Origin of the sequence: Paenibacillus xylanivorans, assembly GCF_001280595.1 — a bacterium.
Lineage (GTDB): Bacteria > Bacillota > Bacilli > Paenibacillales > Paenibacillaceae > Paenibacillus > Paenibacillus xylanivorans.
This window is the reverse complement of record NZ_LITU01000050.1, coordinates 99,944-147,922: the sequence shown is the minus strand read 5'-3', so window position 1 is coordinate 147,922 and position 47,979 is coordinate 99,944. Positions and strand designations below refer to the sequence as shown.

The following is a 47,979-nucleotide window of genomic DNA, read 5'->3' as shown; positions in this document are numbered from 1 at the left end:
CCCGCCGTGACAGTACCCATCCGACAACAACCAATACCAGACCGATGACCAGGGTGTACAGCCAGGACATGGCCGAGCTTAGGCCGAAGTTCTGGGTTTTGAACGCCGTCTGGTAGATGGCCTCGGTCACCGGGCTGCCTGCGAAGGAATCAATGATGGTATAGATGACATTCGTCAGGATCAATGGACTCATCATCGGAAACGTAATTTTCCAGAATGATTCATAGGCCGTTGCGCCTTCAATTTTGGCCACTTCGTACATGGAACCTGGTACCGATTGCAGCGCAGCAAGGAATATCAGAATCTGTACGCCAGAGCTGCTGACAATATCGTAAATGCGCATAATGGCTTCCACGATATAATCCACATAAGCCATTGGCAGTCCCACATCATTCAGCATTCGCACAATTGAAATGACGTTGAACGAAGCTCCCCCTTCGGTAGACGATTCAACCGCACTGGCGTCCCCCATCAGATTGATCAACCCTGCGGACTCGGCTGCTGCCACCGCACTGGAGGCCAGTATGACCGGCAGGAAGAAGATCGCACGCGCCATCGTTCTGCCCTTGAATTTCTGGTTAAGCAGGGTCGCTGTAAACAGACTGAAGAACAGAATCATCGGCACATTCAGCAGCATCGCTCCAACCGAATCCACCAAGATCCGGTTGAATGTAGCATCGACTAGAATGGCATCCTTGAAATTTTTCAATCCGACAAAATCCAGTACATATCCTCCTGGGGCAACCGACAGATTGCTCATACTGAACCGGATCGATTGCAGCAGCGGCGTGGCGAACAGGAAGATGAAACCAATCAGCCATGGCGAAATAAATGCAAGTCCAAGCAGCGCTCTCCGGGATTTCAGCGATAAACGAAGTGTTCTCATCGGTTCACTCCTTCCGCTGCATAGTCCGCCCCACCAACGGTAATTCCATCAATCGTTACCGGATCATCCGTGTAATTGATCAAGATAGATGCACCGCCACTGTATGTGACACGCACAACGCCATTCTGAACTCGTTCATGCTCGGTTATTGGATGGTTCCGCAAATTACCTAATACCTCATTCGCTTCCTTGTATAATGCAGCCGCGTCATCTACCCAATACGCAAAGTCAGTGGCATAAGCCGAATCATAATTAGTCAGCTTCAGCTTGGACGATGGTTCATACGTCCATTGAAATTGCGGAGCGGAGCCCAACTCCAAGCTGCGGAGCAGCTGTTTGCGCATATCCTGATCTCCTGAAGTATTCATTGCGGAAGCAGCGTAGTCCATATATCCATGAATGACCATTTCATAAAAAGGAACTTCCTCATCGGTAATGTTAAACCGGCTGGAGCCTGAGGGAGCATCCACAATATGCTGCGTATATCCCCACGCATAAATCCAGACTGAATCAGAAAGGCATCAACATCCTCACCCTGACAGAACCTTCTGCGGATCAACTATTCACATTGCTGAATCCGGATGCCATTCGGGGCATTATTACGGTGGGTTCCATCTCGACACCCATTTTGCTTGAAATCAAGCGTCTGGGCATTCCCGTCGTCATGGTGGATCATCTGGACCCGGTCTTTCATAGTGACAGTATTTTCACCGACAATTTTGCATCCATGCGTGACATAATGCTCTATCTTCTGCGCAAGGGATTCAAACGGTTTCAGTTTGTTGGAAATACCAGTGATGCTCACAGCTTCTATGAACGTTGGGTGGCCTATACTTCAGTATTGATGGGACACAGCTTGAATCTGAATCAGATCCCGGAATTGAGCAGCCCGGATGTGGATGATTTCCACAAAACGTTTACTTCGGTCATAAATGAGGAGAACTTGCCTGAGGTTTTTGTCTGTGCCAATGACTTCTTCGCGCTCTACACCATTGAAGCCCTGGAGAGTATGGGCATTCGTGTGCCCGATCAGTGTGTAGTCACCGGTTTCGATAATGTGTACGACAATATACCGGTACTCGCCACGGTGAATGTAAACAAGGAGCAAGCTACTTGGTGCACGTGCAGTGGACCAGATGTTATGGCGTATTGTGAATCCAGAAAGTAACGTAGAGAAAAAGCTGATTCTCGCTGATGTTATGATTCGGGAACAGTACGGAAGACATAGCGGATAAACGGTAAGGTACCAAGAGACGCCAAAATACCCCCATAACCAGTGTTCGCCTGGCTTGGGGGTATTTGAGTTTGGATGTCATATAAAAATAGATGATTCTAAGAGTCCATTCTACGTATCTGTCCGCACTTCATCCCAGTCCTGATCCAAATAACAGATCAGCCAGTTCAGTGCCCGGTGACGCTCATAGGCAACTCCACCATTTAGACCCGCGGGAGGTGTTTGTTCCTTCACACGTCTGTCCACACACACCCAGTTATACCGGTAAATTAGGTCCGCTGCATCCAAAATCTCGTTTTTCGAACGAAACCGCGCCCCGGCTACAAAGGCCTCAACATCGTCACATTGCTGCAAATATCCTACATCCTGTCCCACGTTGCACAGATTTACCGGAGCTCCAAGCTCCTTGACGTAGCCAAGTGCCCATAACATAACATGATAAGCCTCGTATCCCCATGAAAAGGAAATAACCTCCTGATGTTCTGCACCATGTTGCTCCACAAATTTTCTTTCCACAGGTGAAAAGAATGAAGCTGCATCATACTTGTCGATCACTTCCTGGACCAGCGCTGCTGTATCTTCTGCGCTTTCACCGGCTCCAAGACATTCACCCTTGAGAGCTGCAATACAGAGGGCTACCGCACGCTCTGCCACTTCTTGAACACTACGGATCCTTGTATGCTCATCCCCCGCTCTTGCAGGCAGATGAACATTGAATGGGATTCCTTGCTCTGTTAGAAGCTGCTCGGAGCGCTCTTTGCGCAGCATTGCAGATTCCGACGGGGGTCTGACTTCGTCCAGAAAACTGGTGTGCGCTGTCACTTTGTAATCCTCTACTTCGGATTCTCCGTTGACATCCAGCAGCAGCTGACCTTGCGCATTCAGCAAGGAGCCACCTCCCCAGAAGATGACTGCATCGAGGGCATCGGCCAGAAGCAATAACTCATTGAAGAACTCCTCAGCGATATCCTCTTCCGTCTCGATACCAACAACCATGTTCAGTGTAGAGCATTTAATTAGTACCTTTTCCTGTAGCGAAGGATTCTTTCCCTCAATCTGACTCAGAAATCCCAGCATCCCCTGAATCATTGTGGTAAATTCTTTAGGGTGGGTCTGGCTGGTCATCATATTGAAGCCCTTCGTCTTCTTACCGAACAGCTTCTTGCGAGTGACTTGAATGTGGGTTTTATCTTCTTTACGCTCAATTGTATCCTGAGGGTATATGGATTGAATCATTTCAAACAACTGATCCAGATCAAACTGGGAGCTGTATATTGCACAATTTCTCATGAGGTTCACCTTCTTCTTTCAATTAGTCCTTATATGGGTCGAATTCATTGCCCCCAGCCATTGCAACACCTACGGGGCGCAGGATATGGTTGATTTTCAAGGTATGGGCATGCGCATTCAGCACGTCCTGCAGCTTCTTGTACACAAATGGACTTTCATCCGTTCCTGCACCCCTTAGCTCGACACCATAGGCACGAATCGCCGCTTGCATCTGTTCCTCGCTAATCTCGCCACCCATGCGTGTACGCAGCTTGTAATTCATTTTGCCAGCCGCCTGGGTTCGGCTCATCGTGCGCCCTGCACCATGTACGGTGCTGCGGAAAGACTCAGTATTCTCCTCGCTGTGGACTCCCTCCACGATTACCGAGATATCCCCCATGCTGCCTCCCACAAAACCAAGCTGTCCCGGTGCCAGCGGCGTTGCTCCTTTGCGGACTACCACGACTTCTTCGTCCATATGCTGTTCTTTCCAGGCAAAATTATGATGGTTATGAACCGAATACTCCGCACTCGCACCCAGAATACCAAGGACCTGTTCAATGACATAGTCACGTCCTGCATAAGCGTATCTGCCCGCTAGAGTCATTCCGTCCCAATACATATCACCCATTTCACTCTTAAGGTCAAACAATGTCGGTGGTTGATCCATCGATTCTCCCGGCGCTTTGCCACTGAACTTACGTCCGGCAGCCAAATTCAGAAAACCACTTGCAACCTTGTGACCGAAGCCGCGGCTGCCAAAGTGGTTCGCAATCCATACTTTACCCGTCGCCTCTTCCACAAAAATATCTACAAAATGATTGCCACTGCCCACCGTCCCGAGCTGGTTGCGCGCGAGTGTCTTCAACTTGTGCTGTAATCCATGCTCAATGGAATCAAACAGCTTCCAACTGGCATCATCGAACAGCTTATGCTCCACAGGATTTGGATTGTTGCGGCCTACGCCGAATGATATGGTCGAATTAATATTATCCATAATCACAGCAATCTGATCCCGGATATCCTCCCACATCAGGTTGGTGCGAACAGCCTTGTTTCCGCAGGCAATATCATATCCAACCCCTGACGGACTGACCATGTTCCGGTAGGCAACCACGCCCCCGATGGGCTGTGAGTACCCTTTGTGATGGTCTGCCATTAGAGCCACGCCCAGTACGTTACCATGCTGCGAGCAAGTCACCGCCTGACTTACCGCATTCTCCAGCGGTTCCCCCCAAACTTTAATGTTATCCACGATACGCATTATATGGTTAACCTCCCTTTGTCTTCATTAAAACTTCCAATGAAATATGTACGTTGAAATATATACGTCCCTGCCCATAACATTCTTTATTTTACCAAAGAGAGATCCTTCCCGAAACTATACATTCCTTCAGTTCAAAGTTATCAGCATAAACCAAAAAAAGAGAGCCAGGCTCTCTTTTTCATGATCAGTCCATGTTCTATTTTTTACTGATCTTAAACTTGAACTCCCACGTCGCTGTGTTACCCGAATAGCGGCCCCTGTTCTCCGTCACGACAACCGATAAGGTCTTGTTGATCGATTTGGAAATGGAGGGAACCTTAACGTTCGTGCTTTTGCTCCCCAAATCAGGAATTTTGTCCTGCTCTTCGGCATTCGCTTGTAATTTCACCGTATCCGTGGATTTCAGATTCAACGTGACCGATGAACCCTCCTCCAGGCTCTTGCCGTTCACACTTGCCCCAATGGCCCATTCATTACCAACCGAGTTGTTCTCCACCAGTTCTGCACTGACTAGCGTCACGGTCACTTTGACCGTTTTGGCGGCGGCATAGGATGTTGGGGAACATACGGCGAATACCAAACTCAGAATCATTAGGACATTAGCCCATTTTTTGAACACGAGAGTGCCTCCCTCATATCAGTTCATTTATTTCCAGACTATGCCTTATTCGTCCTGCTCCTTAAGTAGTCCTTCTACCTAATTAAAATGCTTCCGGTAACCCTGAACCTTCTCATCCTTAAAGCCCAGTTTTTCATAGAAAATATGAGCCTCTTTACGCTGATCGCCAGACACCAGAATCATGTACTCACATCCAAGATCTCTTGCAATGTTCTCAATCTGAAGCATAAGCTTCTGACCGATTCCCTGTCTGCGTACCCGATCAGATACAATCACATTCTCAACAACCATGAAGGGATTGCATTCACCTATCAGATCCATGCATTCAATGCCCATCACCGAACCGGCCAATTCCCCATTGTAAAATGCACCGAGTACATGGTAGTGTCCATTTTGCTGGATATAGTGAAACATCTTCTGCATCTGCTGTTCATTGGTCAGCGTACCCATTAACTCGTTGTATAGCTTGCTTAGCTCCGGTAAATCTTCAAGTTCAATTGCTTTAATAGTAACCATAAAAAACCCTCCTGATTTTTGTCCTATTTCACATATGCTGTCTTAAGTCAGGTCCTTCTTAAAATAATAATGACGGTGTCCGGTCGGTGCATTCTCGATCGTTGTGATCAATTGGTAGCCATGCTTCTTGTAAAATTCCGGTGCCTGATATGAGAATGTGTTCAGTTGAATGAAATCACAAGATTTCTCGCGTGCAATACGTTCCACCTCACGTAGCAATTGGGAACCATAACCTTGATGCCGCTGCTCCGCATCCACCCAAAGAATGTCGATCTCCAGCCAGTTCCAGCAAAGTGTACTAAGTACACCTGCAACAATCTCGCCGGCCTCATTTTTGATGTTGAAATTCAATTCTTCGTAACGATGCCTTAATTCCTCGCTCACATGCGCAGCATTAAATGCGATGAGTTGCTGGCGAACATATTCTGAATCCTCTAAAGTACTTGAATTGATGTTTATTTGAGACATCCTCTTCTCCCCCTTCTCGTCATTACTCCGCAATAAATATCTGAATGGGTCCGTCCCACGCTCATTCGTCTCCATCACCGCTACTTTCCATATCCCTGGAAAAAGGTTGAACACAGCAATGGCGGCTTGCGCGCCGATGCCCGAAGGTCTTTATTTCAGTAGTCTATAATTCACTAAGATATAGTTCAATCCCGATAACAGCGTAACTCCTGCCGCCAGCCACAATAAAATCATATCAACCCGCACATCAGTCAGCAAACTGAACGGAACATTATTCAATAATACAGCGAGGATGGCTGCCACCTGCAGCACCATTTTGATCTTGCCATATCGATCAGCAGCTAGAGCAATCCCCTGTTCAGTAGCAATCATACGCAGCGCTGTAATAACAATTTCACGTCCAATGATGATCACAGCAATCCATGAACCGATCAGATTCTCCTGAACCATCATAATTAGAGCAACCGAAATCAAAAGTTTATCCGCCAGTGGGTCAAGCAATTTCCCCAGATTCGTGATTTGATTATATTTTCTCGCCACATACCCATCCAGCTTATCCGTACCTGCAGCCAGTGCAAAAATAATAACTCCAATCACCAGGCCATGCTGATCCAAAAAACGAATAAACTCACTCGACTCCTGTATCCAAGACGGCAACGGGACGAAGCAAAACATAAACAAAGGAATCAATGCCATTCTCGCCAGGGTGATTTTGTTAGCCAGGTTCATGGAAAACCTCCCTCTTCTTCACTCCCTATGTTGTGATTTCTCCACCCTTGCGCCATCCTCCTTTTTTTCACAAGAAAGAAAGGACATACTGTACTTCTTTATACAGTTGCCCTTTCCTCGGAATTCTTAATGTATCACTCTACTTCTGATCTCCTGATCTACAATGATTCCTTGATTACTCGTTTGTAATACCATACAGATAATAGGCCAAATATTGAATACAACAAAGTGTAGACAATCATGACAATTACAGTAGGTGTGACCAGTTCTGTACCGAAGAAGAACCAGCCTGATTTCACGGCAAAATAACTATGACTCAAGCCCACGACAAGTGGAATGCCGAAATTAAACAACTGCTTGAACTGAATTCCGCGTAACAGATTGCCTTGCGTAAATCCGAGCTTTCGCAGAATCGTATAGTTCGCTTTCTCTTCTTCACTCTCATTCATTTGTTTGAAATAGAGGATACACCCGGACGTAATCAGGAAAGTCAGTCCTAGGAAACCAACAATGAACATGATTAGGCCCATACTGGTACGTTGATTGTTTCTGAATTCAATCTGGGAGAAGCTGGGGGCCTTCAACTGCAGATCTGCAAAAATAGCATATGCATTCTCTTCTTGCCCGGAATCTGTAATCCGCACACCGTAATAATCGGTCGGTTCCCCTGCCTGGAGTTTAGGATCAAGATCCTGCGCAAGCTCCGCATATACCGATTCATCCACAACTGTCACGGGTGTGCCCCGGGTATAGTATACAGGAAGAACTCCCTGTTTCGTGGTTCCGATAAGTTGCTGGTGAATGATTTTCTTCAATCCGTGCAGAACAATTGGACCTTTCTCCTGAATTGAAATTAACTGTTGGATCACATTTCCATACCCCATGAAAACCACTTCACCTGGTTTCAGGTCGATGTTATCGACCATGCTGTCACTTAATACACTGCTGAACAATCGATCTTCCGACAGGGAATCATTCATCACCTTGGTTGCATCAATTTCAATATATAAAGGTTGTCTGTGCTTTTCTTCATATTGAATTTGTTTGTTATCCAACTCGGCTACAAAACGATTTTTCACATTAGCCTGAGCAAATGAAAAATCCTCCGGCAAACTTTCCTTGGCTTGCGTCTCTGCCGAATAATAGGAAATGTAACTGAGCGACAACATGCCTATGGCGAGTGCCGATACGGTAGTAATAATGGTCAGCAGCAAGGCATTCGATTTCATGCGAAACATGATGGAGGATAACGACAACACCTCATTAATGGAGAGGTATCCTTTTTTACTTTTGCGAATCAAATTAAAGATAAAACTGACGGAACCTTTATAAAACAGATACGTCCCCAGAATGACAGAGAACAGAATCAAAATCATCGTATACATTAACTGCTGCATATCCAACACCTCACCACTAAACAATCGAGCGGACAGTGCGTATCCAAAACCGATCAGAGCAATACCCATGATGCCGATCAGGATCTGCCCTACAGACAACTTCTGCACTTGCTGCTCCGTTGTAGAAGACACCCGAAAGAGCGATAGGATACTTTGCGCTCGGATAAAGGTGTAATTCATGAGCATGATGAGCAAGTACATGACGACGAAAACAATCACAGTCTGCAGCAAGGCCATCGGTGAGAAGTACAGCTCTGTAATCGCATCAACGCCAATAATTTTGAACAAAATCATCAATATCAGTTTGGAACCGAGAAAACCGATCAGAACACCTACCGCCATGGAACCAAAGTAGAGAATGCAATTTTCTGCACTCAAGATGGCAAATATTCTCCCCTTCGTCAGTCCAATCAGCTGAAACAAACCGATCTCCTTACTGCGTCGTTTGATAAAAATCGTATTGGCATAGAGTAGAAAAATGCCCACAATTACAACCAATAATACGGAGGATGCGCCTATTGCAGCCGCTCCTTTTGTTGATTCAGCAACCTCATTCATGGATGGATCATACTGTAATGTCACAAATGAAAAATACAGCGCCACACTAAAAATCAGGGCGAAGACGTAAAGATAATAATTCTTCAGGTTTTTCCTCAGATTGCGAAGAATGATGTAGTTCAGGCTCATGGCTGCACACCACCCAGCACGCCCTGAGTTTTGATAATGTCATTGAAGAAGGATTGCCGGGACTCGTCTCCTTTGTTTAATTGGGTGTAGATCTGACCGTCCCGGATGAAAATCACCCTGCTGCAGTAACTTGCGGCAAATGGATCATGGGTGACCATAATAATCGTAGCCTGATGCTTAGTGTTCATATCACTCAATTTGCCAAGCAGGTCCGAAGCCGATTTGGAATCGAGTGCACCTGTCGGCTCGTCAGCAAAAATAATGCTCGGATCATGCACAAATGCACGCGCTGCCGAAGTCCGCTGCTTCTGTCCACCGGAGATTTCGGACGGATATTTGTCTTTCAGCTCGTATATGCCCAGTTCACGGGCAATTTGTTCGAACTTCAGGTGTGCCTCATGCTTCGGAATACTCGTAATTGAGAGCGGCAGCAATACATTTTCCTTCACCGTGAGGGTATCCAGCAGATTATAATCCTGAAAAATAAAGCCGAGATGATGTTTGCGGAATTCAGCAAGCTGTTTCTCCTTCATGCCGGTGAACTCCTGGCCCTCAATGTCAATCGTTCCCTGACTTACCCGGTCGATCGAAGAGAGAACATTCAGCAGCGTCGTTTTCCCCGAACCCGAGGGCCCCATAATACCGACAAATTCGCCTTTACTTACCCCGAGATCAATTCCCCTGAGGACTTCCTGTTTATTTAGTTTGTTGCCATAGACTTTATGAATTTTTTTGGCTTCCAGTATCCACATATCCCACTCACTCCTCTTTGGTATATCTCCATCATAGGCGGGATGTTGCAATTTATCGTGCGATTCACCGAACAAAACCAAAAAGCATGTGACAATGTTGTCACACGCTTGCAAGGTGGATCATGTCATTTTTTCGCGGGAAGGTTAGCTTGACGCTAGTACCCTCTCCGGGAGCAGACTGTACCTTAATGTCTATACGAAGTGCTTGTGCCACCTGTCTGGTCAAATACAAGCCCATTCCCGTTGCCGTTCCTTCCAGCCTGCCTTGAGTTGAAGTAAAGCCTTTATCAAAGATGCGCGGTAAATCATGAGCCTCGATTCCTCGTCCATAATCCTGAATGGTCAGTATGATGTGCCCATCCTGTTCCCGGCTTTCAATAACAATGTCAGAGGAATGACTGTATTTCACTGCATTGCTGAGCAGCTGCCGTATGATAAAACCTAACCATTTGCTGTCGGTCAGCACCTTTGTCACATGTAATGACACGTCGAAGCCAATTCCTTTGGATATGCACCACGATTTCAAGGCTCTAATCTCGCCATTCAAAATCGGTTCAAGCGCTGTTTCTTCCACAAACAAATCATTATGCATAAATGGAATACGTTTCTGGTGAAGCTGCTGATCGAGCAGTTGGTGAATTCGTAGCCATTCATACGTCATCTGGCCCTGTAACTTGTTATCCGGCATACGTTCAATCATCAATTGCAGCGCGGTTAGTGGCGTCTTCACCTCGTGAATCCAGGTCAACATCTCATCCTTCTCCTGCTCCAGCAAAATAAAATGAGACGAGGATTCCTTCCGATAACGTTCGGTCTGGGAAGTCATAGCATCATGCACAATCCGTTCATAAGGGCTTTCAGCGATATCCAGATCCCCCGAATCATAGGTATGATCCCAGGCAGTTAATCTTTTATAGAAACGAATCTCTCTTGGATATCTCGCCCAGATAAACACGATACATACCACTACATTCAGCACGACGATATACGCTACAGATCGGAATGGAATGGACGTGTCGATATAGGCTACAAATAAAATGATGAGCTGCATGCTTATAAGCAACAATAGCCAGCTCAGCTTTTCTCGTATGTACTTGCCAATCATGCTTCCGCCTCTTCCGTTGCCATATAGCCCTGACCAACTTTGGTTTCGATATAGCCATCCAGATCTAGCGGCTCCAGCTTTTTGCGAAGGCGATTGACGTTAACCGTCAGCGTGTTGTCACTCACAAAATGCTCATGATCCCACAAGCTGCGAATCAGATCTTCGCGGTTCACAATCTGATTTTTGTGCTCAACCAGCACTTTGAGAATGAACATTTCATTTTTGGTCAAAAGGACAGATTCATTGTCATGGGTAAGTGTATTTTTCACATATTCAATGGTAGCCCCACGCCATGTACGCAGTTCAATCCGCTCTGTATTGTAGTTATATACCCTACGCAGGGTCGCCTGGATCTTGGCAATCAGTACATCGAAATGGAAGGGCTTCTGGATAAAATCATCTGCGCCCAGGTGCATCGACATGACCATATCCGTAGGATGATCCCGTGAGGACAAAAAGATAATCGGCACATTGGAATGGGCTCGGATCATGCGACACCAATGAAATCCGTCATACTGGGGAAGCTGGATATCAATAATGACCAGCTGTGGCTGAATAGCACTGTATTCCTGCATTACTTTGCCAAAATCCTGCACGCCATACACGTCATATGACCACTGGGATAACCGTTCTTTGATTTCACTGAATAACGATTCATCGTCTTCAATGAGCATAATTTTAAACATATATCTTCACCACGTTTCTGTTCTTCTTGGGCTGACTATACAGTAAAACGTACAGCAAAATGACCGTTCCGGGTACGAATCGTTCTTCCGATCGCTGTTATCCCCAGATTTTTTTATTCCACCTTTCAAAGGTGAAAATCCGGGGATAAGCGTATGCTTCCGATGCAGCTTTCCTTAGAAAGCTTTTAGCCGACCACTCCGTTTCTTCAGAATCGATTTCGTCCCCTCCACTACTTTCGCTGCTTATTGAACAATACAAATTGTCGAGTCAAAAATAAAATAATTATTTCTCACTATATTGTCAGAGATCGAACAAGGCACATTCCCCCAGATTCATCAATAGAATTCTGGAACCATGTGGAGCAACTCGTAACGCAAATTAGTACATTTTGTTATCCCTCCATAGTATGGAGGACCTCGCTTGGATCACTGATTTCTTCCATCCGTTCGATCAATTGCTTTGCGACATCTTGTGGTGATCTTAATTGGCCTGCATTATAGACCTGACCGAATACCTCAGACAGTGCAAATTCCTCTGCACCTTTGCCTCTTGCCACAGCCTGTAGCTCAGTATCTACCATCCCTGGATCGAATGCAATCACTTCAACGGGATTTGGTTGCCCGGATTGCTCCATCGCTATACATTGGGTGAACATGTTCATCCCGGCTTTGGAGGTACAGTAAGATGCCATTGAAGGTGCCGGATAACTGCCTGACCCGGAAGACACATTAACTATTTTTCTGCGTGCGGTCAGGTGGTTGGTATGTTTTATAAAAGATGAAGTCAGAATCATGGGCGCTGCCAAACTGATGTTCAGATTAAGACTGATCTCCTCTGCACTACACCGATCTATCGGTTTCAACGGTTCCAGCATCGCTGCATTGTTTATGAGCCCAATGAATTCAGCCTCTTGCAAAGGAATCTGTTTCAATATGTGTGAGACAAGCTCATCGATACCACTGAGGTCACCAAGATCATACTGAAAATGCTTGTAGCGATCAGTCGCTTCCTTCATGTCAGCCGTTCCGCGTGCAATGCCGTAGACGTAATCCCCCTTTTTCAATAATAGCTCCGCGAGCTGTTTGCCGATTCCTTTGGATGTACCTGTAATGATAAAGTATCTGTTTCCCATATGCTTCCTGCCTTTCTCTTGCTCCGTGCAAGATTTGTTGGATAAACAATTTATGATCCCTATGAACTCAGACTACACTTAGGGTTTTCTCCACAACGTCACCCATAGGATGGGCAAGCCAAAACAATCTTCATCCTGATCCATCGCCTTCATCGGTCGCAACTCCACGCATTCAAATGGATCTTCAAGCAAATAGCGAAGCTTTTCCTCCGTAAAAGCCAGACCGCCTTTCATCGACTTCTCACGGTACACCTCCCAATCGTCCATAACGCTCTCTGGTCCACCTTGACCTCCAAATCCAGGAACAAAGCAGGTCATCCCAAAATACCCTCCTGGTTTAAGTCCGTTGTGAATCATCTGTATGTAGGGAATTCGCTGATGTGGCAGCAGATGGTGAAGACATCCCGAATCATAGACCAGATCGTACTCTTCCTGTGGCGTGAGTTCAAACACCGACTTGCATTCAAAATTCACGTCAAGCTGTTCTTCCACTGCTCTTTCCTTGGCCCAGGCAATGGCTGTCTCCGATAGATCATAAGCATCAACCTTATAACCCTGACGTGTTAGATATATTGCATTTCTTCCCGGGCCACAACCGAGCTCCAATGCTTTGCCCCTAGGTAATATCCCTGAGTTCACATGTGCTACCAGATTTTCATCCGGTTTGTTTGGAAAAAAGGGAATCGGCCGATCCCGATCCTCGTAAAAAGGTTCCCAAAATTGCTTCGCTGATCTGAATTCTGCGTCAAGCATGTCATATAGATCCTGGACATTTTTAATCGTCTTCTCCATAACCACATTCCTCCTCGAATTCATACAAAACATCCTGCACATTCCCTCTTATGTATCGATCTCTTTCCCTTTAAATCGCCCGATTCATCACGGTTTCTGCGCTGAATCAACTACCCTCTATTATAACATTTTCACCCAATCTAACTCTATTTTTCTTGTATGATTCCCAGCCGAAACAGCCTATTTACAACATGTTAAAAAACGACGTTCAGAAGAAATAAATCCTCTATCTCCCGCCGTCGTTTTAGTCATTTGTATTAAGGATTCAATCAGCTTAACTTCTTCGTTAAATACAGCACCACATCGTCATCGATAATCGTTTCATCACCCCACTTTAGATAACGATCATGCTTGTGAATGCCCTGACCATCCGGAATATATCCGCGATGGGCATACAGAATTTGAGCTTTGCCATAATCGAAAAATACCCCGACACCAATCCCGGCAGTATCAGTTCGCTCCTGAATCACTTCCTCTGCCCGGTCCATCAAACGTGATCCAATTCCCTGGCGCTGATATTTGATCAGCACATTGAAATCATTAACTTCCGGAATGCCCTGTTCCTTGAACGACGGGTAATACGAATTCCACAATACATTCACGTAACCGGCAAAAGCACCATCCAACTCCGCTACCAAAGTCACCCGTTCACCATTCTTCTGTTCTGCAAGATATTGAATGTACTGCTCTGCTGATTTCGCCCAACCCTGTCCCTGAAACGCCTGCGAAATTACAACCGGATCGTTCTCATTCAAAAGTCTGATATGTATCATCGATGTGTTCTCCTTATTAAGTTATTTATCTCACAGCTAAATTCCCAACCTGCTTCTAAGCGACGTTATATGGGCAACGTGGTGTCTGCCATGCCATGCATATACGCCCAAATTATAGTCCAGTCTGGTCGTTTCTTTAGAAGCGGGGTGATAAAAGGTTTTGGCATAGTCTGCATCCGTTAATGTGTTCAGTAGCGCTACCCAACGTCGATGCAGCGCATCCAGGATTTGCAAGGAAAACTCGACGTCCAGCTCCCGCGAATCACTCAGTTCAGCCCATCGCTCCTCGTAATATGGTCTTATCGTGGGGTTATCCTCCGTCAGTGCCAGCTTGAAACGAACCATGCTATTCATATGGCTATCTGCCATATGGTGTATGACCTGTTTGAGCATCCAGCCACCTTCCCGGTAGGGTAACCTCAATTGTTCTTCACTCAGTCCTTTGACCGCTTCGCGGGCGCGCTCCGGCAACTCGGCAATATCCTGAATCCATTGCTTCCGCTGCTCTGGTGTGACCTCGCCTGTATGTTCAAATGATCCAATCGGGTATCTCAAATCCATCGATCATTCCTCCTTGGTTAAATGGTTTAAATATACACAGTGCACTGCCTATAGAGCATACTCCATCAGCCAGCAGTCTCTCATCTGCCCTTCATGCAGCTCATGTTCTGGTAACAGTCTGACCTTCCTGAAACCACACTTCTCGTAACAGGATATGGCTCGTTCGTTCCACGATTGCGGGTCCATGACCACTTTCCGGGCTTGCTTATCGTTGACCAGATAGGCCAACATGGATTGTACTAGTTGTGTGCCAATACCGCGGTTCCAGTAACCAGCTTCTCCAATAAACTGATCTGTTCCATAGATGATTTCATCTGTGTCTCCATAACCATATTCATTTCGTTCTTCCTCCTCCAGTTCATAGAACTGGATATAGCCGATAGGTTTACCCTCGTATTCAACCATACAACGATGTGCAGCATCGTCTTGCCTATAAAAGTTTTCTCTGACCAAATTCAGATCGTGCGGCCGATCACGGCCTTCATAATATTGAAGCACGGCTGGGTCAGACAACCATTGAACAAGGTGCTGTTCATCTTTTTCATCCAGCAAACGTACGATAATCTCATTTAATTGATAGATTAGCATCACTCTGCATACTCCTTAATGATTTCCAGAGGCTCTCCTGAGACCCAGCTCAGGTCCTTGCCTAGTAATTTTTCCAGATGAACATAATAGATCATCGGTTGCCGAATCAGTTCTGCCTCCTCACCCAAAGGATGAATGGTAAAACGCATTTTGTACGTGCCCGCTGCATCAGGTATGGAGAACCCTGCAAATTCAGTAATCGCTGTTGATGACTGCCTCTGTAACGCTTGACGAAGAATCGCTTCCATTGCACCTGTGCTGCCTACAGAAGCAGGTCGAATAAATCGTTTGTCCTGTTCGTCATTAAAAGATATTGAACCCCAACCAGGTACATAAGGATATACGGTGTGCTGACCCTTATCTTTTTTTGTCCGTGTTATGGTTAATTGCACCTCGTATTCTTCCGCAGTTGTCTGCCGAATCGTGCCTTTCATGTTAACATTCTGCTCTGTAACGCTGGGAGCCAAATTATTATATACAATGAAAGCTGCTACAATAACAATTGCAATGCCAGTTAGCCAAAATATCGTACTTCTACGCATGTATTCAAGTTTTCCTTTCCTTTACGTTGGTCTTACGGCCTTCCAGTTATACTTGAGTTCCCGCACAGCAATTCTCCCATCAATCCGATTTTCCTTCAGCTTAACTTGAAGCTGTTCATGGTACTCAGGCCGTGTGTAATCCGGGTTTCCGGGAATATCGGAAAGAAAGATAGCGAATTCTTTTTCATCAGGAAAAACCATTAGGGCCTCGTTGAATTCCTCAATCTCAATGTCTTCATACTGATTTGTATGCAGCCTTTCTCGTACCTTACTTACATCGGTATGAATGCCAAAGATCACGCCACTCTTTCCCAGCAATCTCCCATGTTCAATAATGGACGTAGGTCCTCTGCGGTCATAGATCAGGTCGAACTGTTCGTCTTCGAAAGGCAAATCCGTCTTAGTTGTGGCGTAGACAAATTCAACATTTCCAACGTCACTGGCCTCAAGCCCAGCTTGGGCAATACGCAGTAGTTCCATCGAGTTGTCAAAACCCGTAATATGATCGGTATAGGCCGACATTTTTAATGTAAATTCACCATGACCACAACCTGCATCGAGCACGGATTTATGCTGAGGCAGCAACTGCATCAAGCGCGCTTCAAATATATCTTCTGCCGAATTACCCTCCCAGGTAAATACTGACCTGCCCTTGTATCCTCCGTTACGCCGTGCGATCATGTCATACCATTCCATACCCAATAGATATTCCTCCCAGAAGAAAATCCCATATTAAACAACATTCGACACTGGTAAGTCGATTTTCCTGTTCAATAAATTAACTTTTTTCTCGCAAGAAAGGTTTTATCCATTCTCATCTTGTGCTTGTTAAAATTTGAAACGCTTCTCTCGGTGGTAATCTTCCATTTGTACAGGAATTTGAATTCATGCCAACGAGCAAGTTCCGTGGTTATTTGGATGAGCTGGAAGTACTGTTCTATCCCATGGGAGATTCACTGGAACTGTTGCTTCAGATCGATTGCCGCGCACGTGGGCTCGGTGGCATTTTCTCCGAAGCGATGGGCACGGACGAGAGTTTTGTCCGTCTGCATCTCTATGAGAGAAATCTTGCACGTGGTGCACATTCGGTCGCCCAAGGACTGGAAGAAGTCATTTCCAAGCATTTATAATCTATTAAAAATAACGAAAAAACAGTTCTTCTACCAGCTACCTCTGGTATAGAACTGCTTTTTGTCTATTTTCTTCCTTATTAATAAACAGCCTACTTCAAGAACGCTGTGTCCAGCGCTGTATCCCCGAACGAAGACCATAGTATGCAGCAACAAGCAAGAGGAATCCGACAGCAGCAATCAGAATGGAAGTGGTATCCCAACGGGTAATGGAGCCAAAAGCAACCTCGGACTGCAACATGGTGACGGATGAATCGTTGTTCATTTCAGGTACATGATTAAGTGTCAATAACATTCCTTGAACGACATTCCAAGCCATAAAACCCAGTGTGAATAGCAAAGTTACCAACAGGGATTCCACACCTAATCGTTTGTTGATACTCATCATTTTACCTCCTCATTTACAGTTTGATAACACTTTGGAAATTATAAAATTCACCACATCATCTGTTGTTTGGTCGTTCGTTTGAATGTACTCTTCAAAGCGTACTCCGTGGAATGCTTCGGCACACTTAGCCGCTTGTTTAAAAGTCCAGCTCTCAGGCTTATCCCCGCGCTTCAACAATCTCTCATGTAATGTTTCCATAGATGTCATCAGTGTGAAATGAAAAAGGTCAGCATCTAACTCTTTCAGACCCCGATGGATGTAATTGAACTGCTCTGTCTTGTAGATGGTCATTGGAACAATCAGATGTTTGTTATACTTCTCCCTGATTTCACGGGCGACTTTCACGGTAAGGACTTTCCACAGCTCCATATCCTGAAAATCGTCCGTTTTCTCCTCTTCCATTTTCACGTCATCCACAATCACATTTCTTAACATGTAACCAATCTCTTCAGGATCGTAGATCATGCTGTTCGGAATTTGCGGCTGCAGCTTGGTTGCAGCAGAGGTTTTACCCGAGCCAAATGCTCCATTAATCATCACAATCATCGTAACACTCTCCTACGTGTCAGATTCAATTAGACATGAGGTGCTCCATCTCCTGTTTCAAGCGATCTTTGTTTGTATCCACATATTGATAAAGAAGTTCAAATACCTCCTCGTTATCCGATTGCATGCTTAAATGACCTGCTTCCGCCTCAACCTGCTGCAATACCTCATGGATCTGTTGACCATGCGTATTCAAGGTTGTCGTTACATCCTGTTCGGAGAGTGAATTCACATTCTCTCTTAATTGCTCAGGTGTTACACCACTTTCGGATAACATATGCTGGATGTTCTTCAAGATCCCTGCATCTGCATCATTGCCTATGCGCTGCATCGCTTCCGTCGTTTCACCCAGAAACTGCCCGCTCGCATTTTCAAGAAAACCGGTAATGCCACTCATGGACAGTTCTGTATCCAGATCTACGATCAAAATGGTATCTCGCAACACCTGCGGAAGTTCCGGTCCGCATTCCCGGATGGTCGCAAATTCAGCACGATAAAGATCCATGGCAACACTCCCCACCACTTCTTCACCCGACATGCTTTCAAGCTGATCCAAGGGTAACAATTGCTGCAATTCTTCCTGTAATTTGTTCATCTCTATCTGCCTCCTGTATCTCTCTATCTCATTTCACACTGAATCACTACTTGTTCAGACAAACCTTCAATCGCTGAACTAGTGTAACAAAACGCCTTTACATCATAGCAGAATATATTATATAAGTTTATCCGATGTAAGTTTGCACCAGATCACGCTGCTCGCACACTTTACATGAAATACAGAAAAAGTTAACCTGCACTTGACCTCTGGAAAATGATCCGCTGTTATGATCTTGTCATCAAGAGTCATGGGAGGGGTAATGATGCGCCTGGCCTTGTTCACCGATACCTATGTTCCGGATACCAATGGTGTTGCCGGCACGCTGCACCGCTTAAGTAACCAGTTAAACCGCAAAGGAATTGAGCATCTGCTACTTACGCCGCAGTCAGTTATTGAAGGCAATCACGCCGCAACGGCCCGTTCGGTTACCAACATCCCCTTTTTCCTCTATCCTGAATGTAGAATAGCCCTACCTAACCGGAGATCCATTCATCAAGAATTAAAAGCCTTTCAGCCAGATCTTCTGCATATTGCTACCCCATTCAATATGGGCCTTCTCGGTCTCAGATATGCGCTCAAGCACCAGCTTCCTCATGTCATCTCCTACCATACCCACTTCGATCGTTACCTTGAATACTACAGGTTGAACAGCATAATTCCTCTCTACTGGAAGTATATCCAATGGTTCCACCGGGCCTGTGATGCAACATTAACACCGTCTCAAGAAACCTTAAACTCATTGCAATCGAAAGGCATTCAGCGTCTGAAGTTATGGTCCCGCGGAATCGATTGCAGCCTGTATTCACCTTATAAACGAAGCTCCGATATCCGTACTCGCTACAATATAACGGCTCCTCTAATTTTACTCTACGTTGGACGAATTGCTCCTGAAAAAGATATCGCTACCCTCACCCTTGCCATGCAGCAGTTACCTGAACATATGCAATCCCGTGTGCACTGGATCATTGTAGGTGATGGCCCATTACTTCCCAAAATGCGTATGCAGTCCCCGCCCAATGTCACCTTTACAGGGTATCTGCATGGTGAGGAACTTGCTGTTATGTATGCTTCGTCAGATCTCTTTGTGTTTCCTTCCTCAACAGAAACATTTGGCAATGTGGTGCTGGAAGCGATGGCTTCAGGATTGCCGGTTCTCGCAGCGAATGGTGGCGGTGTAAAAGACTTGGTCGCACATCATCGAAGCGGTGTTCTGTTCGAGCCAGGCCAAGCGGATGCATTGATTCGGGAGATATGCCTTTGGGGTGATCATATGGAACAACTAAGAAATATGGGTATTGAAGGACGAAAGCTTGCTGAGCAGCGCTCGTGGGATCACATTTTTGACGGGTTAATCGGGGATTATGAGGAAGCCATTGAGAATCGGAGAAGACGCACGAAAAATCGAATTATTACAGCTTGAACAGCATTCACGATCAGAATTAAGGGATGTGGCCGAAAATTAAAGCGTCGTTCTGATACAGATCAATTATGTTCCATGACCCACCACATCAGCTTATGAAAGCCCATCAATTTCTCAGGGATTTGCTCCACATTATTAATCACCGGATTGAAGGTCCTGTTTCCTGCTTTCTCATAGATGTGAAATGAACCGTCCATCGGAATGTCCTGGCTAAATTTATAAAGCGCTACAACATATCGCTCATTGGAATCCCCAATAATTCTCCCACTCTGATCTTTATTGAGCCTGAGATCCTTTGTTGTGATATCTTCATAATGCCTTATGGCATGTATTCCATCTTTGATTTGAACGACAATGTGTCTATCGGATGCCTGAGGATATAGCACGATGGTAACCAGTAGGGTTAGGAGTATGATTAATACATTTCGTAATGTCCCCTTCAGCGTGTTGGATACTTTCTTTTCTGTTTTTTGTGCTGCAATGAAGATAATGCCTGCATTGATCGCCACAATCAGGGGAAACATGATTAGTCTCATTAGACTCGTATAAGGAAAAAACTGAACCAGCAAATATAGCAATACAACCGTTGGTAGTAGAAAGAGGCATCTTTTGAACCATTTGTTATATTGTAAGTTGGATCTCACTATTTTTCTCCTTCCCTTGATTACATCATTAAAAAAGAGCGGGGATGGACAATACCCTCGCTCTTATTAACAGCCGCCTACCGGTTAAACGTATGGCTTTTTTGATCCGAAATAGGTTGCGTTCCCAATCAAGACGTCTAACATTACACAACGGGTTCAAATGATATGGAGTCTTGCATAATGCTCCATTCTACTCTTGGTCTGGTCGCTGCCCTTTCTCCATTTAGGACATTCCCGATCCATATCTCGTCGGTCTCCTGATTCTGTAAAAAGTGCCGGATTGCAGCTCTAATCAGGATGGATGTATGTAAATCCAGCAGCTCATCCAAAGGTATCCAAAATATACAAACTGCTGCCGAACTTCACCGTCGCTATACTGCAACAAAACATATCGAAGCCGAAAATTCTCCACATCTTCCTGCTTAAACCCTGTTTCTTCTTCGATCTCCCGGTAGCTGGCAGTCATTGGTGAGTTAAGCTCGCCGTGCTCCAAATGCCCGCCGATACCACCCCAGAACTCAAAATCGAACAGCCTGCTGCCTGCCTTCTTCATCATCAACATGTCGTTTCCATTACTCAAAAAAGCCGTAGCCATTTGTCTGATCTCCATGCGCGCCTTCCTCGATGTTCTGTTATGTAGTGTAATTTTGAATCTAATCTGACTGTCTCCACTTAGAGCAGCCCTTTTAATTCACCAAGATGCTCAATAGTATGCAATGGTTTGGTTGTAATGCTGTCCTGCCAAGGCTGATTGACCTTCATCCAAATCGTTATCATGCCTACTTTTGCCGCTCCTTCAACATCATTTACGGGATGGTCTCCAATGTAGATACATTGCTCGGGAGAGATGCCGAAATGATCCAGTGCCAGTTTGAAAATACGAGGATCAGGCTTTTTGACCCCAGCCTCTTCCGAAACAATAATATGATCAAAATCATCCCGGATGCCGAGTTGATCGATTTTACCGTACTGAATCTCGGTTTTACCATTGGTAATCAAACCTATTTTATATTTTCCTCTTAGTTGCTGCACCACTTCTCGCGCCTGTTCCATTAGAACAGCACTTCTCACATACTCTCTGCCATAAAACTCCATAAGCTCCGCGTGAGGAGGGTTCTCAGCCCAAGGCAATTCGTGGAGCAGCTCGTTGAACAACACATCTTTGTCCTTGTAACCGTCCTTATCCAGCTCAATAATTCGTTTAAGAATATCATCAGTAGTCTCAAGATGGGCAAAATAAGTGTTGATCAAACTCTGGGTAAATCCTTCAAAGGTACTTGTTCTGTTTAGAATCGTATTGTCCAAATCAAAAATAATCGCTTTAATATGATCCATTAGGCTTCTCCTTTCTGATCTGCAAAACGTTCTTTTCTCAACAGTAACTCCAGTTTCCGATTGGTTTCGGCCTGCTCTTGAATTAACCGTTTAGTTTTACTTTCTATACTGATGAGTGTGACCGTCATAATAATTACACAAATGATCCCAATAAACCCCATAATACCTACTCACCTCAAACGTAATGTTTAGTCTATTCTGTTATCTGCAACACTACCATGAATTATAAACATGCAAACCCAACCATAGATTAGACCTGGGCTGGGTTTACCTTGTAAAACTCATTTTCATTTCTTCTTTTTGTGATAATGGTAGCCTGTACAAAGACCTTTTTGTTTGGATTTCGCGGAACAATTATGTCCACCATTTTTGTCCAATCTGCCTGGATGGGCGTAAGCAGAAGAAGATACACCAATAAGTACGACAAGAGTCAAAATTACAATAACAACCTTTTTCATACGTCACCCTTCGATCACACCCTATGCTTTAGGGCTTTAATTTATCCTCCATCATTCTACATGAAAACCCATAATTAGGATATCCTTATTACTCCAAAATTTTCTTATTCTATGATTTTAAACTTCCTCAACGCATGTGTGATGCCATCCTCACTTGCTCGCAGTGTGACATAGTCCGCACTTTGTTTGATGCGATCTCCTCCGTTTCCCATCGCAATGCCGAGCCCCACGTAATCTAGCAAATCAACATCATTTTCACCATCGCCAAAAGCCATCGCTTCATCTTTCAAGATATTCAGGTGGGCAAGCACTTTCCCTGCCGCAATCGATTTGGATACTTCGTTCTCTTCCATTACGTTAGACACATAAGGATGGAACCTCACGAATTTCAATGCAGGGAATCTGGAATGGAATTTCTCCGCTTCGGCTTGATCGGCATATAAACAAATGCAATACACTTCCTGTTCCAAAGAACTGATTTTCAAGGGGTACTCCATCAGACCAAGCGTATCTCTCAATGCATCGGTGACACGCACATCCGTTGTGCATAAACCATTCATCTCGAATGACTCTGTAAAATAAGAAATACTGCTTCCGTTCAGCTCGGCAAATTCACTGAATTCTCTAACCATTCGTGCAGAAAGCACCGATTTATGTATCACTTCATCACCACTCTTGATCAATGCGCCGTTAGCCGAAACCAGGGTATCAATCCCAAGTTTCCTGAACTCTCCGCATAAATTATAGGGTCTGCCGGTGACTAGAACGACCTGTATACCCCTACGAACCAATTTTCGAATTGATTCCTCTGTACCTGTGGAGAGACTTCGGTCCTTCTCACTAAGTAACGTACCATCCACGTCCATAAATACGATCTTAATCAATGGAACACCTCCTACTCACTGTCATTTGTTGGTGCAACATGCTTCAGATCGGATTTGATTTTGCCTCTTCTTTGCGCTTCTTCAGAGATACGATGACCAAATTGCAGGACTTCATTATGAGCAAAATAAATATATTCAACATCCGGTTCATCTTTAAATTTAACCAACGCAGAAAAAGGCGGAAGCTTAACATTCCATATTCCTTCCACGGATTCAATTTCCTCTTGGGTATATTTCTTTTCCTCGATTAAGTATTCAGTAACTCTATGGGCATAAATCAGCTTGTTTACTTGCACATATACAAATGGGGTTAGTACCAAAATAACCATTATGGTCAGCACCCACAGCAGTACGTATTTTTTCCTCTTACCCATCAAACACCTCCTAAGATAAGCAATCAAGCATCGGTCTTCAATAAAAAAGGCAAGTGCAAAGTTAACTTAGTAGTCTTCCTGCACTAGCCTTTACATTATCGAGTCTGGACGTTCTGGCTCCGATCCATATACCACAACTGAAACGATTCTACGGCCTCAAGCGAAATATCGTTTACGGTGTGATGCAGAACAGGTTTGGCACGGTTTACCGTTTGAACCGAAGCGACACCAAACCAGCGTTGAAGCAGATTCCGGGTGATGTGTACCTCAATGACTTTCTCCCGCTTGGAGATGTATAGGGTTGAGGTTAATGCACCGGTTCGCAACTGGATAAAGTTCTGATTCAGGACGTATCGTGTATGGAAAAAATCAGCAAATCTGCATATGACAACCCACAGTAACAGAATAGCGGAAATCATCCACCATGCCTGATCCCGTCCCAGAATCACCGGTTTGAAATAAAACAGTAAACCCGTTGCAATGATCCACACCCAGCTTGGTGTCAACATGCGCAGCCATAATGATTTTCGTGGAAGCTTCTGCATCTCCTGCGTAACCTGATAGGATGGCAAAATCTCCGAGATCATATCGTAAGCTTGTTTTACAGGCAGAAAAGGATAGAGCGAGTTAACCTCCTGGTCGGATTCTCCCAAACCACCTGCTGTAGTCAGTTCCACTTCTGCCAGTCCTAGCAGCCTTTTCATCGGAGACTGCGTGATTTTCACCGCCTGGACTCGTTCCTTCAGAATCGAAAAGGCGGTCTGTTCCAACATGCCCTTCGTAATATAGATACGTTTGCGATCAGAGGATATTTGGAAATCGCCATACTTCACAAAGGTTCTGACAATACCCAATATAATGGAAATAGCGATAAGTCCTGTGATGATCAATGCGGTAATCCACCAGGTATCGAGCCACGTTAATACGATGCTCTCCGTCACTTTTTCATCAGGAAAGAAATCTTTTATCGACGAATAGAGAGATCCCAGAATCGGAATAAGTACCAGAAAGCTGAGTGAGGTAAACGATGCTTTGAATATATCCTTTCGGGTGGACTGGTAATGAACATTCCGTTCAAGCTCTTCTTTTACGGTCGAGGGAATATCTTCTTCCAATGTTATGTGTTCAGGTGGTGTCACGGGTTCCCCATTTTGTTCTACAGCATCACTTGCGACATTCGCTTCCGACATATGTCCCGCTACTACCTTTTCAAGCCGATCCGATTCCGAAAGTGAAACGACTTGCAACTGAAAAGTAGCATCTTCTCCCTTGATGCCCGTCTCAAAACGAATGGATGTGACTCGGAACAAACGATGAAACAGCGACGTATGCCGGTTCACGTTCTGAATTTTGTTATAGGGTATCGTTCTTCTTGTGCGATTGAACACCCCACTGTAGATCTGAAAAGCCTTATCATCTGCGGTATAACGTAGTGTAAACCAGCTCCAAATGATGCTTATCACACTAAACGCGATAGCCACATAAAAGACGATTCTGCCATACATAATCCACGTGGACGCCGAGCCATGACGGAGAATAAATAGAAAAACGATAAATGCAAAAGAATTTTTCACCAGTTTCCATAAACTCCAGAGCATGGCTAACGGATGTTGTCTTTTCGTCTCGTTCATTCATCCACCTCGTTAATCCTCGCATAGGATGCAATCTGATTACGCAATTCAAGGGCCACTTCCTCTGGCAACGCCGGAATGTTATGAGATGACCCCATCGTCCCGACCGATACGGAATATAGGCCATATTTTCTCAAAAGGGGACCTTGGTTCGTTGTAACCGATTGTACTTTCGCCATGGGAATGATCTGATGCACCTTTTTTAGAGCCCCGTGTTTCAATTGCAAGAACTCCTCATTCGCATCGTAGTACCAATGCTTGTATAACAATGAAGGTCGGATAAAAATTTCCCACACGGCATACAGCACCGAAATGGTAGTTACTCCCCACAGTAACCAACCAATCCACGACTTCCATCCATAGATAGAATCCAGAACCAACAGTGCTGCAAGCACGATCAGACCTATTCCACTGGATATGATCGCACTGATTCTCCATATGGTTATGGCATTCGGGGATAAACGTTGCTCAGGTGTATTCCACTGTATGTACTGCATATATTCACTCCTTTTTCTTTCTGTACGAAGAATAGTCCCATATAGATGCAGAAAGATTTAATTAGTAAAAGAGATGACCCCTGTCCAGTACAGGTCGTCATCTCTGGGTCATTTTATTTTGCAGCAAAATCCTTCACTTCACATAACCACACCATATGATCCGTTCCTTCACCCCAATAGTTCTTTGCCACGGCATAGGGTTCTCCGAACTTTCGCTGCCATTTCTTCTGAGCTGTCCTGTAACCGCTATCCAGGCAAAATTGCGTAATCTCACGGCTCTGAAGTTCAGTAGCCAGGGCCTGAATAAGAGCAGAGCCAATCCCCTGACCTTGGACCTCTGGCAAAACGTAGAGGCTACCCAGTTCCCCTATTTGGTTCAGTTGGTTGTTTGTGCATTCTTGAATCTCCTCACCGCAAGGTCCATAGGAAATGGTGCCCACGACGGTGTCTTCCCTTTTGGCGAGCAGAAAGAAGACATTCGAATCCTTGTTGTTGTCAGGATGCAAAGCTGAGTGAAGCATCAGTTTTTTGTGTTCAATTTCATCGCGTATGTCTTCGTGAAGGGAACCCAGCCCCTCCTGTATAAATGCATTCGTAATGGATGTCTCGAATACCTGGCAGGCACTCTCCATATCCGATGATGTTAAAGTTTGAATGGTAATCAGGTGACTCATATGACCGTCTCTCCGTTTCGATAGCTATATAAATTAAACTAAGGGATATTTACACTTACCACTCCGATGACAGAACACTCTTCCGATCGCTGTTATCCCCAGATTTTTTTTGATTCCTATTTTCAAAGGGGAGAATCCGGGGATAAAGGCGAAGTGTATGCTTCCGATGCAGCTTTCTTTCAGAAAGCTTTTAGCTTCGCTTCTTTAGGTTTTTTCTGTCCTCTCCGTTATCGTGTAATTTTAATGTTAAACCTATATAGTAAACTGACTTACCGATGTAATCAGTAGGCTTATATGTTAGTCCGTATGACTCTGAATCAGTTTCCTCAACTGGTTTGCATCCTCAATAGATATTCTATATCCCACGTGGGTATCCTCATGGTTGACCAGAAGGGCTGACTGCTTGGGATCTTTACCTATAGAAAAATCATACATAGTAATGGAGCCATCTGCATCTGTTAAATTCATCTTGTACTCCACGCTATAATCAAGAATTCCTGATATACGCTCCGCTTTGTTTATAGCCTCGATTACGATTCCAATCTCAACCGGATCTTCGATTTCCACATCCACGCACGCTTCAATTGTGAAGTTTGGGTTGCAGGTTAATGTAACGAGCGAAGGTAGAGCTTCTTTCGGATTAGAATTAGTTCCATTTGGAGGATTGCAGGCTGCAAGGAGCACCGCGAAGAGACCTAAGAGAATCCCTGCTTTTTTCATTAGCATATATACCTCCCGGCTCAACTAAACATTTAGTACTCACTCTCTACGTAATCATCTGTATTTAGCTCTAGATGCTTATGTTCGCATGCTGCAACTTGTTGTCCCATCCTTGGAGCAGCACTTTTAAACGCTGGGCGGTATCGGCCACGAAAGCACTTATCTTTACGTCCGTAATGAATTTGGGAACTATACCCGGTTCGTTGGCGCTTTCATTAAAAAAGGAAAACGTACGCTCCCGCCAGCCCAGAATCTCCTCTGCAGTTAACAAATCAGCAACATCATAGCCAGGCGTAATCTCAAGCATCTGCCAGACTTCTTCACTCCAATTTGCCTGTTGGTAGAGGTTAAAATCAATCTGATCTGTCTCCTGGTAATATAGACGTCCAAGTTCATCCTTGGTCCGGTTCATACCCGAATTTTGATCCGTAATGGTAACCTGCTCCACAAATTGCGGATGAACACTCCGAAACCAGTAAAAGTCCGTCAGGACATGCATAAAGTAGCCCCGCACGAACCACTTCCATCCCTCATCAGCGTGTTGTTGAATATAGGTAGAATAACGTTCTTTTAGTTGCTCAACGTAATCTCCTTCATTCTTATCCTTAGGGTTGAAATGAGTGTTTTCCTTAGCCGTTCTCGTCCAACCCTCGCGCATATGAATAGAGTCAGGGGCGATATTCCCCAGATAGAACGAACCTCGTTCTACATGTGTTTGCATGGATTCGGCAAAAAGAACAGCAACATTTAAATGAACCATTGGCAGTGGCATAGAGATATTCTCCTTTTTCGCAAAATCTGCTACACATACAAAAGAAAATCAGTCTAGCCTATACTCAACCCCGCACTCGCTCTGCTTGTATCGTCTCAAATAACTGCTCCAAATCCGTATGAAGATCCGGCTGTTCACTCACGAGCAGGCTAATGTATTCCGACCCGCATTCATAGAAAACAAGACGATTAAACGGGCCTGAATCCCCAAGGTGATTGATATCCAGTCCCAATTTCACCCGAATCCGATTCTCCATATATCGCGCGTAACCTTCGTTCCACTCCAGCCAGTTGAAGTACTCCCCTTGTTCTTCACTCAAAGAGCTAAACAGGGCCACTCTCGCCTCTTTCACTTGCAAGAGATCCTTACTCTTCAAGGCTGACAGCAACGAAGTGATCCGCTCGGTAACAATCTCATTGTCATAAGGAAACTCATAATCTAGTTCCCATGTTACACGTTTGATTTGCTCCATCTTACGTTTGATCTCAAGTCGGTCGCCAATGTCGGAATACTGCTCATATACGTAACAATGGACAAACTCATGAAAGAGGTAGACTTTCTGCTCAAAATTTCGGAACGCCGCATCTGTCACCACAGCGCATATTCGTTCGCCCATGTGATGCACCGGAAATGCCGCTAGGCATTCATCGGGAATATTCAGGTCATCCGGAACGGTTTTTACCCATTCATATTGCTTCGTTTTGGACGAATAATCATAGATATATAACAAAGTTTCATATGCCACAACCACAGGATAATGCTCTCTGAATAAGGGATGTATACTGACCAAATCCTTTTGAAGCTCTTGCAACTCGTTGATTTGCTCTAAAAAAGTATCCATGTCAATTACCCTCTCTTTAGTTGAATGATGAGTTAATCATATCAATAGAGCAACAATAAAACACTGAGAGAAAAATGATAATTCTATTGTTGAGTGATATTTCTACAGGTTAGAACCGTTCTCCTCGTTTCTCATATAAATAAATGTCCAGCGCCTGAATCCCACGTTTCGCAAGTTTGATAAATAAAATAAGAGCATATACGCCCAATCCGAATAACACCAAATTAAATAAAACTGCAAATGTCGAAATGAATGAAAAACTCATCATACTTCCTCCTTTTTATCACCGTAATGAATTCAAAATTCATATGATCATCATGATTTATAAATATACCAATTTATTATTTCGCTAACCTATTTTAGCATATTTTACCTTCCTTTACTTTCTTCAATCAAATTCCTCATTCTTGATAGGCTGAATTCTAATAATTAAAAATAAAAAATCTTCCCACGGGCATCCGGCTGGAAGACTTTACTCAAGACTTATTTTATTGAATACGTTCACCGCTTACCACATGCCAGTGTTGATGCTTCGAATCCTGGTAAGTACCCAGGTTCGTTACGATTTTGGAAGAACCTGTCTGGAGAACCCTGTCCGCAGCAACCTTTTTGATAACGCGCATAATTTCCAGTAATAGTTCATCATTATTATCTTCTTCCTGTGAAATGAACGATTGGATATGGATCTTTGGAATAACAACAATATGATGTTTGTAGTATGGTCGGGTATGATGATAGGCCAGTACTTTGTCTGTTTCCATGACGATATTTACTTTGGTATTACCACTAAGCACTTCATCACAATAAAAATCCTGTGTCATCACAGTCCTCCTTTCATTCCTTAGATATCCTTATGACTTGGATTTTGTCAAAATCCCATTGTCTACGGAATCTTGGATAATTTGCTGTGCGTACGTCCACAATGTTTCGGAGCCGTTCGCAATTTCACGATTTCTGTTTAACACCTGTTCACTTGTAATATTGTATTTCTGCCACGTATCTCCCTCATTCTGATGATTGTGGATCAACGGCTGCAACCGATCCATCGACGAGGCAAATTGCGCTTCATTGGTCTCCTTTGCCTCGAACTCCAGCCACAGGTTCAACAATTCTTGGGCCTGCTCCTCAGGCAATATCCCGAACAATCGATGGGCAGCCTTGATCTCGCGGTCATATTTATCCGTATGCCCTACCGTATCGTAGGCAAATGTATCTCCGGCATCAATCTCAACGAGGTCATGAACAAGAAGCATTTTAATGACTTTGAGAAGATCCACCTCTTTGTTGGAATGACTCTGTAAAATCAAGGCCATCATCGCCAGATGCCAGGAATGCTCCGCATCATTTTCGAGTCTGTCGCCATGGATGATTCTCGTTTTCCGTTCAATCGTTTTCAGTTTATCGATTTCAATAAGAAATTGAATCTGTTCCTGCAATGAATCGTTCACAACCATTCTCCTCACAGTGTTTTTTTTCAAATCCTTCAAGAGAGATTGTACCAGTAAACTCTGTAATCAAAGTTCAGTGACATACCCACACCCTCTGCCAAACGGATTGAACCTGCATTATCTGGGGAGCAGTCCCAATACGGCTGGATACCTTTATTCCTGCATTCTTCTACAAATGCCCGCGCTACCCATTTTCCATAATTATTTTTCTTGTAGGCTTCGATAGTTTCAATATCAATTGCATGCCACTGATCTGATATAAACGCCGAAAAGCAAACACTCGCGATATCCTCGTTGTGTACTGCAATGTATCCAAAGCCATGTTCCAAGAAATCATCCATGTTATCCCAAAATCGCGAGACTTTATCCTTCAGAAAAGATAGATTGTTGAACTTTCCAACTTTCAGTAATGTCTCGTCTAATCTGAGAAGCCTGACGACCTCATTCTGAGAAGCATACCCTTCATGAATTGCTTGATGACTTCGATATTCAGTCATTCCTTCGGTTGAATCCATTGTGAATACATGCTGAATATCGCTATGGACCTCTTTATTCGCGGCCATATGATGAAGCACATCTTCCCAGCTTTTATCCACAACACCTACTTCGACTGTATGGATATTTAATCTTAATAATTCAGGTTCTATGTGTTCTTTCATGAACTCTTCCAATTCGTTCAGGAAGGGTTCACTTCGGGCGTCTCCAATCAACTGAAAACCACTTTGTCCCTTCACCCAAATTAACGCTGCTGTGATATTCGCTGCATCATCAACGTAGATTCGGCCAGGATTCACCCCAGATGCCACAGCCTTCACCTCAATATTGCTGTTAAAGTCTGTGCAGTGCATCACCTTATAGAATTCATGCTTCTTAAGTTCGCTAATCATCAGTTCATTCCCTCCCGAACGACATTCAGGAAATAATCACGATGATCCGGGTGACATGCAATCAGATATGGCTCTGAATTCATACCTTCAAAGGGAATACCTTCAAAATCCATAACAATGGCACCTGCTTCTTTCACCATTAATATGCCTGAATACAAATCGTCTCCTTCCGAATTATAGAGCACAATGCCGTCAGTATCCCCCTTAGCTAACATGCACCACTGTAAGGTTGGAGCCCATAATCGCATCATTCGTTTGAAGCAAACATCCAGATGTTGACGTAGCCGTACAGCCTTCTCCTCATTTTGCACCTGATGCCCCTGAATCCAGCCAATGGTCCCTTTATGAATCTGCTCTTTCTTTTGAACTTTCATGGGGTTCAGATTACAACTTGCCCCATTCCCACGTGATGCCACAAACAAACGATCCACCAGAGGTTCGTAAATAACCCCGAGAACAGGTTCTGAACGATACATTAATGTAATGGAAACGGAAAATATCGGTAGACCAATGGCAAAGTTGTTTGTTCCGTCTAGCGGATCAATCATCCACAGCCAGTCGCTCTTCTGTCCGTTATGTCCCCGCTCTTCACTATGGATTTCATGATCGGGAAAACGAATGCTAATTTCATCACATATTATCCGCTCTGCTTCATGATCTACTTCAGTAACTACGTCGCCAAAGATGCCCTTCTCCTCTGCACAGGTGATCTGATCAAAATGATCTTTGGCAACTTTTCCGGCTCTTCGAATGACTCTCTCGGCAATCTCTTGGGCTACACGAATGGTTTGTTCGATGACCATCACTCCGTTCGGTTACTGGATCCGTATTTTCCTTTTTCTTTTGTTATTAAAGCTTTCCTTTATATGCATATTTCATAGATCCGAGTCTCTTCATCATCGAGCAAATATCCTTTACCGATATACGCCCAGTTATTTTTTTCATAATAGTCCGTCAAATCCGTACATAAATACAGCTTGTCGTAACCCTTCGTCTTCACCTCATTGATCGCATGATTCTGTAGTTGCCCGCCTAGGTTCTGGCCCCGGTATTCGGAATCAACATGAAGGCACGCAAACCATGGGAACAAATCCTGCCGGCTATTCAAATCACTCCGTAACAGAGCATATCCTCCAACAATCCTGTCGCCATCCAACAGTACATAAAATCGGGGCACATCACTCTCGGTTTCCACGGAACGCTCTATGCAATCCCGGTAAAAATGATAGCTCGATTCCGAGCCCCACTGCTTCCAAAAATATTGTACAGCTGCCTGCAGCATGTCCGGCTTTTGCCGAATATCAACAATCTCAAACATCACAATCTACCTTTCCTTATTATGTTCTTGTATACTTTTGTGGTAATAGCTTCCCAATCGTTGTTTTAGAATAACCCTCTTCTCCCTGCAAGATGACCTGTGTGTCCTTCCCGTTTCGAATTCATGTTCCCCTTCCGAAATGGCTTTACCAATGGCAATCGCTTCCGCGCATACCGAGACACGACCGATATAGGCTTCCAAATGTACCGCCGTAAATATTTTTCCAGATCGAGTTCGTACTGCTGCCCCGACGTGATGCTTACCCTCCTGATACAAACGCGAAATTACGTTCTTTGCTGCTTCAATCAGTTCCAAATCCTCTGTCGTTATGGTCATCATGATGTCTCCTTTTATTGATAGATCCTGTATTATGCTGTGTCGTAACGGCCCTTTAAGCTTTGCTTTGCTCTGCTCAACCTTGTCCTTAATCGCTTTCCACGTCATGCTCCAAACCAGACTCCGCCAAACCTTTTATTTCATCCAACATGTACTTCGCATAATCCAGAAGTAAATCATCACTTAGATTCACGCTTTCCAGCTCTCCGTTATACTTTGCCAGACATTGTGAGATGACTTCTTTGTACTCCGGTAAAATATGAATGAGTGCCCACTCGCCTGCTTCTCGCTTGGAGTATATAACCGAATCTTGCACATACAATAGCACCCGTGCTAGGTTCAAAACATAGTAGACAGGATTCTCCGTTATTTCTTCCATAGCTGAACCAACGTCAGATGTAATAGAGGCCAACATATATTCATGTTTTACGGGCTGGAATAACTCCTTAATCGGTTTGCCGACAAGCACAATTCCACGGTCAACAATAACGGCCAGGTGTGCTACCAGATCTGGATCTTCGTATCCACCGCAAAGATATTGATCATCAGTTCTATACTTTTCCCGGTGATACGCGGAGTAATGAAATTCAAATGGAGTAGGAAACGTCAGTTTAGCAACCGTAGACTCCAAAACAATACTAAGTTCAAATCCTGTGACAATGTGCATTTCATCTTCGGTGTGCATCAATCTCTTCGCAATCCTTCGATAGGTATCAGCAGACAGCTGCTCCCGGCATACCACCAGAATATCGATATCGCTTTGATTAGGAAGGAAGCACCCCATAGCCATGGACCCGTGCAAATAAATTCCTACCAGGGAATCCGAACATTCTTCTTTTAACAAATGAGTAACTGTATGTAGTACCTCCTGTTCATCCACCTAAATCCACTCCTTTATTTACGTTGTTACGTATCCAACTCCACTTTCATTTCCTCCACAAAAACAGCCGTTCCTCGTATTCTGACATCCATGTCCTGTCCATTTCTGACCACGCTAACATGAACTTTCCCATCTCTACCAACCTCATGCCCTTGCTCCACAACAAAATGAGCCTGATCCATCTCAGAATTCATATACTCCAAATAATAGACACTCATCACACCGGATGCTGTTCCCGTAACCGGATCCTCCGTAGTACCCGAAAAGGGCGATGAAAAATGTCTGGCATGCATTAGAGCATCTGAATCGCGGGTTTCCAGCGTAAAGGGATGCAAAGAAGCTTTCGGATTTTCAACTAATATCTCAGGAAATAGAGAAGAATCCGGTTTCATTTGTTGGAAAGAAGTCCGTTTACGAATCGGTATCAATAACGTCCAGGTACCCGTAGTTCCATAGACGATGGGTGTGGATAGATCAATATCATCCGTGGTTAGATTTATGGAATTTGCCAGCTTCTCTATGTCACCTTGGAATGGCATGAAACGGGGTTGATCCTGTTTCATCTCAATGTTGATCGTATCGCCATCCTGCTGGAACTGAATCGGCAATATGCCTACATTAGTCTCAATGGTGATCGACTGCTTATCCTCCAGTAGCCCTCTAGTCTTTAACCCAAACATGGATGCCATTGTAGCATGCCCACACAGATTAATCTCATGACCCGGTGTGAAATATCGTAATCTAACGTCTGCAAACTTGGATCTCATCACGAAGACCGTTTCATTAAAGCCAACTTTATGCGCAATCTGCTGCATCGCTTCTTCACTGAGCGAATCGGCATGAAAGACGACTCCAGCCGGATTTCCTTTACCAGGAACCGTCGAAAAAGCATCATAATGATATACAGTGATTTCACTCATTAGAGACCCACCTTCCACTTAACAAAACCAGCTTGGTCATCTGAACCTCTCCCTCTTCGTTCACTAAACTCTTTTTCTAAAATGGAGAAGAAATATTGATCCGTCCATTGATTGTTCCACCAAAGTTCTTCCTTGAACACGGCTTCCCGTGTCATACCCACATGCTGCATCAGCGCAGCCGATCGGACATTCTGAGCATTGCACATACCTATCACTTTATGGCCGTGTAACCCGTTGAATGCAAATTCTAATAAAAGATTCGTAGCCTCACTTCCGTAGCCCTCCCCTACATAATTCGGAAGCAGCGCGAATCCGAGTTCCCAGCTTTTTCTATGATCCACATAGCTCCACATTTGGATAAGACCAATTGGTTCACCTTCTGGATCTTCCAAACGACGAATAATAAAATCATAGGCATACGGTTTTTCATCCGTAGTGAAAAAATGACTACGATATCTATCGCGAACTTTCTCAGTATCCGTTTCAACGTTCTCCTCGAAACTCCATATACTCGCATCACATTCAAGTTTGCTTATAAAGTCGAGGTCCTGTTCTGTGACAGGTGTTATTCTTATCTTCTGTCCCGCGAACTCCATTTCAAATTCTCTCCTTTGTTTGTTTAGGCCGTCGTTCCCATAGGACTATTGCATCTGCCCATTAATATATCTTCTATGACTTGAAGATGCATCTTGAGCCCACAATTCCAACTCGATTCTACTAACCAAAAATTGATCTTGAACCTTGATGAAAGGAAACATTTTTCCTTCAAAGAAACCCGATGCCGAGAAACTTCCTTGTTCGGCCTTAATAATGTCCATCACCTGTTCTTTAGTCATACTCAGATACTCCGCCGTTTCTTGGATCGTCATTAATGTTTTTTTATTGTTCGGCACAGCCTGCTCCACTGCCTGAGTCGATTCACTAGATCTCCCCTGATTTGATAGCAACAGGCAACCAACTATGAACGATATTCCCAAAATGACACTGGCTAGTAAAATGGAGATGGGAATGGATTTCATTGTTTGGGAGTCTCCCACTCTGTATTAAGCAAACCTCTACCAATATTCCATTGGGCAAGCAACGCTCGCTGTCTATTTTCCAAATCAAGATATGGTGCTGCAACACAGGAAAGTGTGTCGAACAGATGGATAAAATGAGGGCCCTCTTTAAAACGTCTAAGCCCGCCATAACCTTCATCATCCGCTGCCCATACGATCTTTTTGATCCCGGACATTAATATGGTGCATGAACACATGGGACAAGGTTCACAGGTGGAGTAGAGGCTCAGGTCATTCTTCGTGTATCGCTTCTTACTTACATCCAGCAAATGTTGCCCTGCCTGACGAATAGCATCGACTTCAGCGTGTGCGGTGGGATCACATTCGGAGAATACTCGGTTTCTTCCTTTACTCACGACATTCCCGTCCACATCCACAATTATCGCTCCAATCGGATAGGTCCCTTCTATTAGCGCCTGATCTGCCTCTTTCAGAGCCAAAACCAAATATTCATAATCCGATAATCTCACGAAAAATCCCCCTTAGTTTAGATATTGACCTTCTATATTAGAGATCTCTAATCGTGTAATGCCCTGCTTCGCCTAGAAAGTCACTTCGGGTTAACCCCTGCTCTCCAAGAAAAGCTCTATAACTTGTTATCGTACCATCATGTGAAATGATAAAAATACTCCCGCTCTGCTCCCTGCACCATTGAATTAGCTGTCCAGCATAAGCCTCAAATAGACGTTCTTCCATTCGATTAATCCCATCCAACCAGCAATCAAGCTCAAAATCAAGAATTCGCAACCCCGTATACTGAGCATTTAATTCGTCCTTCGAATAGATCTGATCACAGCGCAGAACGGGGAACTCCGGATTTTGAGGGAACATTCTCGGGCCAACGAGTGGACAGACTATCAGTTTATCGCTTGAGGTTAAGAGGACTGCCGTTTCTATCGTTCGTTTCGTAGGACTCACCAAAATTCTGTCTTCCGGTAAGATTTTAATCTGCTTTTGCAATTCATTCGCCTGCCTCTTTCCCCGCTCAGTAAGCCCAGGATGAAACTGGTTTAGCTGATGAGGATAATTAAGCAAATGTTCAGCATGACCATGACGAATAAATGTGATATCCATAGGCTCCTCCTATTTCTGAACGTAATGCTTAATGCCTTCTTTATCATGCAGATTGCACAGATCCTTTTTCAAAAACACCGGATAGACCTCCATACCTTTTGAATGTATCTAGGTTTACTTTGCCGACCAGCCAGAGGAAAACCCATCCACAAATCCGTTAACAAACGATGGGATAAAAAGTACAATTAACAAAGTTAAACTCCCTATGCCCCATCTGACCAATGTTTTGCGTTTGCTCCTTACACCTACGATGAACAATAGAGCGGTAATGACGATTAGTGTTGCCTCGAGAAATAACATGAAAATAAACCTCCGTTATGTATTGTATTACCGTGCGAAGAAATCTTGTACTTTAGTATTTCAAAGTGAAATTTTCAGGATCTTATCCAGTTCCTCCTGGCAAACAGCGCGGTTATATTCCGAATTGTCCAGCCAATGTTTGTCCATCTTCAGTAACTGATAAATCTCGGTCTCCAACTCTTTTCTTGCCTGAAGAACCTTCATCGTGCCTTCAACACCATGATATCCTTTCGCGAGTCCCCATCCTTGATTTGTGTAGTATTGTATGAATCCATCGGACCATTCCTTGGGTCTTTCCTGGATTGCTTTGTCAAAGGTATGTGCAAGATCCTCCTGATGAATATAGATTAGGAGCGGATTCAATGGTTGAACGATGCGCTCCAATTCCAGAACATATTGCACGTTTTCTTCTCTGGATTGATTGTATTTCACCATACCTATGGTCAGTGGATTTTGAATGAAACAACATTCGAATATGGTGATGGAATTATCCTCCGCACTTATCACGCTTTCGGTAAAACTCCGCCATTTTTCGGTGATCAGCTTCACATTTTGTTCAAAAGGTAGTTCGTAAATATCTTTGCAAAATATCTCCTGCACCACATGATCAGGAAAATCCACTCCAAATTCCTCTTTCATTTTGCCATACGGAATCAGGAAACCCTCCTCATAGACTGCAGCTCTGCTCTCCAATATATGTTTACATGCCTCGTGAGCATCCACCAAAGACCTGAACTCTTCCGCAGAATAAAAGGCCACACCATCATAATCAGCAGGGTGATCCAGGTTCCCTTCCTGGATGAGTTGCACCTTTTTGCCTTGCTCAGTCAGAATCTCTGAAACGATCTTGGCAATCGTCGACTTTCCTGAACCCGGTAATCCCTCAATAAGTATCAATTGTTTTGTCATGATTTCATCACCCTTAACTTCATTTCATTCAGTTGTTGTTAATCGATGTCTGCAAAAATCCATTTCGCAGCATCGCCATCTGCTTTCTTTTTCCAAAACACCATGCTAGGGCCGAACTCTTCCCCGTTCTCTCTTAATTCAGTAACCATTACAAGCGCCTCATAGAGCTTCTTTTGCTCTCGAATCTTGATCTTGCTCATTGAGATCACCTTGCGAACTTTTGATACTGGCATGCCTGAGACTGGCGATTGTGGATCAAAAAGGCTCATATAGCCCTTCTCATCCTCTTCCCATATATAACGCATGCGAACGTTCATCAGTTTGACGATTTCCAGTTCATCACCTGTATACTTCGTTTCATCAAGATAGACAGGAGGAATGCCTTTGTCTTCTTTGGGTGCTTCTGATTCGTCGTCCTTCTGCTCGATTACTTCATCCGTAACGCTTTCCGTCACTGGAATCGTTGGTTTCTGCACAGCTTCATGGGTTGTTTTATCCTGACAGGCAATTAAGAACAGAAATAATAACGACAACACGGTTAACTTTTTCATATCCAAGCCTCCAACATATGCACAACTTCGCCAAGATCTTTGCACTCATAATCCGGTGTAATCTGTTGCGGTTTGAGTTTTCCTTTTCGATTCAACCAGATAGCCTTAATCCCCGCATTTTGCGCTCCTTGTACATCACTGATCAGAGAATCCCCTATATGGATCACCTCATCTCGCTGCAAACCATACCTCTTGATCGCTTCATCAAACATCTCTGACCTTGGCTTATAAGATCGAACATCCTCGCTGGTAATTACTCCGGTCACTTCAATGTTATGTGCCTTCATTGCGGCTTTCACGTCATCAGTATCGATATTGGAAAGGATATATACCGGAACTTCAAGAGAATGAAGAAAGGGAATTGAATCAGCAAATATGCCAGGGTTACGCCAATGTGCCAACTGTTCCTGATTAAGAGACTCAGCTTGTAGATCCGATTTGAAATGGAGAAGCGTTTCTGCCAGAGATTGCACATTCAGCATTCTTTGCGTGGTAAACTGACTGCCGTGGCTTGCATAAAACAACGTTGAAAAAGCCTTCCACCAATATGCTCCGATCTCATCCGTTGTACATTCAACCTGCGCTGTCGCCTGAACTTGTTTATAAATCACTGGAAGAATATCATCATCTTCATGAACAACTGTCCCATAGAAATCAAGAAAAATGGCTTTCATTCTATTCCTCCCACTGGAATAATCTCAATCCCCAAAAAACTTCCTATGTATGTTAAATTTTCTCTGTAGGTACATCATAACCCATAATGTGGAATTTTCGAATGAACCAAATAACGTAATCCTCCCCCTCCTTACGGATTCTGCTCAACACAAAAACCACGCTGCTCTGCATATTTGCATCATACAAAAGCGTGGTATGTCGGAACCCCCTACCGATCCTATAGTTGGAACAGAAACCTATTATCTTTTAAAAAAAATGTTCATTATACCAAGGGCTTTAATGTTGATATCATTGCCTTCTGCATCCGTAAAAAGCTCATCATACGTCGTATAGATCCCCACATGCTGTATATGTCCGCTTCTAAAAATAAGACTCTTTTCCTGGCCGTTCGTGATCTGTGTATACGTCTTTCCTGCATTGATGTCGTAGGAAACATGTATAGCATATTCGCTTTCCAGCCATTTAAAGAAATCTGTTCTGGATGGATTGGTAAAAGCCAGAATCACAATTATGATAACTACAACACTAATAGCTATGGTTAATTTACTTATCCCATTTGCTCTATAATTAGCTGCTTTGTTATCATGCGTACTTACCATTGTATGACTCCTTTCAAAGTTCCATTTAACTCATTGGTTGCTTTGCTTGCTCTGCTTATGACCTGTTAAGCAACTGTTCGTCAAACCATACATCCTCATAATCTTCTGCAATCACAAACCTCCATCCCGGCGCAAGTCCAAGGTACTTCTTAATTTTTGGGTCCCAGTCATCGATGTGTGTTACATGTAAAGGTACAAAAAAATCATCTGCATCCGAGTACTTTTCTGCCCAAATATACCATCCGGTTGTATCTTCCTCGGGCTGAATACGCATTCCGTGGATCGGTTCCAAATTTCCCTTGACGTTCCAGGCGATTCCTATCTTATGGTACAGTTCACTGGGTACATAGTCGGCGCTATATTTCTCGCACATCTGCATCTGTTCCTGGATGGAAGCAGCATTTGTCATCATTGATCATCTCATTTCTCACATGTTGGATATGACTAAGGTAGTTCGTAGTACTGTTTATAATTAGAGACCCATTCCTCTTTGGAAAAATCAACAAAGTCATATGGCTCACACTGTCTAAGATAGTTCAACTGCTCTCCCGCTGAGTCCTCGAGATTCTGCTCCAGATAAGTCACTGTCTTCTCATAACCGGCACCACACAGAAGCTGCACATCAATATAACTGCCCGTATCCTGATTCTTGTGTTTTGCCTTCCAGACCAGCCCAGTGTCCTCTACATTTCCGATGCAGAATAACATAATACATAAGGTTTTGAGATACTCATGATCCACTGCTTCTTGATTCTCGATTTCCTGCTGCAACAATTCCCTGATTTTCTGCCTGTGTCTGGTATCTGGATCTAAACCGTACAACTCTAGAATCTCTTCTTCGTTCATATTCGTTCCCCTTGCTTACTTCAGAATATTGTTTAATTCTTCCGCTTTTTTCCTGCTATCTATTTTAGCATAGAAATAAAAACCAATAATGTGCAGTACGATGGATAAGACCCACATTCCAGGGAACCAGGGAGCAATCAATAGGAACATGTCTGTAGAAAACAACCATACGATCGCCATTCCTCCTGCAATATTAAATGTGGAAGAAATGATGATATTCCACACGGGTTTCATCGTAAAGTAGTTCCACAGTGCATTGTACATTACGCCAAACAGTATAGCGGCAATAGCTGAAATCCCGGCAATATTCCACAGGTAACCCATTTCAAAGGACTGACCATTAGAGAATAGTGTCAATAACAAGGTCACCCACAACGAAGTTACCGTAAACACTTGAAAAAATGAATGCTTAAGCTGATTAATCATAATAATTTCCCCCTAAAGTTTTTAATATAGAATCGGCTGACAAAGTAACTGGAGCCATCGTTCAGATCAACCTTGATCCTAGCATGGTCTGTTGACGAGAATTCACTAATATGCCTTGTGTTAATGATGGTTTGATTATTGATTTTCACCAACTGGGATGCCCCCATATTCTCTTCCACAAACTTCAGACGTTTGTTGAGCAAGTACCTTTCGCCTGTAATGACACGCACACAGCACAATCGATCCTCTGATTCAATCGCGACCACCGAACTCAACTCAATCTGCACATTACGATTGTTCTTCGCATTGATGACAACAAGTTTTGTTTCAGACTGGCAGATCGCTTCTTGAATACTGTTCCAATGCGACTTCTCATCAGGATGGGTTACGACTTTAGCCATGCTTTTTTCCATTGACATATCTTCTTCAAAAATGACTTTCACACTTGGTCCCTCCTCTCACAACTCATATTACAAGCAAAGCCACAACAAACCCACAGTATTGCGTTTTGTTGCATGAAATTGCAGGTTTGTTACATCGGTACTGATTTTTCAGCGTACAGACACGAAAAAAAGGACTACTCATTCAAGAGTAGCCCTTCATGTCTCTCTTTCAGACTTTCATCTGGAATCAGGTTACCGAACTATTCTCCAGATACATCTCCTGATTTTGCCGAATTATTTCATTCATGTGTAAAATAGCTTCCTGAGCCACGGCTCGATATTTAACGTATAGTTCTTCCGTTCTTTGCAGCAGGATCGGGTCTTTCTCCAAATCCGTGGGCAGAACCTCACGCCACGTGTCTCCAACTTTATTTTTATCTGTAATCAAAAGCTCAATGTCATCCAGCAGAGTTACCATTTCATTTTGATTAAAATAGCGCATCCCGTTCTTAATTCCATTCCAGCTCTTCATGTCAATAATGTTGTACGCCGAAAACCAATAAAATTCCGCCAAGCTCTTGGTATGGTTATGATAGGAATAGAACAAAAATATCGCTTGTTGTCCTTCATGTAATTGCCGATATACCTCTACTTTTGCTGCAACATCTTTACCACGAACGGAGATCAACATCGGTTGGACGCATAGCCAGCTAAGCTGCTCAGAACCCAAATCTTCTAGCTTGACTTTAACTTTCAATAACATGCTCCTCTCTACTCGCAAAATTTTTACATCGAACTTCACTAGTCATATGTTAAGGATTCTTTGGTGTTTCTACTGCCGGATCACTCTCTCCACCCATTCTACGTCTGGACGTTTCTTTCCTGCCTGTCGCTTGAACATGGTTAGACACTTTAGCCAATCCGAATTTGGGCATATTCGCATATATGGTCTCATATGAACCGGATTGAGCTTTGTACGTTTCATGATAAATCCCCACGCTTCCATCCGATCCAACGGATCTGTTGAATCGTTTCCAAGCCTCCAAGTGTAGGCCACCGCGTGCGTATTTCTCCAACTCATCATAAGATCTCCAATATTGCAGCAGAGTCACTCCACGCCAGCTCATAAAAAATTCCGTCCCCAGAAACCCGGTATCTGGGTTCATGTACAGTTCTTTAATCATCGGGCCCATGGATTTAAAAACAGGTAACCACTTATGTATGGCCCACAGGCGATTAATTCTCATTCCAATAATAAAAACAACAAACTCGCCATCGATCTCAGCTGAATATCTTCCCTTGTGTATATTCGCCACATTACTCCTCCTTTTTATGAAATATGTACCTTAGCGACCGTTCGGAGTGGATTGTGCTTGACGATATTGGCAATTAGCGTATTCCCGGGCCCTACTCCATTCTATATTGCAAAATCAACTGAAGACCATGAATGCCCATTTTCCGCTCGCCCATATCCAGAAAACCTGCTTTCAAATAAAGCTTTTGTGCCGCAATATTCCCCTCATTCACAGCTAAAATAATTTCATTGATCTTTGGATCAAGCTGCTTAACCAGTGTAGGCAGTTCCCTCATCGCAGCCAATGCATACCCGTTCCCCTGATGTTCTAACGTAATGGATAACGCACGTACCAGTATTGTACGGGAAGTATCTCTTTCCTCTACGTATTCAGAATTTTTATGTAATATGAAAAAACCAACTGGAGTCTCATCATTTAAAATCACTACCGGATATTTGTTCGGATTTTGCCATGCCTCCTCAATCACTTCCGCAGGCATTGCAGTAAATTGAACCTGTTCATCACTTAGTACAAAATTAGCCAAGTCTTGGTTGTACTTCTCATTATATGGGGCCAGGCTAATCCGTTTTTCCATGTAGAATACCTCCCACTTTGCAAACAGTTGTCTAAGTCTTTGGGCCGTTGTGTGAATAAACTCTTCTATAGCTTCCATAGATAATATGCTCAAATCACCTAAGGGCTCATTTTCAAGGTTATTTAAAAAGTCTACTTTTTCTTTTCTATACTGATAAACCTCTTGCTCCAGCAGCCCATCTAAGTCAAAAGCTTTACCTGCTTCCAGCTTACTCAATAAATCATGGCCATCAGACCCTTTTCTCAAAATCATAAATTCCAGCTTCGTAACATCCTGCGTATAAATATTTCTTCCATTGGGGTATTCCTCATATGCGGGATAAATCTCGAAAGTCCATACACGATCCGTATATACATGGGCGATATATCCGCACAAATATTGCATGAACTTAGGATCACTAAGCGCATGCTTCTGGTTGGAATTGAAAAATGCCCTGAGCTCTTCGTCTGTTGCAAATCTTCCTGCCTCTGGCATGAGATGAGTTTTTGCCTTTTCGGCTCTTTCATTAGTTCTCACATGACTGGAGTCAGGTGCAAGACTTCCCACTATAAATTCAGGGGTTGGATCAGATAATAATTCAGAGGCGATTACAAAATGAACCATGGGCCAAGGCATGTAAGGACTCCTTTTAATTAAAATGGGTATTTAACTTACTTACTCATAAACTATATGTCCTATTGGCTCTCAAAATCTTCTTTTCGTTAGCTCTGCTAAGGCTTAACGCAAGATTGTAAGTTTCCCTTGCTTCAAATCTATAAATACAGGCTTCTGTACCTTGTTGATTGTGGAAATATCAATTTCATTTAGACTTTTAAAAACAAGCTGTAGCGATTCATTCTGTTCATCTTCAAATAAAAGGGTTGTTTGATCATTATCAAGTTTCCCACCCAACTCCGCGGTGACGTTAAACAGGAACATTACAAATACAACCTCGTTGCCATCCGGATATGTATATTTCATTTTCTCACCTGTGTAGATGGATGCCAGTTCATATGAACTCACGTCAAGACCCGTTTCTTCTTTTACTTCTCTAATCATGGTTTCTTCAATACTCTCACCGGGCTCCATACCACCACCTGGTAATCCCCAATCGCCATAATCAGATCTTTTTTGCAGTAGAATTCTTCCCATATGATCACGAATAATAGCTCCGCCCGTAACGAAAATGCGGCTTGTCATTCATCATGCTCCTCTCTAATGGCTTGCTTCCCTCTAGTAACCCTTTGAATTCATCATAACCCATGTATTGGTAAATGCGAATATCTAAAAGATCCTTCTTTTGACCAGAATCTCAGTTCCTTCTTCTTTGTACTTCGCAATAAATTCATTGGTCACATGATCATGATGAAGCATGCCCATATAGTCTGTGCCCGGCTTCTTCGGTCTGTAATCGGAATCAACCGTATAGATATTGAAGTGCACCTCATCTTCGTCTTCTGACACGTCCGTATGATTGAAAAGTCCAATCACTTCATCTTTAGTTAGAAACTGAAAATACCCCTGACTCTCTATAATATAAAAAGGATAACTCATGCCCTCTACGTGAATTAAACTTTGGTATTCTTTCAGCTCTTCGTGGATTTGTTCCATGTAATGTAACGCTACCTCTTCTGCTTGAAATATTCCTGAAATCCACTCGAACCTGCCTTTTGAAGCAACTATAACAAACAAATTAATCATCCTTCCTATCTACAATTACATAAATCTAATCCGCTCTTGCACGTCCAAAGGTTTGAGACAGAATCCGATGGCTGCCAGCGATGTTTTCAATTTCAATGCTATACTCAGACTCTACATATTCAATGTGATGTTGTTCATAGTATTTTTTCCAGAATGAAACAGCTGATCGGTTATTAGCCAGTTGCTCCACTTTGAATCTGCCCTGAAATTGTGCAAACACCAGATCAACCGCCTGAGCCGCTAATCCTTGTCCACGATACTTTTTGACCAGAAACAGCTCTTGTACCGTATAGTCAACATCATCATCTACATATGGAGGAGAGCAAACCAGCACAAATCCGATTACCTTTCCATCATATTGAATAAAAAACGGATGTAATTCCGCCCGTTCCAGATAGAGATAGGTATTCGTCGGATCGTACTTCCCCTCTTCTAGCAAATCCTCACCCGAGAATTCGGAAAGATCATACAGATAAAGGTTGTACAAGTTTAAAAATAATTCTTTCTGACTTTTATCGATTCTGGTGATCTGTACATTCATGTCATTACACCTCACTTTATTAATAAACCACAATTCCCCATCTTTAGTTGCATATCACGCCCCTGCTTACCACTTAATGTATCGCTTCAACTCCAGTAAATATAGGTAAAGTTTAATTTAAACGAAAAAGAATCCTTTCCATCATAAAAGGATATGTTTAACCAAAAACGGACACGACATCGTCGCGTCCATGAGTAATCTCACTTATTTGATTAGATAATTAACTACAGGATAAGAAATCACGTTCCGGTCTCTATAGGTTGAGATCACTGCTTCGGAATGCGTACTTAGAATCCCATTTTGCAACATGACAGGTCTAAATCCTCGCTCCATCGCGCCATTATAGGTAAACAGAACACATTCCTCGGCGGCAAATCCCGATATGATCAACAGCTCAATACCCTGACTTTTCAGAATCTGCTCCAAGTCTGTCTGCCAGAATGCATTGGAACTCTCCTTCGTCACCGTCAGATCCTTCTCATTCACATCAACCTCAGAAATAATACGATACGCCTCAGAATTTGAATCCTCCATCCCTTCCACGTCTTGTACATGAACTACCACATGGCCACTCGAACGAAGCACGTCTGCAACATGATTGATATATTCACAAGCGCGGTCTATTGCTTTTTGATCTAACTTATCCCGTACAATACTCTCTTGCATATCCACGATCAGAAAACCTATTTTCATATCATCTCTCCTCTTACTTTTTTCCTCAACATCATGATCTGTCCAATATGATATGCATTATGAATACACACATTGGATATCACATTCCACCATGGGGCATTGAAGTACGATGGTATGGTCATCCCCAGTTTTGCATCATCACTATCCCTTACTGCCTGTATCCAGCGAATAAATGTTGCTCCAATACGTTCAATACTTTTCTGCCAATCTTCTTCACTTACCTGGGATGGGTTAACGATAAACGTCTCATCATTATTTATGTTATTATCCAAACCCACTTCACCCTCGATAAAACGCTCCAACCAGGTTTCATTCCAGAAAGTCAGATGATTCACCAACCCCCAGATTGATTGCCCCTCATCATTCAGCCATAACGCCTGAGAAGCGGTTACATTGCGTAACATCTCATCCAGCGGCATAAACCAGCTCTTGTCATGATGACAGGCAGCCAGTTGATCCAACAATACCAATTTGGTACTCATGTTCGGCTTCCTTCCTCCTTTCAAAGTGAAAAAATTAGTCCTTGAACAACTCGTTCAGCATCCGGTCGCGGTTCTCCAAGAAACTGCGGGTGATCTGATAATGATCTGTATCCTCATACTCCACTTCCTGAATTCCACCATCGTCAAAACTTAGAATGCACGCCCCCGGATAACCTAAAAGAATCGGCGAATGTGTCGCGATAATAAATTGGGAATTGTCTGACAAATCATGAAGAATGCGCAACAAGGAGAGTTGACGGGCTGGAGATAAGGCGGCTTCGGGCTCATCGAGCAGATAGATGCCTTTGGAATTAAATCGGTTCACAAACAGATTGAGAAAAGACTCCCCATGGGATTGTTCATGCAACGAACGCCCACCATAATACCTGAGCGACTCCGGCCCCAACTCATCTACATGCGATGCAAATTGATAGAAGGACTCCGAGCGCATGAAGAAACCATTCGTAATTTTGGGCAACCAGGATAGACGCAAATAGTCCCCTAATGACGATTCAGCAGCATCAATCTCAAATGCATTATTCTTCCCGCCCCCAGCTGTGTTAAATCCACATTGATGAGCGATGCCTTCCAGCAGTGTGGATTTGCCCGATCCATTTTCACCAACAAAAAAAGTAATGTTATTGTTAAATTCCAATCGTTCCAATGACTGTATGGACGGTATGTGAAACGGATATTGATCCGAATTTTCGACTTTAGCAGACAGTAACTCCACACTTCGAAGATACATAGACACACTCCTATTCTTATAAACGTTGGACTCCTGCTATTTTCAGTCCTGTTGGTTGATCCACGGATGGATGATTTCTTTGCGGGTGATGATTTCAATGGTCTTGATAAAAAACCAGGTGAACCCGGCATAAAAACCGATATGCGGATATCGGAATGCCGCCGGTTTGTTGCCTTCGTAATAGAAGTGCCCAATCCAGGACAGGGCGTAATGGATAAGTGCCAGAACCAGCATGATTTTGATATTAATGAACAAGAAAATCCAGGCCATAAACGCCGATAAAAATGCGAAATAATGCAAGATGAGGTTGTTCCGATTCTGATGTTCCTGAAGATAATAACGCAAATCTTTGCGAACACGATTCAACATGCGGTCACACACTCATTTCACCTTAAAATGTGATCATGGCTCCTTTTTCA

Annotated in this window: 69 protein-coding genes and 1 pseudogene; 3 read left to right on the top strand and 67 right to left on the bottom strand. The window is 43.6% G+C overall.

What is annotated here, in order from left to right; all coding sequences use genetic code 11:
• Together AMS66_RS08445 and AMS66_RS08440 are read right to left on the bottom strand one after the other, a co-directional pair.
• Positions 1 to 886: carbohydrate ABC transporter permease (locus tag AMS66_RS08445; protein WP_053780373.1), on the bottom strand; the 886-nt coding region annotated here is incomplete at its 3' end.
• On the bottom strand, positions 883 to 1,356 hold the full coding sequence (locus AMS66_RS08440; protein WP_053780372.1) for a DUF5696 domain-containing protein: 474 nt from the start codon (positions 1,354 to 1,356) through the stop codon (positions 883 to 885). The genes AMS66_RS08440 and AMS66_RS08445, both read right to left, overlap by 4 nt.
• A 98-nt stretch (positions 1,357 to 1,454) precedes the next feature.
• Here AMS66_RS08440 and AMS66_RS08435 point away from each other — a divergent pair, with 98 nt between their 5' ends.
• The gene (locus AMS66_RS08435) at positions 1,455 to 2,054 is read left to right on the top strand and encodes a substrate-binding domain-containing protein (protein ID WP_053780371.1); all 600 of its coding nucleotides are present in this window, start codon (positions 1,455 to 1,457) and stop codon (positions 2,052 to 2,054) included.
• Between the two features lie 177 nt (positions 2,055 to 2,231).
• On the opposite strand, the gene AMS66_RS08430 is transcribed toward AMS66_RS08435, so the two are convergent.
• From AMS66_RS08430 to AMS66_RS08350, 17 genes are all read right to left on the bottom strand, one after another.
• A complete protein-coding gene (locus AMS66_RS08430) occupies positions 2,232 to 3,410 on the bottom strand; it encodes a DUF4272 domain-containing protein (protein ID WP_053780370.1) in 1,179 nt (392 codons plus the stop codon).
• A 22-nt stretch (positions 3,411 to 3,432) separates the two neighbouring features.
• Positions 3,433 to 4,653: an RtcB family protein gene (locus AMS66_RS08425; protein WP_053780369.1), complete on the bottom strand. Its 1,221-nt coding sequence runs from the start codon at positions 4,651 to 4,653 to the stop codon at positions 3,433 to 3,435.
• 199 nt (positions 4,654 to 4,852) lie between these two features.
• Positions 4,853 to 5,275, bottom strand: a complete 423-nt coding sequence (locus AMS66_RS08420) for a hypothetical protein (RefSeq protein WP_082350617.1) — start codon at positions 5,273 to 5,275, stop codon at positions 4,853 to 4,855.
• A 78-nt stretch (positions 5,276 to 5,353) separates the two neighbouring features.
• Positions 5,354 to 5,791 (bottom strand): GNAT family N-acetyltransferase, encoded by a 438-nt coding sequence (locus tag AMS66_RS08415; RefSeq protein ID WP_053780368.1) that lies wholly within the window; start codon positions 5,789 to 5,791, stop codon positions 5,354 to 5,356.
• A gap of 42 nt (positions 5,792 to 5,833) precedes the next feature.
• On the bottom strand, positions 5,834 to 6,259 hold the full coding sequence (locus AMS66_RS08410; RefSeq protein ID WP_053780367.1) for a GNAT family N-acetyltransferase: 426 nt from the start codon (positions 6,257 to 6,259) through the stop codon (positions 5,834 to 5,836).
• A 150-nt stretch (positions 6,260 to 6,409) separates the two neighbouring features.
• Positions 6,410 to 6,988 carry a CDP-diacylglycerol--glycerol-3-phosphate 3-phosphatidyltransferase gene (pgsA, locus tag AMS66_RS08405; protein ID WP_053780366.1) on the bottom strand — a complete coding sequence of 193 codons (579 nt, stop codon included), beginning with the start codon at positions 6,986 to 6,988 and terminating at the stop codon, positions 6,410 to 6,412.
• Between the two features lie 158 nt (positions 6,989 to 7,146).
• The gene (locus AMS66_RS08400; RefSeq protein WP_053780365.1) at positions 7,147 to 9,072 is read right to left on the bottom strand and encodes an FtsX-like permease family protein; all 1,926 of its coding nucleotides are present in this window, start codon (positions 9,070 to 9,072) and stop codon (positions 7,147 to 7,149) included.
• Positions 9,069 to 9,824 carry an ABC transporter ATP-binding protein gene (locus AMS66_RS08395; RefSeq protein ID WP_053780364.1) on the bottom strand — a complete coding sequence of 252 codons (756 nt, stop codon included), beginning with the start codon at positions 9,822 to 9,824 and terminating at the stop codon, positions 9,069 to 9,071. The genes AMS66_RS08400 and AMS66_RS08395 overlap by 4 nt, the downstream gene beginning before the upstream one ends.
• A gap of 100 nt (positions 9,825 to 9,924) precedes the next feature.
• Positions 9,925 to 10,929 carry a sensor histidine kinase gene (locus AMS66_RS08390; RefSeq protein ID WP_053780363.1) on the bottom strand — a complete coding sequence of 335 codons (1,005 nt, stop codon included), beginning with the start codon at positions 10,927 to 10,929 and terminating at the stop codon, positions 9,925 to 9,927.
• On the bottom strand, positions 10,926 to 11,615 hold the full coding sequence (locus tag AMS66_RS08385) for a response regulator transcription factor (RefSeq protein WP_053780362.1): 690 nt from the start codon (positions 11,613 to 11,615) through the stop codon (positions 10,926 to 10,928). Before AMS66_RS08385 ends, AMS66_RS08390 begins: the two co-directional genes overlap by 4 nt.
• Before the next feature lie 392 nt (positions 11,616 to 12,007).
• A complete protein-coding gene (locus AMS66_RS08380; RefSeq protein ID WP_053780361.1) occupies positions 12,008 to 12,748 on the bottom strand; it encodes an SDR family NAD(P)-dependent oxidoreductase in 741 nt (246 codons plus the stop codon).
• Positions 12,749 to 12,826: 78 nt separating this feature from the next.
• A complete protein-coding gene (locus tag AMS66_RS08375; protein ID WP_053780360.1) occupies positions 12,827 to 13,540 on the bottom strand; it encodes a class I SAM-dependent methyltransferase in 714 nt (237 codons plus the stop codon).
• Positions 13,541 to 13,809: 269 nt separating this feature from the next.
• Positions 13,810 to 14,313, bottom strand: coding sequence for a GNAT family N-acetyltransferase (locus AMS66_RS08370; RefSeq protein WP_053780359.1), 504 nt, complete (start codon positions 14,311 to 14,313; stop codon positions 13,810 to 13,812).
• A 36-nt stretch (positions 14,314 to 14,349) separates the two neighbouring features.
• Positions 14,350 to 14,874, bottom strand: coding sequence for a YfiT family bacillithiol transferase (locus AMS66_RS08365; protein ID WP_053780358.1), 525 nt, complete (start codon positions 14,872 to 14,874; stop codon positions 14,350 to 14,352).
• 48 nt (positions 14,875 to 14,922) lie between these two features.
• A complete protein-coding gene (locus AMS66_RS08360) occupies positions 14,923 to 15,462 on the bottom strand; it encodes a GNAT family N-acetyltransferase (RefSeq protein WP_053780357.1) in 540 nt (179 codons plus the stop codon).
• Positions 15,462 to 16,004, bottom strand: coding sequence for a hypothetical protein (locus AMS66_RS08355; protein ID WP_053780356.1), 543 nt, complete (start codon positions 16,002 to 16,004; stop codon positions 15,462 to 15,464). Before AMS66_RS08355 ends, AMS66_RS08360 begins: the two co-directional genes overlap by 1 nt.
• 21 nt (positions 16,005 to 16,025) lie before the next feature.
• Positions 16,026 to 16,700, bottom strand: a complete 675-nt coding sequence (locus AMS66_RS08350) for a class I SAM-dependent methyltransferase (protein WP_236703297.1) — start codon at positions 16,698 to 16,700, stop codon at positions 16,026 to 16,028.
• A 170-nt stretch (positions 16,701 to 16,870) separates the two neighbouring features.
• Here AMS66_RS08350 and AMS66_RS08345 point away from each other — a divergent pair.
• Positions 16,871 to 17,134: pseudogene (locus AMS66_RS08345) on the top strand (sporulation protein); the annotation flags it as partial.
• A 97-nt stretch (positions 17,135 to 17,231) separates the two neighbouring features.
• On the opposite strand, the gene AMS66_RS08340 reads toward AMS66_RS08345, so the two are convergent.
• Genes AMS66_RS08340 through AMS66_RS08330 form a run of 3 tightly spaced genes read right to left on the bottom strand, consistent with a single transcriptional unit; the run spans position 17,232 to position 18,663 of the window.
• Entirely contained in the window at positions 17,232 to 17,522 is a 291-nt protein-coding gene (locus tag AMS66_RS08340) for a hypothetical protein (protein ID WP_201782153.1), read from the bottom strand.
• Between the two features lie 9 nt (positions 17,523 to 17,531).
• Positions 17,532 to 18,068, bottom strand: coding sequence for an AAA family ATPase (locus tag AMS66_RS08335; RefSeq protein WP_053780353.1), 537 nt, complete (start codon positions 18,066 to 18,068; stop codon positions 17,532 to 17,534).
• A 25-nt stretch (positions 18,069 to 18,093) separates the two neighbouring features.
• Positions 18,094 to 18,663: a DMP19 family protein gene (locus AMS66_RS08330; protein WP_053780352.1), complete on the bottom strand. Its 570-nt coding sequence runs from the start codon at positions 18,661 to 18,663 to the stop codon at positions 18,094 to 18,096.
• Positions 18,664 to 18,925: 262 nt separating this feature from the next.
• Between AMS66_RS08330 and AMS66_RS08325 the strand changes: the two genes are divergently transcribed.
• On the top strand, positions 18,926 to 20,086 hold the full coding sequence (locus AMS66_RS08325) for a glycosyltransferase family 4 protein (RefSeq protein WP_236703276.1): 1,161 nt from the start codon (positions 18,926 to 18,928) through the stop codon (positions 20,084 to 20,086).
• Positions 20,087 to 20,148: 62 nt separating this feature from the next.
• On the opposite strand, the gene AMS66_RS08320 is transcribed toward AMS66_RS08325, so the two are convergent.
• From AMS66_RS08320 to AMS66_RS08115, 45 genes are all read right to left on the bottom strand, one after another.
• The gene (locus AMS66_RS08320; protein ID WP_144424449.1) at positions 20,149 to 20,730 is read right to left on the bottom strand and encodes a hypothetical protein; all 582 of its coding nucleotides are present in this window, start codon (positions 20,728 to 20,730) and stop codon (positions 20,149 to 20,151) included.
• Between the two features lie 292 nt (positions 20,731 to 21,022).
• Positions 21,023 to 21,340 carry an NUDIX domain-containing protein gene (locus AMS66_RS08315; protein ID WP_053780349.1) on the bottom strand — a complete coding sequence of 106 codons (318 nt, stop codon included), beginning with the start codon at positions 21,338 to 21,340 and terminating at the stop codon, positions 21,023 to 21,025.
• A 62-nt stretch (positions 21,341 to 21,402) separates the two neighbouring features.
• Entirely contained in the window at positions 21,403 to 22,065 is a 663-nt protein-coding gene (locus AMS66_RS08310; RefSeq protein WP_053780348.1) for an HAD family hydrolase, read from the bottom strand.
• Positions 22,065 to 22,226, bottom strand: coding sequence for a hypothetical protein (locus AMS66_RS32675; protein WP_160319676.1), 162 nt, complete (start codon positions 22,224 to 22,226; stop codon positions 22,065 to 22,067). Before AMS66_RS32675 ends, AMS66_RS08310 begins: the two co-directional genes overlap by 1 nt.
• Before the next feature lie 126 nt (positions 22,227 to 22,352).
• Positions 22,353 to 22,523, bottom strand: a complete 171-nt coding sequence (locus AMS66_RS32280) for a YHYH domain-containing protein (RefSeq protein ID WP_144424448.1) — start codon at positions 22,521 to 22,523, stop codon at positions 22,353 to 22,355.
• A 104-nt stretch (positions 22,524 to 22,627) separates the two neighbouring features.
• Positions 22,628 to 23,407 (bottom strand): Cof-type HAD-IIB family hydrolase, encoded by a 780-nt coding sequence (locus tag AMS66_RS08305; protein WP_053780347.1) that lies wholly within the window; start codon positions 23,405 to 23,407, stop codon positions 22,628 to 22,630.
• An 11-nt stretch (positions 23,408 to 23,418) separates the two neighbouring features.
• On the bottom strand, positions 23,419 to 23,781 hold the full coding sequence (locus AMS66_RS08300) for a DUF3139 domain-containing protein (RefSeq protein WP_053780346.1): 363 nt from the start codon (positions 23,779 to 23,781) through the stop codon (positions 23,419 to 23,421).
• Between the two features lie 95 nt (positions 23,782 to 23,876).
• A complete protein-coding gene (locus AMS66_RS08295; RefSeq protein ID WP_053780345.1) occupies positions 23,877 to 25,412 on the bottom strand; it encodes a PH domain-containing protein in 1,536 nt (511 codons plus the stop codon).
• On the bottom strand, positions 25,409 to 25,909 hold the full coding sequence (locus AMS66_RS08290; protein ID WP_053780344.1) for a PH domain-containing protein: 501 nt from the start codon (positions 25,907 to 25,909) through the stop codon (positions 25,409 to 25,411). Before AMS66_RS08290 ends, AMS66_RS08295 begins: the two co-directional genes overlap by 4 nt.
• A gap of 113 nt (positions 25,910 to 26,022) precedes the next feature.
• Complete coding sequence (locus tag AMS66_RS08285; protein ID WP_053780343.1) at positions 26,023 to 26,583, bottom strand: GNAT family N-acetyltransferase; 561 nt, start codon at positions 26,581 to 26,583, stop codon at positions 26,023 to 26,025.
• Positions 26,584 to 26,880: 297 nt separating this feature from the next.
• Positions 26,881 to 27,303: a hypothetical protein gene (locus AMS66_RS08280; protein ID WP_144424447.1), complete on the bottom strand. Its 423-nt coding sequence runs from the start codon at positions 27,301 to 27,303 to the stop codon at positions 26,881 to 26,883.
• Positions 27,304 to 27,373: 70 nt separating this feature from the next.
• On the bottom strand, positions 27,374 to 28,075 hold the full coding sequence (locus AMS66_RS08275) for a hypothetical protein (protein WP_053780341.1): 702 nt from the start codon (positions 28,073 to 28,075) through the stop codon (positions 27,374 to 27,376).
• Between the two features lie 64 nt (positions 28,076 to 28,139).
• Positions 28,140 to 28,916 carry a hypothetical protein gene (locus tag AMS66_RS08270; protein WP_053780340.1) on the bottom strand — a complete coding sequence of 259 codons (777 nt, stop codon included), beginning with the start codon at positions 28,914 to 28,916 and terminating at the stop codon, positions 28,140 to 28,142.
• A 109-nt stretch (positions 28,917 to 29,025) separates the two neighbouring features.
• A complete protein-coding gene (locus AMS66_RS32895) occupies positions 29,026 to 29,184 on the bottom strand; it encodes a hypothetical protein (protein ID WP_173405199.1) in 159 nt (52 codons plus the stop codon).
• Positions 29,185 to 29,404: 220 nt separating this feature from the next.
• Complete coding sequence (locus AMS66_RS08265) at positions 29,405 to 29,737, bottom strand: HIT domain-containing protein (RefSeq protein ID WP_053780339.1); 333 nt, start codon at positions 29,735 to 29,737, stop codon at positions 29,405 to 29,407.
• Positions 29,738 to 29,767: 30 nt separating this feature from the next.
• Positions 29,768 to 30,370, bottom strand: a complete 603-nt coding sequence (locus tag AMS66_RS08260; protein ID WP_053780338.1) for an HD domain-containing protein — start codon at positions 30,368 to 30,370, stop codon at positions 29,768 to 29,770.
• A gap of 29 nt (positions 30,371 to 30,399) precedes the next feature.
• Positions 30,400 to 31,251, bottom strand: a complete 852-nt coding sequence (locus tag AMS66_RS08255; RefSeq protein WP_053780337.1) for a GNAT family N-acetyltransferase — start codon at positions 31,249 to 31,251, stop codon at positions 30,400 to 30,402.
• Entirely contained in the window at positions 31,251 to 32,048 is a 798-nt protein-coding gene (locus AMS66_RS08250; protein ID WP_053780545.1) for an inositol monophosphatase family protein, read from the bottom strand. Before AMS66_RS08250 ends, AMS66_RS08255 begins: the two co-directional genes overlap by 1 nt.
• A 65-nt stretch (positions 32,049 to 32,113) precedes the next feature.
• Positions 32,114 to 32,569 carry a GNAT family N-acetyltransferase gene (locus AMS66_RS08245; protein ID WP_053780336.1) on the bottom strand — a complete coding sequence of 152 codons (456 nt, stop codon included), beginning with the start codon at positions 32,567 to 32,569 and terminating at the stop codon, positions 32,114 to 32,116.
• 6 nt (positions 32,570 to 32,575) lie between these two features.
• Positions 32,576 to 32,908 (bottom strand): cytidine/deoxycytidylate deaminase family protein, encoded by a 333-nt coding sequence (locus AMS66_RS08240; protein ID WP_144424446.1) that lies wholly within the window; start codon positions 32,906 to 32,908, stop codon positions 32,576 to 32,578.
• Positions 32,909 to 32,993: 85 nt separating this feature from the next.
• Positions 32,994 to 33,785: an aminoglycoside adenylyltransferase domain-containing protein gene (locus AMS66_RS08235; RefSeq protein WP_053780334.1), complete on the bottom strand. Its 792-nt coding sequence runs from the start codon at positions 33,783 to 33,785 to the stop codon at positions 32,994 to 32,996.
• A gap of 26 nt (positions 33,786 to 33,811) precedes the next feature.
• The gene (locus tag AMS66_RS08230) at positions 33,812 to 34,705 is read right to left on the bottom strand and encodes a PhzF family phenazine biosynthesis protein (RefSeq protein ID WP_053780333.1); all 894 of its coding nucleotides are present in this window, start codon (positions 34,703 to 34,705) and stop codon (positions 33,812 to 33,814) included.
• Complete coding sequence (locus AMS66_RS08225; RefSeq protein WP_082350614.1) at positions 34,705 to 35,301, bottom strand: GNAT family N-acetyltransferase; 597 nt, start codon at positions 35,299 to 35,301, stop codon at positions 34,705 to 34,707. The genes AMS66_RS08230 and AMS66_RS08225 overlap by 1 nt, the downstream gene beginning before the upstream one ends.
• A gap of 45 nt (positions 35,302 to 35,346) precedes the next feature.
• A complete protein-coding gene (locus AMS66_RS08220) occupies positions 35,347 to 35,724 on the bottom strand; it encodes a MerR family transcriptional regulator (protein WP_053780332.1) in 378 nt (125 codons plus the stop codon).
• A complete protein-coding gene (locus AMS66_RS08215) occupies positions 35,721 to 36,233 on the bottom strand; it encodes a nucleoside deaminase (protein ID WP_053780331.1) in 513 nt (170 codons plus the stop codon). The genes AMS66_RS08220 and AMS66_RS08215 overlap by 4 nt, the downstream gene beginning before the upstream one ends.
• A gap of 37 nt (positions 36,234 to 36,270) precedes the next feature.
• A complete protein-coding gene (locus AMS66_RS08210) occupies positions 36,271 to 36,837 on the bottom strand; it encodes a histidine phosphatase family protein (RefSeq protein ID WP_053780330.1) in 567 nt (188 codons plus the stop codon).
• Positions 36,838 to 36,951: 114 nt separating this feature from the next.
• The gene (locus AMS66_RS08205; RefSeq protein WP_053780329.1) at positions 36,952 to 37,137 is read right to left on the bottom strand and encodes a hypothetical protein; all 186 of its coding nucleotides are present in this window, start codon (positions 37,135 to 37,137) and stop codon (positions 36,952 to 36,954) included.
• A gap of 60 nt (positions 37,138 to 37,197) precedes the next feature.
• Positions 37,198 to 38,046 carry an adenylyl-sulfate kinase gene (locus tag AMS66_RS08200; protein WP_053780328.1) on the bottom strand — a complete coding sequence of 283 codons (849 nt, stop codon included), beginning with the start codon at positions 38,044 to 38,046 and terminating at the stop codon, positions 37,198 to 37,200.
• 38 nt (positions 38,047 to 38,084) lie between these two features.
• Positions 38,085 to 38,597, bottom strand: a complete 513-nt coding sequence (locus tag AMS66_RS08195; protein ID WP_053780327.1) for a hypothetical protein — start codon at positions 38,595 to 38,597, stop codon at positions 38,085 to 38,087.
• Entirely contained in the window at positions 38,594 to 39,271 is a 678-nt protein-coding gene (locus AMS66_RS08190; protein WP_053780326.1) for an HAD family hydrolase, read from the bottom strand. The genes AMS66_RS08195 and AMS66_RS08190 overlap by 4 nt, the downstream gene beginning before the upstream one ends.
• 240 nt (positions 39,272 to 39,511) lie before the next feature.
• Complete coding sequence (locus AMS66_RS08185; RefSeq protein WP_053780325.1) at positions 39,512 to 39,871, bottom strand: hypothetical protein; 360 nt, start codon at positions 39,869 to 39,871, stop codon at positions 39,512 to 39,514.
• Between the two features lie 55 nt (positions 39,872 to 39,926).
• Entirely contained in the window at positions 39,927 to 40,283 is a 357-nt protein-coding gene (locus tag AMS66_RS08180) for an immunity protein Imm33 domain-containing protein (RefSeq protein WP_407944531.1), read from the bottom strand.
• A gap of 32 nt (positions 40,284 to 40,315) precedes the next feature.
• On the bottom strand, positions 40,316 to 40,717 hold the full coding sequence (locus AMS66_RS08175) for a hypothetical protein (protein WP_053780324.1): 402 nt from the start codon (positions 40,715 to 40,717) through the stop codon (positions 40,316 to 40,318).
• Between the two features lie 15 nt (positions 40,718 to 40,732).
• The gene (locus tag AMS66_RS08170) at positions 40,733 to 41,143 is read right to left on the bottom strand and encodes a hypothetical protein (RefSeq protein WP_053780323.1); all 411 of its coding nucleotides are present in this window, start codon (positions 41,141 to 41,143) and stop codon (positions 40,733 to 40,735) included.
• Positions 41,140 to 41,586 (bottom strand): LytTR family DNA-binding domain-containing protein, encoded by a 447-nt coding sequence (locus AMS66_RS08165; protein WP_053780322.1) that lies wholly within the window; start codon positions 41,584 to 41,586, stop codon positions 41,140 to 41,142. Before AMS66_RS08165 ends, AMS66_RS08170 begins: the two co-directional genes overlap by 4 nt.
• Positions 41,587 to 41,773: 187 nt before the next feature.
• A complete protein-coding gene (locus tag AMS66_RS08160; protein WP_053780321.1) occupies positions 41,774 to 42,283 on the bottom strand; it encodes a hypothetical protein in 510 nt (169 codons plus the stop codon).
• 55 nt (positions 42,284 to 42,338) lie between these two features.
• Positions 42,339 to 42,842 (bottom strand): DUF4188 domain-containing protein, encoded by a 504-nt coding sequence (locus AMS66_RS08155; protein ID WP_053780320.1) that lies wholly within the window; start codon positions 42,840 to 42,842, stop codon positions 42,339 to 42,341.
• Between the two features lie 91 nt (positions 42,843 to 42,933).
• A complete protein-coding gene (locus AMS66_RS08150) occupies positions 42,934 to 44,031 on the bottom strand; it encodes a GNAT family N-acetyltransferase (RefSeq protein WP_053780319.1) in 1,098 nt (365 codons plus the stop codon).
• Between the two features lie 102 nt (positions 44,032 to 44,133).
• Complete coding sequence (locus tag AMS66_RS08145) at positions 44,134 to 44,595, bottom strand: NUDIX domain-containing protein (RefSeq protein ID WP_053780318.1); 462 nt, start codon at positions 44,593 to 44,595, stop codon at positions 44,134 to 44,136.
• An 84-nt stretch (positions 44,596 to 44,679) separates the two neighbouring features.
• Complete coding sequence (locus AMS66_RS08140; protein WP_144424445.1) at positions 44,680 to 45,006, bottom strand: hypothetical protein; 327 nt, start codon at positions 45,004 to 45,006, stop codon at positions 44,680 to 44,682.
• A 115-nt stretch (positions 45,007 to 45,121) separates the two neighbouring features.
• The gene (locus AMS66_RS08135; protein ID WP_053780316.1) at positions 45,122 to 45,637 is read right to left on the bottom strand and encodes a GNAT family N-acetyltransferase; all 516 of its coding nucleotides are present in this window, start codon (positions 45,635 to 45,637) and stop codon (positions 45,122 to 45,124) included.
• 204 nt (positions 45,638 to 45,841) lie between these two features.
• On the bottom strand, positions 45,842 to 46,330 hold the full coding sequence (locus tag AMS66_RS08130; protein ID WP_053780315.1) for a cysteine hydrolase family protein: 489 nt from the start codon (positions 46,328 to 46,330) through the stop codon (positions 45,842 to 45,844).
• Positions 46,327 to 46,812 carry a DinB family protein gene (locus AMS66_RS08125; RefSeq protein ID WP_053780314.1) on the bottom strand — a complete coding sequence of 162 codons (486 nt, stop codon included), beginning with the start codon at positions 46,810 to 46,812 and terminating at the stop codon, positions 46,327 to 46,329. Before AMS66_RS08125 ends, AMS66_RS08130 begins: the two co-directional genes overlap by 4 nt.
• 34 nt (positions 46,813 to 46,846) lie before the next feature.
• Positions 46,847 to 47,560 carry an AAA family ATPase gene (locus tag AMS66_RS08120; protein WP_053780313.1) on the bottom strand — a complete coding sequence of 238 codons (714 nt, stop codon included), beginning with the start codon at positions 47,558 to 47,560 and terminating at the stop codon, positions 46,847 to 46,849.
• 42 nt (positions 47,561 to 47,602) lie between these two features.
• A complete protein-coding gene (locus AMS66_RS08115; RefSeq protein WP_053780312.1) occupies positions 47,603 to 47,929 on the bottom strand; it encodes a DUF962 domain-containing protein in 327 nt (108 codons plus the stop codon).
• Between the last annotated feature and the right edge of the window lie 50 nt (positions 47,930 to 47,979).

Coding starts and splice junctions, on each gene's coding strand:
- AMS66_RS08140 (WP_144424445.1), bottom strand. CDS start 45,006: ATGGAACAAATCCACGAAGAGCTGAAAGAATACCAAAGTTTAATTCAC.
- AMS66_RS08400 (WP_053780365.1), bottom strand. CDS start 9,072: ATGAGCCTGAACTACATCATTCTTCGCAATCTGAGGAAAAACCTGAAG.
- AMS66_RS08150 (WP_053780319.1), bottom strand. CDS start 44,031: ATGCCTTGGCCCATGGTTCATTTTGTAATCGCCTCTGAATTATTATCT.
- AMS66_RS08410 (WP_053780367.1), bottom strand. CDS start 6,259: ATGTCTCAAATAAACATCAATTCAAGTACTTTAGAGGATTCAGAATAT.
- AMS66_RS08135 (WP_053780316.1), bottom strand. CDS start 45,637: ATGAATGTACAGATCACCAGAATCGATAAAAGTCAGAAAGAATTATTT.
- AMS66_RS08230 (WP_053780333.1), bottom strand. CDS start 34,705: ATGAGTGAAATCACTGTATATCATTATGATGCTTTTTCGACGGTTCCT.
- AMS66_RS08290 (WP_053780344.1), bottom strand. CDS start 25,909: ATGCAGTACATACAGTGGAATACACCTGAGCAACGTTTATCCCCGAAT.
- AMS66_RS32895 (WP_173405199.1), bottom strand. CDS start 29,184: ATGATGAGTTTTTCATTCATTTCGACATTTGCAGTTTTATTTAATTTG.
- AMS66_RS08220 (WP_053780332.1), bottom strand. CDS start 35,724: ATGAAATCCATTCCCATCTCCATTTTACTAGCCAGTGTCATTTTGGGA.
- AMS66_RS08225 (WP_082350614.1), bottom strand. CDS start 35,301: ATGGAGTTCGCGGGACAGAAGATAAGAATAACACCTGTCACAGAACAG.
- AMS66_RS08255 (WP_053780337.1), bottom strand. CDS start 31,251: ATGATTAGCGAACTTAAGAAGCATGAATTCTATAAGGTGATGCACTGC.
- AMS66_RS08120 (WP_053780313.1), bottom strand. CDS start 47,560: ATGTATCTTCGAAGTGTGGAGTTACTGTCTGCTAAAGTCGAAAATTCG.
- AMS66_RS08190 (WP_053780326.1), bottom strand. CDS start 39,271: ATGAAAGCCATTTTTCTTGATTTCTATGGGACAGTTGTTCATGAAGAT.
- AMS66_RS08390 (WP_053780363.1), bottom strand. CDS start 10,929: ATGATTGGCAAGTACATACGAGAAAAGCTGAGCTGGCTATTGTTGCTT.
- AMS66_RS08380 (WP_053780361.1), bottom strand. CDS start 12,748: ATGGGAAACAGATACTTTATCATTACAGGTACATCCAAAGGAATCGGC.
- AMS66_RS08335 (WP_053780353.1), bottom strand. CDS start 18,068: ATGATTGTGATGATTAATGGAGCATTTGGCTCGGGTAAAACCTCTGCT.
- AMS66_RS08350 (WP_236703297.1), bottom strand. CDS start 16,700: ATGGAATGGTATGACATGATCGCACGGCGTAACGGAGGATACAAGGGC.
- AMS66_RS08280 (WP_144424447.1), bottom strand. CDS start 27,303: ATGAAAAAAGCAGGGATTCTCTTAGGTCTCTTCGCGGTGCTCCTTGCA.
- AMS66_RS08415 (WP_053780368.1), bottom strand. CDS start 5,791: ATGGTTACTATTAAAGCAATTGAACTTGAAGATTTACCGGAGCTAAGC.
- AMS66_RS32675 (WP_160319676.1), bottom strand. CDS start 22,226: ATGGGGTTTATTGGGATCATTTGTGTAATTATTATGACGGTCACACTC.
- AMS66_RS08370 (WP_053780359.1), bottom strand. CDS start 14,313: ATGATACATATCAGACTTTTGAATGAGAACGATCCGGTTGTAATTTCG.
- AMS66_RS08210 (WP_053780330.1), bottom strand. CDS start 36,837: ATGGATATCACATTTATTCGTCATGGTCATGCTGAACATTTGCTTAAT.
- AMS66_RS08125 (WP_053780314.1), bottom strand. CDS start 46,812: ATGAGTACCAAATTGGTATTGTTGGATCAACTGGCTGCCTGTCATCAT.
- AMS66_RS08205 (WP_053780329.1), bottom strand. CDS start 37,137: ATGTTATTTCTCGAGGCAACACTAATCGTCATTACCGCTCTATTGTTC.
- AMS66_RS08265 (WP_053780339.1), bottom strand. CDS start 29,737: ATGACACAGGATTTTTATTGTGATGAAGTGCTTAGTGGTAATACCAAA.
- AMS66_RS08375 (WP_053780360.1), bottom strand. CDS start 13,540: ATGGAGAAGACGATTAAAAATGTCCAGGATCTATATGACATGCTTGAC.
- AMS66_RS08130 (WP_053780315.1), bottom strand. CDS start 46,330: ATGAAAATAGGTTTTCTGATCGTGGATATGCAAGAGAGTATTGTACGG.
- AMS66_RS08200 (WP_053780328.1), bottom strand. CDS start 38,046: ATGACAAAACAATTGATACTTATTGAGGGATTACCGGGTTCAGGAAAG.
- AMS66_RS08115 (WP_053780312.1), bottom strand. CDS start 47,929: ATGTTGAATCGTGTTCGCAAAGATTTGCGTTATTATCTTCAGGAACAT.
- AMS66_RS08325 (WP_236703276.1), top strand. CDS start 18,926: ATGATGCGCCTGGCCTTGTTCACCGATACCTATGTTCCGGATACCAAT.
- AMS66_RS08395 (WP_053780364.1), bottom strand. CDS start 9,824: ATGTGGATACTGGAAGCCAAAAAAATTCATAAAGTCTATGGCAACAAA.
- AMS66_RS08365 (WP_053780358.1), bottom strand. CDS start 14,874: ATGGATTTGAGATACCCGATTGGATCATTTGAACATACAGGCGAGGTC.
- AMS66_RS08355 (WP_053780356.1), bottom strand. CDS start 16,004: ATGCGTAGAAGTACGATATTTTGGCTAACTGGCATTGCAATTGTTATT.
- AMS66_RS08300 (WP_053780346.1), bottom strand. CDS start 23,781: ATGGGTAAGAGGAAAAAATACGTACTGCTGTGGGTGCTGACCATAATG.
- AMS66_RS08145 (WP_053780318.1), bottom strand. CDS start 44,595: ATGACAAGCCGCATTTTCGTTACGGGCGGAGCTATTATTCGTGATCAT.
- pgsA (WP_053780366.1), bottom strand. CDS start 6,988: ATGAACCTGGCTAACAAAATCACCCTGGCGAGAATGGCATTGATTCCT.
- AMS66_RS08425 (WP_053780369.1), bottom strand. CDS start 4,653: ATGCGTATCGTGGATAACATTAAAGTTTGGGGGGAACCGCTGGAGAAT.
- AMS66_RS08195 (WP_053780327.1), bottom strand. CDS start 38,597: ATGAAAAAGTTAACCGTGTTGTCGTTATTATTTCTGTTCTTAATTGCC.
- AMS66_RS08330 (WP_053780352.1), bottom strand. CDS start 18,663: ATGAACAAATTACAGGAAGAATTGCAGCAATTGTTACCCTTGGATCAG.
- AMS66_RS08240 (WP_144424446.1), bottom strand. CDS start 32,908: ATGATGACCATAACGACAGAGGATTTGGAACTGATTGAAGCAGCAAAG.
- AMS66_RS08175 (WP_053780324.1), bottom strand. CDS start 40,717: ATGAACGAAGAAGAGATTCTAGAGTTGTACGGTTTAGATCCAGATACC.
- AMS66_RS08385 (WP_053780362.1), bottom strand. CDS start 11,615: ATGTTTAAAATTATGCTCATTGAAGACGATGAATCGTTATTCAGTGAA.
- AMS66_RS08315 (WP_053780349.1), bottom strand. CDS start 21,340: ATGGAGATCAGACAAATGGCTACGGCTTTTTTGAGTAATGGAAACGAC.
- AMS66_RS08185 (WP_053780325.1), bottom strand. CDS start 39,871: ATGGTAAGTACGCATGATAACAAAGCAGCTAATTATAGAGCAAATGGG.
- AMS66_RS08295 (WP_053780345.1), bottom strand. CDS start 25,412: ATGAACGAGACGAAAAGACAACATCCGTTAGCCATGCTCTGGAGTTTA.
- AMS66_RS08340 (WP_201782153.1), bottom strand. CDS start 17,522: ATGATGAGTATCAACAAACGATTAGGTGTGGAATCCCTGTTGGTAACT.
- AMS66_RS08285 (WP_053780343.1), bottom strand. CDS start 26,583: ATGAGTCACCTGATTACCATTCAAACTTTAACATCATCGGATATGGAG.
- AMS66_RS32280 (WP_144424448.1), bottom strand. CDS start 22,523: ATGAAAAAGGTTGTTATTGTAATTTTGACTCTTGTCGTACTTATTGGT.
- AMS66_RS08360 (WP_053780357.1), bottom strand. CDS start 15,462: ATGCTAATCTATCAATTAAATGAGATTATCGTACGTTTGCTGGATGAA.
- AMS66_RS08270 (WP_053780340.1), bottom strand. CDS start 28,916: ATGGATACTTTTTTAGAGCAAATCAACGAGTTGCAAGAGCTTCAAAAG.
- AMS66_RS08310 (WP_053780348.1), bottom strand. CDS start 22,065: ATGGATCATATTAAAGCGATTATTTTTGATTTGGACAATACGATTCTA.
- AMS66_RS08275 (WP_053780341.1), bottom strand. CDS start 28,075: ATGCCACTGCCAATGGTTCATTTAAATGTTGCTGTTCTTTTTGCCGAA.
- AMS66_RS08180 (WP_407944531.1), bottom strand. CDS start 40,283: ATGATGACAAATGCTGCTTCCATCCAGGAACAGATGCAGATGTGCGAG.
- AMS66_RS08245 (WP_053780336.1), bottom strand. CDS start 32,569: ATGTTTGAGATTGTTGATATTCGGCAAAAGCCGGACATGCTGCAGGCA.
- AMS66_RS08170 (WP_053780323.1), bottom strand. CDS start 41,143: ATGATTAATCAGCTTAAGCATTCATTTTTTCAAGTGTTTACGGTAACT.
- AMS66_RS08430 (WP_053780370.1), bottom strand. CDS start 3,410: ATGAGAAATTGTGCAATATACAGCTCCCAGTTTGATCTGGATCAGTTG.
- AMS66_RS08260 (WP_053780338.1), bottom strand. CDS start 30,370: ATGGTTGTGAACGATTCATTGCAGGAACAGATTCAATTTCTTATTGAA.